Origin of the sequence: Methylobacterium sp. 17Sr1-1, assembly GCF_003173775.1 — a bacterium.
GTDB lineage: Bacteria > Pseudomonadota > Alphaproteobacteria > Rhizobiales > Beijerinckiaceae > Methylobacterium.
Genome location: NZ_CP029552.1, coordinates 1,329,238 through 1,386,643, shown reverse-complemented (window position 1 = coordinate 1,386,643; position 57,406 = coordinate 1,329,238). Strand labels below are relative to the sequence as shown.

47 protein-coding genes and 1 tRNA gene (2 of these 48 running past the window's edge) are annotated in these 57,406 nt (G+C 71.7%); 18 read left to right on the top strand and 30 right to left on the bottom strand.

Going from position 1 to position 57,406, the window contains the following annotated elements; all coding sequences use genetic code 11:
• From DK412_RS06245 to DK412_RS06235, 3 genes are all read right to left on the bottom strand, one after another.
• Window positions 1-7,329, bottom strand: the 5' portion of a protein-coding gene (locus tag DK412_RS06245) for an ExeM/NucH family extracellular endonuclease (protein ID WP_348629372.1). The gene continues 150 nt to the left of window position 1, outside the view; the window shows 7,329 of its 7,479 coding nt (coding positions 1-7,329); the start codon lies at window positions 7,327-7,329; the stop codon falls past the left edge of the window.
• A 417-nt stretch (window positions 7,330-7,746) separates the two neighbouring features.
• Window positions 7,747-8,775: a TRAP transporter substrate-binding protein gene (locus DK412_RS06240; protein WP_109971246.1), complete on the bottom strand. Its 1,029-nt coding sequence runs from the start codon at window positions 8,773-8,775 to the stop codon at window positions 7,747-7,749.
• 76 nt (window positions 8,776-8,851) lie between these two features.
• Complete coding sequence (locus tag DK412_RS06235; protein WP_109971245.1) at window positions 8,852-9,724, bottom strand: MaoC family dehydratase N-terminal domain-containing protein; 873 nt, start codon at window positions 9,722-9,724, stop codon at window positions 8,852-8,854.
• 148 nt (window positions 9,725-9,872) lie between these two features.
• Between DK412_RS06235 and DK412_RS06230 the strand changes: the two genes are divergently transcribed.
• Entirely contained in the window at window positions 9,873-11,903 is a 2,031-nt protein-coding gene (locus DK412_RS06230; protein WP_109971244.1) for an elongation factor G, read from the top strand.
• 118 nt (window positions 11,904-12,021) lie between these two features.
• On the opposite strand, the gene DK412_RS06225 is transcribed toward DK412_RS06230, so the two are convergent.
• From DK412_RS06225 to DK412_RS06215, 3 genes are all read right to left on the bottom strand, one after another.
• Entirely contained in the window at window positions 12,022-13,035 is a 1,014-nt protein-coding gene (locus tag DK412_RS06225; RefSeq protein WP_109971243.1) for a cation diffusion facilitator family transporter, read from the bottom strand.
• 152 nt (window positions 13,036-13,187) lie between these two features.
• Window positions 13,188-13,952 carry an alpha/beta hydrolase fold domain-containing protein gene (locus tag DK412_RS06220; RefSeq protein WP_245447449.1) on the bottom strand — a complete coding sequence of 255 codons (765 nt, stop codon included), beginning with the start codon at window positions 13,950-13,952 and terminating at the stop codon, window positions 13,188-13,190.
• A 119-nt stretch (window positions 13,953-14,071) separates the two neighbouring features.
• On the bottom strand, window positions 14,072-15,421 hold the full coding sequence (locus DK412_RS06215) for a dicarboxylate/amino acid:cation symporter (RefSeq protein WP_109971242.1): 1,350 nt from the start codon (window positions 15,419-15,421) through the stop codon (window positions 14,072-14,074).
• Window positions 15,422-15,779: 358 nt separating this feature from the next.
• On the opposite strand from DK412_RS06215, the gene DK412_RS06210 reads away from it, so the two are divergent.
• Window positions 15,780-17,681, top strand: a complete 1,902-nt coding sequence (locus DK412_RS06210) for an ATP-binding protein (protein ID WP_109971241.1) — start codon at window positions 15,780-15,782, stop codon at window positions 17,679-17,681.
• Window positions 17,678-19,018, top strand: a complete 1,341-nt coding sequence (locus DK412_RS06205) for a sigma-54 dependent transcriptional regulator (protein ID WP_109971240.1) — start codon at window positions 17,678-17,680, stop codon at window positions 19,016-19,018. Before DK412_RS06210 ends, DK412_RS06205 begins: the two co-directional genes overlap by 4 nt.
• Before the next feature lie 4 nt (window positions 19,019-19,022).
• Here DK412_RS06205 and DK412_RS06200 read toward each other — a convergent pair whose 3' ends face one another.
• From DK412_RS06200 to DK412_RS06165, 8 genes are all read right to left on the bottom strand, one after another.
• Entirely contained in the window at window positions 19,023-20,021 is a 999-nt protein-coding gene (locus tag DK412_RS06200; protein ID WP_109971239.1) for a PHB depolymerase family esterase, read from the bottom strand.
• A 208-nt stretch (window positions 20,022-20,229) separates the two neighbouring features.
• On the bottom strand, window positions 20,230-21,141 hold the full coding sequence (locus DK412_RS06195) for a porin (RefSeq protein WP_109971238.1): 912 nt from the start codon (window positions 21,139-21,141) through the stop codon (window positions 20,230-20,232).
• 227 nt (window positions 21,142-21,368) lie between these two features.
• Window positions 21,369-22,694: a folylpolyglutamate synthase/dihydrofolate synthase family protein gene (locus DK412_RS06190; RefSeq protein WP_109971237.1), complete on the bottom strand. Its 1,326-nt coding sequence runs from the start codon at window positions 22,692-22,694 to the stop codon at window positions 21,369-21,371.
• A 192-nt stretch (window positions 22,695-22,886) separates the two neighbouring features.
• Entirely contained in the window at window positions 22,887-23,834 is a 948-nt protein-coding gene (gene accD, locus DK412_RS06185) for an acetyl-CoA carboxylase, carboxyltransferase subunit beta (RefSeq protein ID WP_109971236.1), read from the bottom strand.
• Between the two features lie 150 nt (window positions 23,835-23,984).
• Complete coding sequence (gene trpA, locus DK412_RS06180) at window positions 23,985-24,815, bottom strand: tryptophan synthase subunit alpha (protein ID WP_109971235.1); 831 nt, start codon at window positions 24,813-24,815, stop codon at window positions 23,985-23,987.
• 104 nt (window positions 24,816-24,919) lie between these two features.
• Window positions 24,920-25,855, bottom strand: a complete 936-nt coding sequence (locus DK412_RS06175; protein WP_109971234.1) for an ATP-binding cassette domain-containing protein — start codon at window positions 25,853-25,855, stop codon at window positions 24,920-24,922.
• A 138-nt stretch (window positions 25,856-25,993) separates the two neighbouring features.
• Window positions 25,994-26,311, bottom strand: a complete 318-nt coding sequence (locus DK412_RS06170) for a hypothetical protein (RefSeq protein WP_109971233.1) — start codon at window positions 26,309-26,311, stop codon at window positions 25,994-25,996.
• A 150-nt stretch (window positions 26,312-26,461) separates the two neighbouring features.
• Window positions 26,462-28,951: a GumC family protein gene (locus tag DK412_RS06165; RefSeq protein WP_109975092.1), complete on the bottom strand. Its 2,490-nt coding sequence runs from the start codon at window positions 28,949-28,951 to the stop codon at window positions 26,462-26,464.
• 361 nt (window positions 28,952-29,312) lie between these two features.
• Between DK412_RS06165 and DK412_RS06160 the strand changes: the two genes are divergently transcribed.
• From DK412_RS06160 to DK412_RS06150, 3 genes are all read left to right on the top strand, one after another.
• Window positions 29,313-29,885: a polysaccharide biosynthesis/export family protein gene (locus DK412_RS06160; RefSeq protein ID WP_109971232.1), complete on the top strand. Its 573-nt coding sequence runs from the start codon at window positions 29,313-29,315 to the stop codon at window positions 29,883-29,885.
• A gap of 220 nt (window positions 29,886-30,105) precedes the next feature.
• A complete protein-coding gene (locus DK412_RS06155; RefSeq protein WP_245447712.1) occupies window positions 30,106-31,272 on the top strand; it encodes a glycosyltransferase family 4 protein in 1,167 nt (388 codons plus the stop codon).
• Window positions 31,273-31,446: 174 nt separating this feature from the next.
• A complete protein-coding gene (locus DK412_RS06150; protein ID WP_109971230.1) occupies window positions 31,447-32,982 on the top strand; it encodes an undecaprenyl-phosphate glucose phosphotransferase in 1,536 nt (511 codons plus the stop codon).
• A gap of 99 nt (window positions 32,983-33,081) precedes the next feature.
• Here the strand turns inward: DK412_RS06150 and DK412_RS30560 are convergent, their stop codons facing one another.
• The 3 genes from DK412_RS30560 to DK412_RS06140 form a co-directional block, all read right to left on the bottom strand.
• On the bottom strand, window positions 33,082-33,255 hold the full coding sequence (locus tag DK412_RS30560; RefSeq protein ID WP_204165508.1) for a hypothetical protein: 174 nt from the start codon (window positions 33,253-33,255) through the stop codon (window positions 33,082-33,084).
• Between the two features lie 302 nt (window positions 33,256-33,557).
• Window positions 33,558-35,390 (bottom strand): hypothetical protein, encoded by a 1,833-nt coding sequence (locus tag DK412_RS06145; RefSeq protein ID WP_109971229.1) that lies wholly within the window; start codon window positions 35,388-35,390, stop codon window positions 33,558-33,560.
• A 31-nt stretch (window positions 35,391-35,421) separates the two neighbouring features.
• Window positions 35,422-35,748, bottom strand: coding sequence for an iron-sulfur cluster assembly accessory protein (locus DK412_RS06140; protein ID WP_093566294.1), 327 nt, complete (start codon window positions 35,746-35,748; stop codon window positions 35,422-35,424).
• Window positions 35,749-35,905: 157 nt separating this feature from the next.
• Here DK412_RS06140 and DK412_RS06135 point away from each other — a divergent pair, with 157 nt between their 5' ends.
• Complete coding sequence (locus DK412_RS06135; RefSeq protein WP_109971228.1) at window positions 35,906-37,162, top strand: deoxyguanosinetriphosphate triphosphohydrolase; 1,257 nt, start codon at window positions 35,906-35,908, stop codon at window positions 37,160-37,162.
• Window positions 37,163-37,281: 119 nt separating this feature from the next.
• Here the strand turns inward: DK412_RS06135 and DK412_RS06130 are convergent, their stop codons facing one another.
• Together DK412_RS06130 and DK412_RS06125 are read right to left on the bottom strand one after the other, a co-directional pair.
• Entirely contained in the window at window positions 37,282-37,704 is a 423-nt protein-coding gene (locus tag DK412_RS06130) for a GNAT family acetyltransferase (protein WP_109975091.1), read from the bottom strand.
• Window positions 37,705-37,774: 70 nt separating this feature from the next.
• Window positions 37,775-37,864 (bottom strand) — tRNA-Ser (locus tag DK412_RS06125).
• A gap of 297 nt (window positions 37,865-38,161) precedes the next feature.
• On the opposite strand from DK412_RS06125, the gene DK412_RS06120 reads away from it, so the two are divergent.
• Entirely contained in the window at window positions 38,162-38,563 is a 402-nt protein-coding gene (locus DK412_RS06120; RefSeq protein ID WP_245447448.1) for a response regulator, read from the top strand.
• Here the strand turns inward: DK412_RS06120 and DK412_RS06115 are convergent.
• The 5 genes from DK412_RS06115 to DK412_RS06095 form a co-directional block, all read right to left on the bottom strand.
• Window positions 38,541-38,762: a hypothetical protein gene (locus DK412_RS06115; protein ID WP_204165507.1), complete on the bottom strand. Its 222-nt coding sequence runs from the start codon at window positions 38,760-38,762 to the stop codon at window positions 38,541-38,543. The genes DK412_RS06120 and DK412_RS06115 overlap by 23 nt on opposite strands.
• Window positions 38,763-38,935: 173 nt before the next feature.
• A complete protein-coding gene (locus DK412_RS06110; protein ID WP_109975089.1) occupies window positions 38,936-39,142 on the bottom strand; it encodes a hypothetical protein in 207 nt (68 codons plus the stop codon).
• Window positions 39,143-39,239: 97 nt separating this feature from the next.
• Window positions 39,240-40,256 carry an ABC transporter substrate-binding protein gene (locus DK412_RS06105; RefSeq protein ID WP_109971227.1) on the bottom strand — a complete coding sequence of 339 codons (1,017 nt, stop codon included), beginning with the start codon at window positions 40,254-40,256 and terminating at the stop codon, window positions 39,240-39,242.
• 190 nt (window positions 40,257-40,446) lie between these two features.
• A complete protein-coding gene (locus DK412_RS06100) occupies window positions 40,447-41,334 on the bottom strand; it encodes an ABC transporter permease (RefSeq protein ID WP_109971226.1) in 888 nt (295 codons plus the stop codon).
• A gap of 26 nt (window positions 41,335-41,360) precedes the next feature.
• Entirely contained in the window at window positions 41,361-42,131 is a 771-nt protein-coding gene (locus DK412_RS06095; RefSeq protein ID WP_109971225.1) for an ABC transporter ATP-binding protein, read from the bottom strand.
• 138 nt (window positions 42,132-42,269) lie between these two features.
• Here DK412_RS06095 and DK412_RS06090 point away from each other — a divergent pair, with 138 nt between their 5' ends.
• The 5 genes from DK412_RS06090 to DK412_RS30555 all read left to right on the top strand — a co-directional run bounded on the left by DK412_RS06090 (window position 42,270) and on the right by DK412_RS30555 (window position 46,086).
• Complete coding sequence (locus tag DK412_RS06090) at window positions 42,270-42,947, top strand: response regulator transcription factor (RefSeq protein WP_109971224.1); 678 nt, start codon at window positions 42,270-42,272, stop codon at window positions 42,945-42,947.
• Window positions 42,948-42,970: 23 nt separating this feature from the next.
• A complete protein-coding gene (locus DK412_RS06085) occupies window positions 42,971-44,356 on the top strand; it encodes a sensor histidine kinase (RefSeq protein ID WP_109975088.1) in 1,386 nt (461 codons plus the stop codon).
• Window positions 44,353-45,597, top strand: a complete 1,245-nt coding sequence (locus tag DK412_RS06080) for an ABC transporter substrate-binding protein (RefSeq protein WP_245447447.1) — start codon at window positions 44,353-44,355, stop codon at window positions 45,595-45,597. Before DK412_RS06085 ends, DK412_RS06080 begins: the two co-directional genes overlap by 4 nt.
• 58 nt (window positions 45,598-45,655) lie before the next feature.
• Window positions 45,656-45,838: a hypothetical protein gene (locus DK412_RS06075; RefSeq protein WP_162596128.1), complete on the top strand. Its 183-nt coding sequence runs from the start codon at window positions 45,656-45,658 to the stop codon at window positions 45,836-45,838.
• 92 nt (window positions 45,839-45,930) lie between these two features.
• On the top strand, window positions 45,931-46,086 hold the full coding sequence (locus DK412_RS30555; protein ID WP_204165506.1) for a hypothetical protein: 156 nt from the start codon (window positions 45,931-45,933) through the stop codon (window positions 46,084-46,086).
• Window positions 46,087-46,248: 162 nt separating this feature from the next.
• Here the strand turns inward: DK412_RS30555 and DK412_RS06070 are convergent, their stop codons facing one another.
• The 4 genes from DK412_RS06070 to purM all read right to left on the bottom strand — a co-directional run bounded on the left by DK412_RS06070 (window position 46,249) and on the right by purM (window position 49,034).
• On the bottom strand, window positions 46,249-46,605 hold the full coding sequence (locus DK412_RS06070; RefSeq protein WP_162596127.1) for a VanZ family protein: 357 nt from the start codon (window positions 46,603-46,605) through the stop codon (window positions 46,249-46,251).
• A 100-nt stretch (window positions 46,606-46,705) separates the two neighbouring features.
• A complete protein-coding gene (locus tag DK412_RS06065) occupies window positions 46,706-46,969 on the bottom strand; it encodes a hypothetical protein (protein WP_109971221.1) in 264 nt (87 codons plus the stop codon).
• Between the two features lie 332 nt (window positions 46,970-47,301).
• Window positions 47,302-47,961, bottom strand: a complete 660-nt coding sequence (gene purN / locus DK412_RS06060; protein ID WP_109971220.1) for a phosphoribosylglycinamide formyltransferase — start codon at window positions 47,959-47,961, stop codon at window positions 47,302-47,304.
• Window positions 47,958-49,034, bottom strand: coding sequence for a phosphoribosylformylglycinamidine cyclo-ligase (gene purM, locus DK412_RS06055; RefSeq protein ID WP_109971219.1), 1,077 nt, complete (start codon window positions 49,032-49,034; stop codon window positions 47,958-47,960). The genes purN and purM overlap by 4 nt, the downstream gene beginning before the upstream one ends.
• A gap of 95 nt (window positions 49,035-49,129) precedes the next feature.
• On the opposite strand from purM, the gene DK412_RS06050 reads away from it, so the two are divergent.
• The 5 genes from DK412_RS06050 (at window position 49,130) to ppx (ending at window position 55,755) form a co-directional block, all read left to right on the top strand.
• A complete protein-coding gene (locus tag DK412_RS06050; RefSeq protein ID WP_245447446.1) occupies window positions 49,130-49,693 on the top strand; it encodes a CDP-alcohol phosphatidyltransferase family protein in 564 nt (187 codons plus the stop codon).
• 106 nt (window positions 49,694-49,799) lie between these two features.
• A complete protein-coding gene (locus DK412_RS06045; RefSeq protein WP_109975086.1) occupies window positions 49,800-50,933 on the top strand; it encodes an AI-2E family transporter in 1,134 nt (377 codons plus the stop codon).
• A 23-nt stretch (window positions 50,934-50,956) separates the two neighbouring features.
• Window positions 50,957-51,679, top strand: a complete 723-nt coding sequence (locus tag DK412_RS06040) for a hypothetical protein (RefSeq protein ID WP_109971217.1) — start codon at window positions 50,957-50,959, stop codon at window positions 51,677-51,679.
• 263 nt (window positions 51,680-51,942) lie between these two features.
• Window positions 51,943-54,153 carry an RNA degradosome polyphosphate kinase gene (locus tag DK412_RS06035; protein WP_245447711.1) on the top strand — a complete coding sequence of 737 codons (2,211 nt, stop codon included), beginning with the start codon at window positions 51,943-51,945 and terminating at the stop codon, window positions 54,151-54,153.
• A gap of 66 nt (window positions 54,154-54,219) precedes the next feature.
• On the top strand, window positions 54,220-55,755 hold the full coding sequence (gene ppx, locus DK412_RS06030) for an exopolyphosphatase (RefSeq protein WP_109971216.1): 1,536 nt from the start codon (window positions 54,220-54,222) through the stop codon (window positions 55,753-55,755).
• Between the two features lie 86 nt (window positions 55,756-55,841).
• On the opposite strand, the gene ubiB is transcribed toward ppx, so the two are convergent.
• Together ubiB and ubiE are read right to left on the bottom strand one after the other, a co-directional pair.
• Complete coding sequence (gene ubiB, locus DK412_RS06025; protein WP_109971215.1) at window positions 55,842-57,392, bottom strand: 2-polyprenylphenol 6-hydroxylase; 1,551 nt, start codon at window positions 57,390-57,392, stop codon at window positions 55,842-55,844.
• A gap of 10 nt (window positions 57,393-57,402) precedes the next feature.
• Window positions 57,403-57,406 carry the 3' portion of a bifunctional demethylmenaquinone methyltransferase/2-methoxy-6-polyprenyl-1,4-benzoquinol methylase UbiE gene (gene ubiE / locus DK412_RS06020; protein WP_109971214.1) on the bottom strand. Its footprint extends 755 nt past the window's final position, so only the last 4 of its 759 coding nucleotides appear in the window; its start codon lies beyond the right edge, outside the window — the gene reads right to left on this strand; it ends in the stop codon at window positions 57,403-57,405.

Here is a 57,406-nt window from a genome sequence, read left to right as displayed (position 1 = left end):
CGACGGGTCCCGGCCCTCCTTCCAGCCGTACTGGTCGTAATGCATCAGCGGGTCGATCCCCGCCGCCTTCACGTCGCCGTAGGCATCGAGGTAGCCCTTGGTGTCGAACACCGCGTTCGGGTTGCGCCCCTCCTTCCAGCCATAGGTCTGGTAGTGCTGGTAGGCGTACGCGAAGGAGTCGCCGCCCGCCGCGATCGCCGCGCGGGCGACGTCGGCGTTCGAGAGCAGGTAGTACTCGGCGTCGAAGCCCGGATGCACCGCGAGATCCGCGGTCTTGCCGATGGCGGCGGAGATCTGCCGGCCCTCGCCCTGGCCGTATTCGAGATAGTGCTTGAGCGGGTCGAGGCCGGCGGCCTTCACGTCCGGGTTGCGGGCGAGATATTGTTCGTTGTCGAAGGCGGCGGAGGGATCGCGGCCCTCCTTCCAGCCGGCCTGATCGTACTGGTCGAGCGGGTTCTGGCCCGACGCACGCACGGCCGGGTTGGCGGCGAGGTAGCCGGTGGTGGAGAACAGCGCGTTCGGGTCGCGGCCCTCGCGCCAGCCGTAAGTGGCGTAATGGGTGTCGGCGTCCTGGCCGGCCTGGAGCACGTCCTTGTAGTTCGCCAGATAGAACAGGTCGTCGACGAGCGGGGCGCCGTCGCCGGTCACCACCGTCGCGTCGGTGAACTGGTAGCGCTCGAAGCCGGTGACCCGGTCCTGGCCCTCCGGCCCGACGATCAGCGTATAGGCGCCGTCGCGGGTGACGGTGGTGTCGGCGAGACGCGAATTGAACACCAGCGTGTCGGTGCCGGTCGAGCCGGTGGGGCTGCGGCCGCCGAGCAGGATGTCGTTGCCGGGCGAGTTGGTGATCGTGTCGTCGCCGGCGCCGCCGGTGATGATGTCGTCGAAGGCCGTGCCGGTCAGCGTGTCGTTGCCGCTCGTGCCGTTGCGCACGACCCCGCGGGCCAGCACCGTGTCGCTGCGGGCGGCGAGGTTCTGGATCCGGGTGTCGCCGGCGGGCGTGGTGTCGGCGGTGCCGTAGGGCGTGGTGGCGTAGAAGGCCCGCAGGTACTCGGCCATCGCGTCCTGCTCGGTGCCCTGCGCGGCGAAGGTCGCGGAGTTCGGCAGCGAGGCGCCGGGCGTGGCGGAGGCCAGCGCCACCTTGTTCTCGCCGTAGGCCGGGAACGGGTAGTTGTCGCCCCCTAGACCCGGCGCGGTCGAGGTGCCGGTCGCCAGGAAGTCGAGGGTGACGGTGCGGATGCTGCGGTTCGGGTCGCCGACGAGCTGGCCGTTCTGGACCAGGGTGTCGGTGATCCGGCCGTTCTCGTCGACGATCGCCGCGTTGAGGACGCGCTGGCCCTCGCGGGTCACGTTGCCGTTGGCGTCGAGGGTCTGGGCGGTCTTCGTGGCGTCGAAGGAGAAGCTCAAGCCCCCGATCTGCGGGAACTGGCCCGGGGTCGCGCCGGCGGCGGTCGCCGAGACGGCGTGCTCCAGGAGCCGCTTCATCTCCAGCGCCGAGACGGTGGTGACGGCGAGCGCGTTGTTGAAGCGCAGCGAGTTGGTGACGTCGAGCTGCGAGATGTCGCCCGACTGCTTGCCCGCGGAGACGTTGGCGGCAGGCGGCAATTCGGCGGTGCCGCCGCCCGCCGTCGAGAACGAGCCGATCGAGTCGCGGAGGCCGCCACCGTTCTTGATCGAGACCGCGACCGTCGGGTCGTACTGCTTGGCGTACCAGAGGTTGGCGTCGGCGGAGAGGTCGCCGAGGTTGGTCTCCTCGGTGCGGACCTCGCCGCGGCGCCCCTCCAGGTAGACGCTGGTGCGGCCGAGGATGTTGCCGTCCTGCTGGCGGATGATGTCGGCGACGCCGGCGGTCTCCTGGATGCCGTCGTTGTTGACGTCGAGGCCCTCGATCATTTCCTTGACCAGGTAGCCCTTGGTGCCGGGCGCGAAGGCCGCCTGGGTCGAGCCCCAGAGCTGCGCCACCGAGGCATCGTCGACCGCGACCGCGCCGGAGTTCTGCGGCGTGATCGAGTCGCGGATGACGTTGCCCTGGTCGTCGAAGGTGACGGTCAGGCGGCCGACATAGGAATACTCGGAGGCCGTGTTGACCAGGGCCAGGGTCTGGCCCGTGGCGTTGGTGAAGAATTGCGGGTAGGCGCCGCCCGCGGTGTCGCCCGGCAGCAGCCGGTCGTTCGAGTCGGACAGGAGGGTGTGCGAGCCGCCGCCGATCAGCACGTCGACGTTGCGCAGGAGCGGCGCGAGCGCCTGCTCGTTCGAGAGCTGCTGCAGGTGGGTGCCGACGATGACCTTGTTGAGGCCGGGATTGGCCGCGAGCACCCGGTCGACCTCGGCGTTGATCTGCTGGGCGAGCAGCGCGATCTCGTCGCGGCCGGTGAAGCCGTCGAGCGTCACGTTGCCGAGCGTGGTCAGCAGCGGCTCGAGCTGGGTCGTGGCGCCGATGAAGGCGATCTTCTCGCCGTTCTCGGTGATGATCGTCGACTTGGCGATCTTGTCGGCGCCGGTGCCGGTCTGGGTCGAGGTCGGGCCGGTCTGGGCGAAGGTCGCGGCGTCGCCGTCGGCGTGCACCAGCCCGGACAGGGCCGATTCCCGCGAGAAGTTCAGGTTGGTCGAGAGGTAGGGGAACTGCGCGCCCACCCAGGTGTCGTCGGAAGCACCCGGCGCCGAGCCGAGATTGGCGCCGATGATGTTGGCGACCTCGGTCGGCCCGGAATCGAACTCGTGGTTGCCGAACACCGCGGCCTGGACGCCGATGATGTTCTGGATCGTGATGTCGGCCCGGCCCGGCGAGGCGGTCAAGCGGCTGTAGGCGCCCGTGCCCGACAGCCCGTAATACTGGTTGTAGATGCCGTTATAGGTCGCGTTCAGCTGCGGGTCGGCGCCGGCGATGAAGAACGGGCTCGGGATCCAGCCGTCGCCGGTCGAGAGGGTGATCGAGTTCGGGGTCGCGTCCTCGAGCTTGTCGACGATCGCCGCGAAGTTCGGCGCCCGCTGGGTCGCCAGGAGGCCGGCCTCCCAGTCGGAGGCGTGCAGGATCTGAAGCGTGTAGGTCATCGGGGCAGCCTGCTGGGTGGTGAAGTCGAGCTGGTCCTGCGCGAGGCCCGCGAAGGCGTTGCCGGCCGTGTCGGTGATCGCGCCCTTCGGCACGACGACGTCGTAGGCCTTGCCAGCCTGGAGATCGGCGGTCGGGTTGATCGTCACGATGTCACCCGAGACGACGACCTGGGTGGCATCGGCAACCGCGATGGTGCGGGTGTCGCCCGCCCCGTCGGTGAGGGTGATGGACCCGCTGCCGGCCTTCACCGCCTCGCTGAAGCGCAAGGTGATGTTGGCGCCGGTCGCCACGCCGGTGGCGTTGTCGCCGGGCGTGGCGGAGACGAGCGTCGGGGCGGTCTGGTCGAGCTTGAGTCCGACGAGGATCGGGTCGTGGTCGGATTCGCGCGCCGCGACTTGGCCGTCGAAGTACGAGGCCGGCCGGCCGAAATCGAGGTTGTAGTCGATCGCGTCCGCCTCGTCGGCGTTGACGTGCCACTCGGTCACGCCGGTGACCTGCCCGTTCAGGCTGGTGTTGGAGAAGGCGTGGTCGAGGGCGCCGTAGGCCCCGTCGAAGACGTAGGAATACGGGTTGGCGAGGCGGTCCTCGGCGAGGTTGGTGAAGCCCCCTTCCTTGATCGTGTCGAGGGCGTCCTCCTTGAGGTAGGCGTTGAAGTCGCCGAGCAGGATCACGTCGGAATCCGCCGTGCCGGTCGGCTTCGTCGCCACCCACTCGGCGAGCGCCTTGGCGGCGAGCTCGCGCTGCTGCTGCCAGGCGCCCTGGCCGTCGCCCTGGTCGGCGTCGGCCCCGGTGCCGTTGCCGCTCTTCGACTTCAGGTGGTTGATGACCGCCGTGAAGTCCTCGCCGGTCGCATTCTCCCGGAACGTCACCGCCAGGGAGGCGCGGCTGGTGTTCACCCCGTTGAAGACGTGGCCGATCGTGCTCTGCTGCAGCAGCGCGGGATCGAAGCGCGCGACGTCGGCGTCGTCGAGCGTCTCGATCGTGGTGTTGAGCGCGACGCTGACTTTGCTCGGCTTGTAGATGAAGCCGACCGCGATGGCGTCGCCGCCGAGGAACTGGCCGTTGTCGAGCTGGCTGCCCGGGTTGACATAGGCGTAGGTGCCGGCCCCGGCTCGGGCGTTGAGCTGGCCGACGAGGTATTCCAGCGCGTTGCCCGGGTTGCCGGGCTGGAACTGGTTCTCGAGTTCGGTGAGGCCGAGCACGTCGGCACCGGTGCCGATCAGCGTCGTGACGAGCTTCTCGGTCTGGCGCGCCAGCTCCTCGCCGGTATTGGCGCCCCGCGGCGCCTGGCCGATCGCGGTCTGCGCGCTCGACGAGGCGTTGAGGGTGGTGAAGTAGTTGAGGACGTTGAGGCTGCCGACCTTGAGCGTGCCCCCGACCGCGTCCGGCGTCGCGGGCCGCGGATTGGCCTTGGTGAAGGTGTTCGAACCGTCCTCGATCGACCGTACCCGGAAGGCGTTGGTCGGGCCGTAGCCGAGGGTGCCGGTCAGCCCGGTCACGGTGTCGCCCATCCGCGGCGCGGTGGCGGTGGAGTAGGCCGGACCGAAGCCGTCGAGGGTCTCGATCGGCAGGTTCTGGGTGTTCAGCCCGTCGTCGTAGGTGATCGAGCGGGCGGCGGTCTGGGCGAGGGTGGCGGCGTAGCCTTGCGAATTCGGCTCGAACGCGTTGGTGAAGGTCTCGGGCCGCCCGCCCGCCGCGAGGCGGATCTCGTTGAAGCGGTCGAGGTTGAACTGCTCGGAGATCGTCAGGGTCTGGGGGAAGCGGACCAGCATCCCCTCGTAGCGCTCGAGATCGGGTTGCGCGGTGGTGCCGGTGCCGACCGTGCCCGCCGCCGGCAGGGTCACGTCGATACCTTGCGCCTTGACCTCGGCCGCCGAGAGCGCGCCGGCCTGCACGACCTGGATGCCGGAGGCGGCGTTGACCGTGAGCTGCGTCTCGCCGTTGAACTCGGTGACCGTGCCGGTGACCCGGACCCGGTCGCCCTCGGCGACGTCGACGAGGCGGTTGCCGGTGCCCTCGTAGACGAACAGGCCCTCCGAGGTCAGCGGGTTCGCATCCTGATCGGCCTTCTCCTCCTGGAGATAGAAGCCGCCGATGCTGCGCTTGGCGTCCGCGTCGCCATTCTGGAAGTCGCCGACGACGATCGCCTCGACCGTGACGGTCCGGCCGACGAGGGGGCTCGCGCCGCCGGTGCCCTGCACTGCCGAGATCAGGGTGACGTCGTCGTTGACGATGGTGCCCGTGGCGGTGGCGTTGCTGCCGCTCACCGCGGCGGTGATGCCAGCCTGGTTCGAGGTTGCGCTGCGCAGGGCCAGCGAGAAGGTCTCGTTCGGCTCCGGCGTCGCGTCGCCCTGGACCGTGACGCTGACCACCGCCGACGAGGCGCCCGCCGGGATCGTGCCGGCGATCGTCAGGGGCAGGGCGGGGCTGCCGGCGAAGTCGGCGGCGTTCGCCGGGCTCGCGCCGGTCCCAGTGAGCTCGGCGGTGAAGGTCGCCGCGCCGAGCGTGCCGTTCGTGCGCTGCACCGTGAAGCTGAGGGTCGTGGTGCCGCTGTCGCCCTCAGCCCGGCGCACGCTGAGCGAGTCGGCCGCGAAGGAGACCTCCTGCGTGGTGCCCTGGGCCAGGGCGGCGTAGAGCGTCGCGCCGCCATTCGCCACTTCGTTCGCCGAGACCACCAGGTTGGTGCCGGTCGGGTTGCGGTCGGCGGGGATGAAGGTCAGCACCTCCGGGCCCAGATCCGCGGCCGAGCCGGCGAGCGGCGGCACGTAGGAGACGTAACTGGCATTCGCCGGATCGGTCACGTCGTAGACCAGGATGCCGCTCTGGCGCTCCAGGCCGACGAAGGCGTAGGTGCGGCCGTTGACCGTGCCGACCGTGATGCCCTCGGGCTCCGGCCCCTTGTTGTCGGAGCGGTCGTCGGGCGTGTTGGCGACGGTCTGGTCGTTGTTGAAGCGCTCGGGCGCGATCTGGGCGAAGATCTTCTCGAATTCGCCGCCGGTCTCGCGCACCTTGGTCAGCGTGCCGTCGGCGTTCTGGCGGAAGATCGAGATGCCGCGGCCGCCGAGCGTGGAGAGCCGGTCGATCACCCCGTCGCCGTCGGTGTCGCCGGTGCGCAGCAGCACGTTGAGCCGGGCATAGGCCGCGTTGGACTTCAGCGCCTGCAACGCGGGAGTGAGCCGGCTGTTCGGCACCGCGCTCAGACGGGCGACGTCGCCGGCGTCGTCGGCGCCGCCGATGACCCGCTGGTCGCCCTCGTTCGCCGTGACGAAATAGGTCGTCCCACCCGTCGTGAACGACGCGATGCTGTCGGGCTGGAGCAGGCCGTCGATCGGGGTACCGGCCGGCGTCGTGGCGATCCGGATCGAGGCGGTGCCGTTCGGGGCGTCGCGGTCGGAGGCGTCGAACTCGTTGCCGGGCAGCGAGTGGTCGACCGCGCCGAGGGGCTGGATCGCGATCGGCGCCGTGCCGGGATTGGTCAGGTCGATCACCGCGACGCCGTTCACCTCCTGCAGGGTGACGTAGGCGAAGCGGTTGTCGGGCGAGATCGCGATGTATTCGGGCTCGATGTCGGCCGCGGCCGTGTTGCCGGGCGTGATCGCGAGGCCGCGGGCGCGCAACGTCGCCTCGCTGCCGTTCAGGCCCTCGAATCCGACGGTGGTGAGAACCGAGGCGCCTGCCGCCCCGCCCGAGACGTCGATGATCGAGACGCCGCCGACCGGGTTGCTGGCGGCGCTCGCCTGCTCGCCCTCGTTGGCGACGAGGAGGCGGGTGCCGTCGCGATTGAACACCAGCTGGTCCGGCCCGACCCCGACGGTGAGCGAGCGCAGCAGCGTGCCGTCGGCGTTGAACAGGGCGACACGGCCCGCCGCGTCCCCGGTCGCGTTGGCGTAGGCCACCGCCACGAGGCCGTTGAAGACCGCGACCGAGTTCACCGCGCCGTATTGCTCGAGACCCGACAACAGGATCTCGCCGGACTTGCGCAAGCTGCCGGCGGCGTCGAGCGCGACGATCTCGATCCGGTTCTCGTTGGTGTTCTGGACGTAGAGCCGGCTCGTCGAGGAATCGTAGGCCACGACCTCGGCGTTCGGCGCCACTTGCGTCGCCGCATCGTTGGTGGTCGCGTAGGCGCCGAGCCGCACGAGCTGGAGCGCGTTGGTGGCGGTCGGCGCGGTCGTGGCGGTCGCGCCCGACAGGCCCTGGAGCGAGGGCGCGGCGTCGAAGATCGCGGTGCCGTTGATCCGGTTGGCGATATCGCCGGCGGCAAGCGTCGTGGCCATGGGGTCCAGTGTCTCCGGGCGCGCGGGAACGGGGCGGCGCGAGGGCGAGCGCCACCGTTCAGCGCGAAGCTGTTAGGGCTTGAAGAGTTGGAGAAGCGCGCAGCGGCCCAGGGCTCGCCCGCGATCGTTCGACGTGTCGGAGCGAGTCGGGCGGGTCTGCCTTGTTACAGCATGTTTCGGACTGTGTTCGCTCTGTATGGGCGTTCTGCGACAGTCCTGTGAAGGTTGCCGAGGGCATCGGCAGTCCTGCTTCCAAGACCGTGGCGGCCGGGAGCCTTTAGATCGTTGCCCGGCAAAGTATCGTCCCGGGTCCGGTCCTTCCCGGCGTCGTCGCCACGAGAAAAACCCCGCCGTCGATGCCTCGACGGCGGGGCGCGATCGTCGGATACGTCGGTCGGGGGAGGTCGGGATTGCCGCCTACTGCGTCCCGCCCTTCGCCTCCTTCTGGAACTCCTCGATCACGTCCTTGCCGACGCGCTTGGCCATGTCGGCGGTGACCGGTTCGAGCGCCGCCTTCCAGGCCGCCTTCTCGTCGGCGTTGAGCGTGATGAAGGTGGTCTTGCCGGACTTCTTCATCTCCTCCAGCGCGTCGGCATTGTCCTTGTCGGCGACCTCGTTGGCGTAGGCCGTGGCTTCCTTCATCGCCTTGTCGAGCTCGGTGCGGATGTCCGCCGGCAGGCCGTCCCAGAACTTCTTGTTGGTGATGACCGCGTAGCCGATATAGCCGTGGTCGGACAGGGTGATGAACTTCTGCACCTCGTGGTGCTTCTGGGTGAACATGTTCGAGGGCGTGTTCTCCGAGCCGTCGACCACGCCGGTCTGCATGCCCTGGTAGACCTCCGAGAAGGCCATCACCTGCGGGATCGCGCCGAGCGCGCGGAACTGCGCCTCCAGCACCTTCGAGGACTGGATCCGCATCTTCAGGCCGCGGAAGTCCGCCGGCATCTTCAGCGGCTTGTTGGCGCTCATCACCTTGAAGCCGTTGTCCCAGTAGGCGAGCCCGGTGATGCCCTTCGACTGGAGCTTGTCGAACAGCCGCTTGCCGAGCGCCCCGTCGGTGACCCGGCGCAGGGCCGCCTTGTCGGGCAGGATATAGGGCAGGTCGAAGACCTCGAACTCCTTGGCGCCGAGCGGCCCGAACTTCGCCAGCGACGGCGCCAGCATCTGCACCGCGCCGAGCTGCAGCGCCTCGACCTCTTCCTTGTCCTTGAACAGCTGCGAGTTCGGGTAGACCTCCACCTTCACCTTGCCGTTGGTGTACTTTTCCGCCAGCTCCTTGAACCGGTCGGCGCCGCGGCCCTTCGGCGTGTCGGGCGCGACGACGTGGCTGAACTTGATCACGATCGGCGCCTGGGCGAGGGCGGCGCCCGACAGGAGGAGCAGGGCGGCGCCGGCCGCGAGGGCGCGACGGGTGAGTCCCTGAGCGGGGCGGGACGGAGTCGGCATGGCGTTTCCTCGTTGTCGTTGTTTGTTCGGCGGTGAACGTGACAGTTCGATCCCGGCCCCGCAATGCGCCGATCGCCTAACCTGCCTCCGCCTCCAAGACGGCCTCAGCCTCCAAGACGGCCTCCGCCTCCATGTGGACCGCCCCGCCGACCGCCGTCCAGCCGCGGAACTCATCGCCCTCCGGCCGGCCCGCCACCGCGAAGCGGGATCCCGCGATCATTGGCGCGACGCCGCGGTAGCGGAAGCGCGCCGGCACCCGGCCGAGGCGGCTGGCGGCGAGGTTGAGGAGCAGGCTCGCCTGCATCGGCCCGTGCACGACGAGGCCGGCATAGCCCTCGACCTGCGTGGCATAGGGGTGGTCGTAGTGGAAGCGGTGGCCGTTGAAGGTCATCGCCGAGTACCGGAACAGCAGCACGGAATCGGCCTCGACCGACCACGCCGCCTCGTCCTCGGCGGGCACGGGTTTCGGCGCCGGTGCGGCGTCGCCCGGCCGGCTGGCCTCGCGGTAGACGATGTCCTGCCGGTCGCGGATCGCCGGGCCCCGCTCGGTCAGGTATTCGTGCCGCACGGTGACGAAGCAGAGCGTGCCGGTGCGACCGCGCTTCACCGCCACGTCCGACACGGTCTCGCGCCGCACCACCCGGTCGCCGATGCGCAAGGGCGCCAGCGTCTCGACCTCGCCGCCGGCCCACATCCGCCGCGGCAGCGGCACCGGGGGCAGGAACCCGCCCTTCGCCGCGTGGCCGTCCGGCCCGAGCGCGTCGGCCGCCGGCGTCTCGGGGGCGAGGCACCAGTGCAGGGCCAGCGGCGCCTCGCCCTCCGCCACCGGGGCGAGGTGAGGGCCGAGCGTCGCCCGGTACTCGGCGACGAGGCGCGGCGTCACGAAGTCCTCGACCTCCCGGGTGCGGCCGATCCAGCCGCGCAGGTGGTCGACGTCGATCTCGGGCATCGGGCGCTTCCCGTTGGTTGCCTCGCCTCCGCGGCGGGTTTCATGCTGTCTATATCGGCCCGTCTTCGCGCCTGCACACCTGCCGCCTGGACCCCGCCTCGTCCCGGTGCTTAACTCCCTGTCAATAAAGACAGGGTGGAGACGTCACGTGGCTGCGCAGCACAGGTGCATCGCGATCGTCGGTCCGTTCCAGAGCGGCAAGACCGCCCTGCTCGAGGCCATCCTCCATCGCACCGGCGCGATCGACCGGCCCGGGCGCGCCGGCTCCCGGATCGGCGACACCTCGCCCGAGGCGCGGAGCCACGGCATGAGCGTGGAGCCGGCCTTCGCCACGACGCGCTTCCTCGGCGAGGCGTTCACCTTCGTCGATTGTCCCGGCTCGATCGAGTTCGCGCACGACCTGCGGGCGGTGCTGCCTCCTTGCGACGCCGCGATCGTGGTCTGCGAGGCCGACGAGCGCAAGCTGCCGGCGCTGGAGCTGACCCTGCGCGAGCTCGAGGCCGCCGGCATCCCGCGCCTCCTCTTCATCAACAAGGCCGAGACCGCGCCGGGCTCCCTGCGCGACGCGCTCGCGCTGCTGCAACCCGCCTCGCGGGTGCCGCTGCTGATGCGCCAGATCCCCCTGATCGAGGGCGAGGCGGCGGTCGGCTTCATCGATCTCGCTCTGGAGCGCGCCTTCATCTGGCGCGAGCAGGCGCAAAGCGAGGTGGTGGCCCTGCCCGACGGCGAGCTGCCGCGGGAGAAGGCCGAGCGCTACACGATGCTGGAGCGCCTCGCCGACCACGACGACGCCCTGATGGAGGACCTGATCGCGGAGGTCGAGCCGCAGGCCGACCGGGTCTTTGCCGACCTTGCCCGCGAGCTGCGCGAGGGCCGGGCGGTGTCGGTGCTGTTCGGTTCGGCCGAGCACGGCCACGGCGTCACCCGCCTGCTGAAGGCGCTCCGGCACGAGGCGCCGGGCCTGCCCGAGACCCGCGTGCGCCTCGGGATCGACGGGGAGGGGGCGCCGCTCGTCCAGGTGATGAAGACGCTCCATACCGGCTTCGGCGGCAAGCTCTCGGTCGGCCGCGTGCTGCGGGCGGCGATCCGCGAGGGCGAGGCGGTGACGGGCTCGGGCGGCGGCTCCGCCCGGGTGGCGGGGCTGAGCCAGCTCGCGGGCGCCGCCGGCCACCGGGTGCCGGAAGCTCACGAGGGTGAGGTCGTGGGCCTCGCCAAGCTCGATCCGGTCTCCACCGCCGAGACCTTGGCGACCGGCTCCGAGGTGCCCGGGGCCTTGGTGAGCCTGCCGGCGCCCGAGCCGGTCCACGCCGTGGCCCTGCGGGTGCGCGACCGCAAGGACGACGTGCGCCTCTCGGCGGCGCTGACGAAGCTCGCCGACGAGGATCCGGCGCTGATCGTCGAGCACCGGGCCGAGCTCGGCGACCTGCGCCTGTCCGGCCAGGGCGAGATGCACCTGCGGGTCGCGGTGGAGCGGCTGGCCTCGCGCTTCGGCATCGGGGTCGAGACCGAGCGGGCCCGGATCGCCTATCGCGAGACGGTCCGCGGCCCGGCCGAGGCGCGGGCGCGGCACAAGAAGCAGACCGGCGGCCACGGCCAGTTCGCCGACGTGGCTTTGGCGGTGCGGCCGCTGCCGCGGGGCGAGGGGTTCTCGTTCGAGGACGAGGTGGTGGGCGGCGCGGTGCCGCGCCAGTACATCGCCTCCGTCGAGGCCGGCGCCCGGGCCTTCACCGCCAGGGGACCGCTCGGCTTCCCCGTCGTCGACATCGCGGTGACGCTCAAGGACGGGGCGGCGCACGCCGTCGATTCCTCGGACGCCGCCTTCCAGGCCGCGACGCGGCTGGCGCTCGAGGACGCGCTCGCCAAGGCCGGCCCGGTGCTGCTGGAGCCGATCCTCGCGGTGTCGATGGCGGTGCCGAGCGGCGCCACCGCGAAGGCGACCGGCCTCGTCACCGCCCGCCGCGGCCAGATCCTGGGCTTCGACGCGCGGCCCGGCTGGTCCGGCTGGGACGTGGTCGAGGCCTTGATCCCGGAATCCGAGATGACCGACCTCATCGTCGAGCTGCGCTCGGCCACCGCCGGCGTCGGCACCTTCACCACCCGCTTCGACCACCGGGCGGAGCTGACGGGGCGTGCGGCGGAGGCGGTGCTGGCGCGCCAGCCGGTGCGCAAGGCGGGGTGAAAAAACCATCGCCGATGCTCGGCGCGAGAATGGAATGACGCGGGATCCCCTCTCCCGTGTGGGAGAGGGGAATCGCGCTCCTCTGGTTCAGGTCGCGAAAAACGAATCGTATTCGTTTTCAGACCACGTGGTCCGGCGCCAGCGCACAGGCCGGTCCCCCCGCCAGCTCGACCTGCAGCGTCACGTGGGCGATGCCGAAGCGGCTCTTCAGGACCGCAGCGCAGTCGTGCAGGAAGGCGTTGCCGGGATGGCCCTCGGGCATCACCAGATGGGCGGTGAGCGCGGTCTCGGTGGTGCTCATCGGCCAGACGTGGAGGTCGTGGACCTCCGCGACGCCCGGCCGCTCGGCGAGGCAGCGGCGCACCGCCGCCGGGTCGATGCCGGGCGGCACGGCGTTCAGCGACAGCACGACGCTGTCGCGCAGGAGCCCCCAGGTGCCGGCGACGATCACCGCCACGATGACGAGGCTGGTCAGAGGGTCGATCCAGGTCCAGCCGGTTCCCATGATGACGAGGCCCGCCACCACGACACCGGCCGAGACCGCGGCGTCGGCCAGCATGTGCAGGTAGGCGCCGCGCACGTTGAGGTCGCCCTTGGCTCCCGAGGCGAACAGCCAGGCGGTGACGCCGTTCACCGCGATGCCGATCAGCGCCACGATCGTCACGGTGAGGCCCGGGACGGGGGCGGGTTCGTGGAAGCGTTGCACCGCCTCCCACGCGATGGCCCCGACCGCGACCAGCAGGAAGACCGCGTTGAACAGGGCGGCCAGGATCGAGGACGAGCGCAGGCCGTAGGTGAACCGCGCCGTCGGCTGGCGCTGCCCGAGCGTCGCCGCCGCCCAGGCGACGACGAGGCCGAGCACGTCCGAGAGGTTGTGGCCGGCATCGGCCAGCAGCGCCACCGAATCGGTCAGGAATCCGTAGGCGCCCTCGATCAGCACGAAGCCGGTGTTGAGCGCGATCCCGATCGCGAAGGCGCGGCCGAAATTCGCCGGGGCGTGGACGTGGCCCGGGCCATGGCTATGGCCCGCGCCATGATGGTGACCCGCGCCGTGGTGATGACCGTGCCCGTGGTCGTGGCCGTGATGGTCGTGATCGCCATGCTCGTGCGCGTGATCGTGCTGCTGGCCCATGCCCGCTCTCTGTCGCTCGCACGGGCCCATGTCCGAGCCCGCGCCGTCACCCTGGCGCGGTAGCTTTAGGGCGGGACCGGTGCCAGGGCGAGCCCCGCGTCACACGGCGGCGAGCCGCAACGCCGCCTCGGTCAGCGCCCCGTCCGGCCGGATCATCTGGTCGAGCACGGTGAAGTGGTCGTCGCCGGGGAGCGGCAGCAGGTCGCCGGGGAGCCCGGTCCCGGCCCAGGCAGCGTGGTAGACCTGCGACTGCCGGCACAGCTCCGGCAGCTCCTCCGCCCGTAGGCCACGGTGAGGGGGCCGGCTTTCACCGGCAGATGCCGGATCGGCGAGAGGCCTGCGACCTCGTCCTCGCTGAGGCGGAGCGCGTCGTCGAGGGCCGTGCGCCGGATCGGCGCGAGGTCGAAGACCCCGCTCAGCGCCAGGCCGGCATCGACCTCCGGGCAGGCCATGGCGAGCGCCGCGAGGTGGCCGCCGGCCGACCAGCCCGAGACGACGAGGCGCGGCGGGTTCGCATGGGCCCGCAAGGCGGCCAGCGCCGCCGGGATCTCGGCGCACAGCACGGTCATCGTCGCCTCGGGGCAGAGGGTGTAGCCGATCATCGCGACATCGAGGCCGCGGGCGAGCGGGCCTTCGGCCAGCGCGGAAAAACCCTGCTTGTCGTTGCGCTGCCAGTAGCCGCCATGGATGAAGGCGAGCAGCGGCGCCTGCGGCCGGCCGCAGCGGAAGAGGTCGAAACGCTGCCGCGCGCCGCCGCCGTACGGGATGTCGAGTTCGCCGGACCGCGTCTCGCGGAACGCCGCGCTGCGCTCGCGCAAGGACGCCATGAAGGCGCTGCTGCCGGGAACCGCACCGGAATTGTCGTAGGCCCTGCTCAGGGTCGCGCGGTCCATCCCGCGCCAGTCGCCGTCCGTCATCGTGGATCCTCCCGGAAACGAGGCCGGAGGATAGCTCGGAAAACGAGAAGGGCGGCCCCGCGCCGCGCGCAGGGCCGCCCCTCATCCCGAATTCCGGGGCCGAAACCCCGGAGCGTCACTTACTCGGCGGCCTGGAGAACCGGGACCGGGGCGCCCTCGTCGAGCGGCAGCGGGTTGCCGTCGAGGGCGGCCTTCAGGCGGTCCATGTCGACCTCACCCTCCCAGCGGGCGACCACGATGCAGGCGACCGCGTTGCCGATGAAGTTGGTGAGCGCCCGGCACTCCGACATGAAGCGGTCGATGCCGAGGATCAGCGCCATGCCGACGACCGGCACGGAGGGGACCACCGCGAGGGTCGCCGCCAGGGTGATGAAGCCCGAGCCGGTGACGCCCGCCGCGCCCTTCGAGGACAGCATCGCGACGAGGAGGAGCAGGGCCTGCTCGCCGAGGGAGAGGGGCGTGTCCGTCGCCTGGGCGATGAACAGGGCCGCCATGGTCATGTAGATGTTGGTGCCGTCGAGGTTGAACGAGTAGCCGGTCGGGACCACGAGGCCGACGACGGGCTTCGAGCAGCCGGCGCGCTCCATCTTCTCGAGCAGCGAGGGCAGGGCCGACTCGGAGGACGAGGTACCGAGGACGAGCAGCAGCTCCTCCTTGATGTAGCGGACCAGCTTGACGATCGAGAAGCCGTTGTAGCGGGCGACGGCGCCGAGGACGACGAAGATGAAGATCGCCGAGGTCAGGTAGAACGCGCCGACGAGGTAGGCGAGGTTGGCGAGCGAGGAGATGCCGTACTTGCCGATGGTGAAGGCCATCGCGCCGAAGGCGCCGATGGGGGCGACCTTCATGATGATGTTGACGACGCCGAAGACCGCCTCGGACAGGATCTTGATGAAGTCGAGCACCGGCTTGCCGCGCTCGCCCAGGAAGGCGAGGCCGAAGCCGAACAGGATCGAGAAGAACAGGACCTGCAGGATCTCGCCGCTGGTGAACGCACCGACCGCCGTCGTCGGGATGATGTTCATCAGGAAGTCGGTGATCGACTGCGTCTTCGCCTTCTCGGCGTACATCGCGATCTGCTTGGGATCGAGCGACTTCGGGTCAATATGCATGCCAGCGCCCGGCTGGACGAGGTTCGCGATGATCAGCCCGACGATGAGCGCCAGCGTCGAGAAGGTGAGGAAGTAGATCAGCGCCTTGCCGCCGACCCGGCCGACCTTCTCGAGGTTGGTCATGCCGGCGATGCCGGAGACCACGGTGAGGAAGATCACCGGGGCGATGATCATCTTGACGAGCTTGATGAAGGCGTCGCCGAGCGGCTTCATGTCGGCGCCGAGCTGCGGGTAGAAATGCCCGAGCGTGATGCCGATCGCGACGGCGACGAGGACCTGGAAATAGAGGGTCTTGTAGATCGGCTTCGGGGCCGGCGGCGCATGGGGCGCGGTCAGCGGGGACGGGATCGTAGCCATCGGACGTTCTCCCTATATGGCTCGTTGCGGGTCGGCGTTTCGCGGTGGATCGCGGGGATGCTCTTGGTCTTGGCCTTTGGGCGTCTTGGCCTATGGGCGTCTTGGCCTTTCGGCGATTGTCGACCTTTTCGCAGGCCTGCCGCGCACCGGCAGGCCGCGGACGGACACACAATGGCAACCGGCGTGCCAGCCGGCAAAAATTCGAAATTTTTTGTTAAGTACAGACGAATAAAAGGTTTTTTTGAATGATGGAGGAGACGGCCCGGTGGAGCCTTCCGGCGCGCCGCAACGCGGGCCCGGATCCGGTGCGGAAATCCGCAACCGACCGGCGCCAGGTCCGCCGTCCCGCGGGGCGGCCGTGACCGGCTGGCGCGCGCTGCCGCGCTCCCCGGCGCTGCCGTGGCTCCTCGGCCTCGCGGCGGTGCTGGCCGCCTCGCTCTTCGCCGGCCGCTATGCCGAGCGGGCGGCGCTGACCGACCTGCGCCGCTCGGCCAACGCGACGCTGGCGCTCCACGTCGCCGCCTTCCGCACCGAGATGCAGAAGCAGGGATCGCTGCCGCTGGCGCTCGCCAGCGACCCCGAGATCGCGGCGGCGGTCGGGCCGGCGCCGGATCCGGCGCTGCTCGCCCGGGTGAACGACCGGCTGGCCGAGATCGCCCGTGCCTCGGGGGCGGCGGTGATCTACGTCATCCGCCAGGACGGATACGCGGTGGCGGCGAGCAATGCCGGCGAGCCGGGCAGCTTCGTCGGGGCGTCCTACGCCTTCCGCCCCTATTTCCAGCAGGCGCAGAGCGAGGGGGTGGGCCGGCAATTCGCGCTCGGCACCGTCAGCGGCCGGCCCGGCCTCTATCTCAGCCGCCGGGTCGCCGGCCCGGGCGGGCGGACCGGGGTGGTGGTGGTCAAGGTCGAGTTCGACGGCATCGAGGCCGCCTGGCGCGCGGTCAGCGAGCGGGGTGGGGAATCCGTGATGATCACCGATCCCCGCGGCATCGTGCTCGTCGCGAGCGAGCCGGCCTGGCGCTTCGGCGCCCTGCGGCCGGTGCCCGACGAGGAGCGCCGGCTGATCCGCGAGCGGCTCGAATTCGGCGACGCGCCCCTCGATCCCCTGCCGCTTCATCCGGCGGCGGGCGGGACCCTGGTTCGGGTCGGGAACGGGGCGGAGCCGGCGCGCCTGGCGCTTCCGCTCGATGCCCCGATCCCCGGCACGACCTGGCGGCTCCACACCCTGACCCGGATCGGCGTCGCGGTCGGGCGCGAGCGGGTCCAGGCCCAGGTCATCGCCGGCCTCGCGGTCGGCCTCGCGGCCCTGGGCCTCGCCGAGATCGCCGGCCGGCGCCGGCGCGTGCGGGCGAGCCTCGCCGAGGCGGCGGCGCGGCGCACCGAGCTGGAGGAGCGGGTTCGGGCGCGGACGCAGGCCCTCACCGAGGCCAACCGCCAGCTGAAGGCCGAGATCGCCGAGCGGCGGCTGGCGGAGGCCGAGCGCCAGCGCCTCGGGCGCGAGCTCGCCCATGCAGGGCGCCTCGCCGCGCTCGGCCAGTTCGCCGCCAGCATGGCGCACGAGATCAACCAGCCGCTCGCGGCGATCCGCTCCTACGCCGACAATGCCGGCATCCTGATCCAGCGCGGACGGTACCCCGAGGCGACCGAGAACCTGTCCGCGGTCGGCCGCCTGACCGAGCGCATCGCCGGCCTGACCCGCCAGCTCAAGGGCTTCGCCCGCAAGGCCTCGGGCCGGCGCGATCCGGTGGCCCTGGCGGACGTCGTGCGGGCGAGCCTGGAGGTGGTGGAGGGGCGGCTTTCGGGTATCGACCTCGCCCTCGCTCTGCCGGAGCCGTCGCCTTATGTCCTGGGGGAGGGGCCGCGGCTGGAGCAGGTCGTGGTCAACCTGGTGCAGAACGCCCTCGACGCGGTCGCGGGCGTCGACGAGCCACGCATCGCCGTGACGGTGCGGGTCTTGGGGGGAAGCGCCGTCTCGGAGGGAAGCGCCGTCTTGGGGGGAAGCGCAATGAGGGGAAGCGCGGTGCTGGAGGTGAGCGACAACGGCAGCGGCCTGCCGGACGGGGGCGCGCAGGTCTTCGACGCGTTCTTCACCACCAAGGCCAGCGGCCTCGGCCTCGGCCTCGCGATCTCGCGCGGAATCGTCGAGGAGTGCGGCGGCACCCTCTCGGCCGGGGCGTCGCCCGAGGGCGGCGCACTGTTCCGGGTCGAGCTGCCGCTGGCGCCCGGCGCGGCCGGCGCAGCCTCCGGAGCCGCCGCATGAGCGCGCCGTCGCAACGCGTGGTCTTCGTCGACGACGAGGAGGAGGTGCGCCGGGCCAACGGCCAGAGCCTCGACCTCGCGGGCTTCTCCGTCGAGACCCATGCCGACGCCGAATCGGCGCTCAAGGCGGTCCTGGCAGACCCGCCGGGCGTCGTCGTCACCGACGTGCGCCTGCCGGGGCTCGACGGGCTCGGCCTGTTCGCCGCCCTCCAGGAGGCCGACCCCGAATTGCCGGTGATCCTGATCACCGGCCACGGCGACATCACCATGGCGGTGCGGGCGATGCGCGCCGGCGCCTACGACTTCCTCGCCAAGCCCTATCCGGCCGAGACCCTGGTCGCCTCGGTGCGCCGGGCGCTGGAGCGCCGCGCCCTGGTGCAGGAGAACCGGACCTTGCGCGCCCGCCTCGACGCCGCGGTGGCGGAGGACCCGGCCTTCCTCGGCGTGTCGCCGGGCATCACCCGCCTGCGCCAGTTCGTGCGCGAGGTGGCGGAGGCCGACGTCGACGTGCTGGTGCTCGGCGAGACGGGATCCGGCAAGGAGGTGGTGGCGAGCGCGCTCCACCGCTGGAGCCGGCGGGCCAAGGGCCATTTCGTCGCGATGAATTGCGGTGCGCTCCCCGACACGGTGGTGGAGAGCGAGCTGTTCGGCCACGAGGCCGGCGCCTTCACCGGCGCGCTCAAGAAGCGGGTCGGGCGCATCGCGCACGCCGATGGCGGCACGCTGTTCCTCGACGAGATCGAGAGCATGGCGCTCAATATCCAGGTCAAGCTCCTGCGCGTGCTGCAGGAGCGGGTGGTCGAGCCGCTCGGCACCAACGCGATCCAGCCCGTCGACATGCGGGTCGTCGCCGCCACCAAGATCGACCTCGGCCAGGCCGCCGCGCAGGGCACCTTTCGCGACGACCTCTACTACCGCCTGAACGTCGTCTCGGTGGCGATCCCGCCCTTGCGCGAGCGGCGCGAGGACGTGGCGCTCCTGTTCGAGCACTTCCTGCGCAAGGCCGCCGCCCGCTTCAACCGCGAGGCCCCCCCAGTGACGCCCTCGATCCGCGACCACCTGAGCCGGCACGACTGGCCCGGCAACGTGCGCGAGCTCGGCCACTTCGCCGAGCGCTGCGCCCTGGGCCTGAGCCCCACCGGCCCGGCCCAGGCCGAGCCCGCGAGGCCGGCGACCCTGGCCGAGCAGATGGATCGGCACGAGCGCGGCCTGATCCGCGACGAACTGATCATGGCCGGCGGCGACGTGCGGGTGGCGGCGGAGGCGCTGGGCACCCCGCGAAAGACCCTCTACGACAAGATCGCCCGCCACGGGCTCGATCCGAACGACTACCGGTGAGGGATCAGCCCTTCCGGGGATGCTCCCGGAAGAACCGCCACATCTCCCGGGCCGCGTCGGGCCCCTGCGGATCGGTGTGGCTGCCGGCCGGGTTGCCGCCGGACCAGGCGTGGCCGGAGCCGTGGATCACCCAGTGCTCGTGGGCCGGGTGGCCGGTCTCGTCGGCGTAGAGGCTCCTCTCGAAGGCGCGGCCGTTGGGCGAGCGTCCGTCCTCGCGCCGGATCAGGCGGCCGCCGGTGGCGGCGATCAGCGCTGCGCCGTTCTTCGGGTTGACGGTGGCGTCCCGGTCGCCGTGGAACACGATGGTGGGGATCGGAGGCGCCTGCCCGGCGGCGCCGTCGCGCATCGCCGCGAGCGCGCCCGGCAGGTCGCGGGCGGCGAGCGCGCACAGGCCCGAATGCACCCCGAGCGCGGCAAAGAGGTCCGGATAGGCCGCGGCGACGTTGGCTGCCGCCGCGCCCCCGGCCGAGAGCCCGGCGATCGCGACCCGCCGCGGATCGACCGCGTAGGCCGCCATCACCGCGCGCGTGATGCCGGCGATCACCCCGGTCTCGCCGTGGTCGCGGGGCTGGTCGGCGGGGCTGAACCAGTTCCAGCACCGGGCCTGGTTGGCGCGACGCGTCTGCTCCGGATAGGCGACCAGGAAGGTCTCGGCCTCGGCGAGCGCATCCATGCCGGTGCCGGCGGCGAAATCCTCGGGCGACTGGGTGCAGCCGTGCAGCATCACCACCAGCGGCACCGGCCGACCGCGATAGCCGCCCGGCACGTAGAGGCGGTAGGCGCGCTGCCCCGGCGGGCCCGCATAGGTCTCGGACAGGACGCGCCCGGGAGACGGTGCGGCGCCGCCTGGGCGCGTGCCGCCGCGAAGGCGCGCCAGACCGTCCCCGGCCCGGCGCGCGAGGTCCCGTACACCCTCCGGCAGGGCCGCCCAGGCGCCGGCGGCATCGCCCGCCCGCAGGCGACGGACGGCGTCCGCGAGGGTTTTCGGCCGCGTGTCGCGCATAACGCTCAAGGTCTCCGGCGGGCGCTCCGGCTCGGACCGGGCGGGGCGCTGCGATTCGGCAGCGTGCCGCAGCGGCAATCAAGCTTCAACGGCGATGGATCCGCCTCCAACGAGAGAGGCGTCGTCCCGTCGTCGGGTGCTGCCACAAACGCGAAGAGCCCGGCCTTTCGGCCGGGCTCCGCTCCGTCGGAGTGACGGAGTGCGATGCTTAGAAGGCGTTGAACTTGTAGTTCAGGCCGGCGCGGACGACCGCGAACTCGGTCTCGCGACGGTACAGGTTGGCCGGGCCGACCGACACCACGCCCGGCGAGAACACCGAGTACTGCGTGCCGTTGGCGGTCTGAGCGAACACGCCGTTGTTGCGGTTGCCCTGATCCAGCTTCACGTACAGGCCTTCGACCTTCAGGGTCACGGCCGACGAACGGAAGAAGTTGAAGAACGAGTCGGTGGGCAGAGCGTACTCGACGCCGCCGCCGACGGTCCAGCCGGTCTGGAAGTCGTCACGCGAGGAGTTGGTCAGGCCGAAGTCGCGACCGCCGCCCGAGCCGTAGGCGAAACCGCCGGTGGCGTACACGAGGGTGCGATCCCAGGCGTAGCCGAGACGGCCGCGCACGGTGCCGAAGAAGTCCAGGCCCGAGATGCCGTTCGGGTTGAACACCAGGGTGCCCGGGGCGACGCCGCCGCCGGCGACGGTGGCGAAGGCGTAGCGGTTGCGGTCACGGCCGAAGTCGACGTACTGGGCGTCGGCCTCGATGCCGACGACCACGCCCGAGCCCGGGGTGAACTGGTAGTTGTAGCCGATCTGGCCGCCGCCGACGAAGCCGTCGTTGCTGTTGCGGTTGCCGAAGGCGAGCACGCCGGTGGTCGGGGCGCCGGCGCCGGTGACGAACACGCTGCTGGCGGCGGTGGCGCCGGCCGGCACGCCGACGACGGTCGGGGCGCGGGTGTCAGCGGTGTTGAAGCCGTAGCCGGCGTTGAAACCGGCGTAGAAGCCCGTCCAGGTGAAGACCGGCACCGGCGTGAAGACCGGCGGCGGAGCAACGCGACGCGGCAGGTCCGCGGCCGAAGCGGCGGCGGTCAGCGCGGTGAAGGCAGCGAAAGCACTCAGGAGTTTCTTCATGATGGTCCCCAGCAGGTTCCCCGATCGAGGCCAAGCTAGACCATTTCCCTCCCACACGATGTAGCAGTTCAGCCACATCGGTGCGGCAACGACACGGGAGGGGGCGGGAGGCCGGGTAATGTCAAGCCTGCCGGCAAATCATCCCGGGTTTCCCCGCTCATATAACCGTTGTCCCGTTCCCCCCGATTCACCGTTTTGCAACGGGTCGTTGCAGGGCGGCCGTCGCCTCAGGTCGGCGGGGTGCCGTTGGCGGAGAGCGCGGCGCCCGCGAGGTAGAGCGAGCCGCAGATCAGCACCCGCGGCGGGCGCTCCCAGGCCCGGTCGCCCAGGGAGACCAGGGCCGCCTCGAGGCTCGGCGCCGTCACGGCGGAGAGCCCCACCCGCCCGGCGATCTCCGCCACCTCCTCGGCCGGACGCGCCGCCATCTGGCCCGGCAGCGGCACCGCCACCAGGAAGCGGGCGAGGCCGGCGAAGTTGGCCAGGAACCCTTCCGCGTCCTTGGTGCCGAGGAGGGCGGAGACGAGGACGAGCGGCGCGTCGCCGCGCTCCTGCAGGTCCGCCATCGCGGCCGCCAGGATGCGCCCGCCGTCGATGTTGTGGCCGCCGTCGAGCCAGAGCTCGGCGCCCGCCGGGACGAGGCCGGCGAGGCGGCCGCGGCGCAGGCGCTGCAGGCGGCCCGGCCACTCGATGGCGGACAACCCCGCCTCGAAGGCCTCGGTGCCGATGTCGCCGAAGCCCGCGGCGCGGAGCGCCGCGATCGCCGTGCCGGCATTGACGATCTGGTGGCGCCCGGCGAGCTTCGGCCGGGCCAAGTCGAGGAGCCCGTCCTCGTCCTGGTAGACCATCCGGCCGCGCTCCTCGTGGGCGGAGAAATCCTGGTTGCCGACGAGGATCGGCCCGGCGCCGACCGCCTCGGCCCGGGCGCACAAGACCGCATCGGCCTGGGCGTAGTCCTGGGGGGCGATCACCGCCGGGCAGCCGCGCTTGAAGATGCCGGCCTTCTCGCCGGCCACCGCCTCGACGGTGTCGCCGAGATACTCGGCGTGGTCGCGGCCGATCGGCGTCACCACGGCGCAGGCCGGCCGGTCGATGACGTTGGTGGCGTCGACCCGGCCGCCCAAGCCCACCTCCAGCAGCAGCACGTCGGCGGGCGCCTCGGAGAACAGCAGCAGGGCCGCCGCGGTGGTGATCTCGAACACCGTGATCGGCGCGCCCGCATTCACCGCCTCGCAGCGGGCGAAGGCCTCCGCCAGCCGGTCCTCCGGCACGAAGCGGCCGCCGCCGACCGCGCCGAGGCGGATGCGCTCGTGGAAGCGCACGAGGTGGGGCGAGGTGTAGACGTGGGCCGAGAGGCCGCCGGCCTCCAGGATCGCCCGCATGGTGGCGATGGTCGAGCCCTTGCCGTTGGTGCCGGCGACGTGGATCACCGGCGGCAGGCGCCGCTCCGGGTGGCCCAAAGCCGCGAGCAGGCGTTCGATCCGGCCGAGCGACAGGTCGATGGTGCGCGGGTGCAGCGCGAGGAAGCGCGCCATCAGGGCGTCGGAGGATTCCATCGTCGGTCTCGCGGGGGACTGGACGGACCTAAGCATCATTCCGCCGGCCGCAAGACGGCCGGTGCCGAGGTGGTCACCGGTTCGGCGCCGCAAATGATGCGAAACCAGAAAGCGAAGCAGAGTTGCCCTGTGCCGCTCTGCTTCGCCCGCGGCCGGACCGGCCGCGGGACGCGAGAGGATCAGGGCGCCGCCTCACGCCGGGACGGGCTTGGCATCCTGCCTGGCCTCTTGCCGGGCCTCCGGCTTCGTCTCGGCCTCCGCGGTCCCCGCCGGGGCCTCGGCCGGCACCTGCATCAGCAGCCCGCACAGGCCTGCGATCGCGCCCTTCAGGTCGCGCCGGTGCACGACCTGGTCGACCATGCCGTGCTCCTTCAGGTACTCGGCGCGCTGGAAGCCGTCGGGCAGCTTCTCGCGGATGGTCTGCTCGATCACCCGCGGGCCGGCGAATCCGATCAGCGCCCCGGGCTCGGCGAAGTGCACGTCGCCGAGCATCGCGTAGGAGGCGGTGACGCCGCCGGTGGTCGGGTTCGTCAGCACCACGATGTAGGGCAGGCGGGCGTTGTTGAGCCGGCGCACCGCCACGGTGGTGCGGGGCATCTGCATCAGCGACAGGATGCCCTCCTGCATCCGTGCGCCGCCGGAGGCCGCGAACAGCACGTAGGGCGTGCGCTTCTCCAGAGCCGTCTCGGCGCCGCGCACGAAGGCCTCGCCGGCCGCCATGCCGAGCGAGCCGCCCATGAAACCGAAATCCTGCACCGCCAGCGTCATCGGCAGGCCGGCAACGCGCCCGAACCCGACCTTGAACGCGTCGGTCATGCCCGTCTTGGCGCGAGCGTCCTTGAGACGGTCGGCATAGCGCTTCTCGTCGCGGAACTTCAGCGGGTCGGGCGCCACCTCGGGCAGCGGCACGTCGAGCCAGGTGCCCTGGTCGAACATCAGCTTCAGGCGCTGCTGCGCGGTGATGCGCAGGTGGTGCTCCGAGCCCGGGATCACCCAGCCATTGGCCTCCACCTCCTTGTGGAAGACCATCTGGCCGGTCTCCGGGCACTTCACCCAGAGGTTCTCCGGCGTCTCGCGCTTGAACAGCGTCTTGATCTTCGGGCGCACGACCTCGGAGATCCAGTTCATCGCCTCGACCATGATCGCTCCTCGGTCGTCGATTCGTGTCGGTGATATGGGGATCGCGGCTCTGGAGCACCGCCGATCGCGTTGCGATCAGGCGGCGATCCAAGTCTTTGATTTTGCCGCATTTTCTGAGGCGAACCGGTATCCGCTTCGTCGGAAGATGCTCTAGTCCGCGCGGCCGGCGCGCACGCCGTCGGCGAGCTCGCGCACGAGAGTCGTCACCGCCTCGACCGAGCCGGGTCCTCCCCGGCCCTCGGCGTCGAGCGTGCCGGCGAGCGCGGCGACGATCGACGAGCCCACCACCACCCCGTCGGCGGCGCGGGCGAGCGCCGCGGCGTGTTCGCCGGTCTTGACGCCGAAGCCGACCACCACCGGCAGGTCGGTGTGGCGGCGGATCCGCTCGACCGCGGCGCCGACGACGCCGAAATCCGGGGTCGCCGTGCCGGTGATGCCGGTGATCGACACGTAGTAGACGAAGCCCGCGGTGTTCGCGAGCACCGCCGGCAGCCGCGCCTCGTCGGTGGTCGGCGTGGCGAGCCGGACGAAGGCCAGGCCGGCTTCGATCGTCGGCAGGCAGAGCTCGTCGTCCTCCTCCGGCGGCAGGTCGACCACGATCAGCCCGTCGATGCCGGCGGCCTTGGCGTCGTCGAGGAAGCGGGCGACGCCGTAGGTGTAGATCGGGTTGTAGTAGCCCATCAGGATCACCGGCGTGCCGGTATTCTCGGCGCGGAACCGGCGCACCAGCTCCAGGGTGCCGGCGAGGGTCTGCCCGCCTTTCAGCGCCCGCAGGCCCGCCGCCTGGATCGCCGGCCCGTCCGCCATCGGGTCGGTGAAGGGCAGGCCGAACTCGACGATGTCGGCGCCTGCCTCCGGCAGGGCGCGCAGGATCCGGAGCGAGGTCTCGGCATCGGGGTCGCCCGCCATCACGTAGGTGACGAGGGCGGCGCGCTCTTCCGCGCGGCAGCGGGCGAAGGTGTCGGCGAGGCGGGTGGACATCGGGGGCGACCTCGGGGGCGGCGGCGCACCCGCGGGGGAACGCGCGCCGCGAACGGGCGGAACGGATCGCCGCGCCTACACTATCGGGGGCCGCAGATAAAGTTTCACGCCGGCGGCGCGGCCTCCGCCGCGGCGCGCAGGCGCGACAGGCTCACCGATCCCTCCTCCAGCCCGACCCGATCGCGCCCGCTCGCCAGCATCAAGGCCAGGGCGTCCTTCAGCGAGGCGTCGGCGGCGGACAGGCGCGGCGCGTCGCCGGCGGGGCCCGGCTCGGCGTGGTCGCGGGCGGGCAGCAGGGAGAGCCGGCGCAGCAGCCGGTCGCCGCCGACGAACTCCGCCGCGAAGGCGTCGGCGGGGGCGGCGAGCAGGGCGGCGGGCGGCGCGGCCTGGACGAGGCGCCCGTCGCGCATCAGCGCGACCGTGTCGCCCATCCGCACCGCCTCGTCGATGTCGTGGGTGACCATCAGGACGGTCTTGTCGAGCTTCCCCAGGATCCCCCGGACCTCGTCCTGCAGGCGGGCGCGGGCGACCGGATCGACGGCGCCGAACGGCTCGTCCATCAGCAGCACCGGCGGGTCGGCGGCGAGCGCCCGGGCGACGCCGACGCGCTGGCGCTGGCCGCCTGAGAGCGCGTCCGGCCGCCTTTCGCGAAACTCCGTCGGATCGAGGCCGACGAGGTCGAGCATCGCGTCGACCCGCTCCGCGATCCGCGCTCGCGCCCAGCCGAGGAGGCCCGGCACCGTCGCGACGTTCTGCGCCACCGTGCGGTGCGGAAACAGCCCGACGCCTTGCAGCACGTAGCCGATGCGGCGGCGCAAGGCGATCGGGTCGAGCCCGGCGACGTCCCGGCCCTCGACCAGGACCCGGCCCGTGCTCGGCACCACCAGGCGGTTGACCATCTGCAGGGCGGTTGACTTGCCGCAGCCCGACGGGCCGATCAGCACGCAGGTCGTGCCGGCCTCGACCGTGAGGTCGAGGGCGTCGAGCGCCGGCCGGGCCTGACCGGGATAAGTTTTTCCCGCCCCCTCGAAGCGGATCATCGGCGGCGCCTCCGGTCGGGATTCGCGGTCGGGCTCTGGAGCACCGTTCGATCCCGCTGCAATCGAACGATGCTCCAGATCACTGATTTTGCGGCATGTTCTGCGACGAACCGGGGACCCGCTCCGTCGGGCAATGCTCTAGCAGCCGTGGCAGATCGACCCGAGGGTGCGCTTCATCCGGGCGTCCCAGGCCTTGTCGCGGGCCGCGGTGGCGGCCTGGGCCTTGCGGAGGGAATCCGCCGAGTCGGCCTTCGCGGCGGCCGGCTTGGCTGAACGCGCGGAAGCCGCCTCTTCGACCCGGCGGGGCTGGCGCCGGCCGGTGGCGGGGGGCGCCGGCGCCGCATCGGGAGCGGTGATGCCGGTGGGGGTGGATCCGAGCGGGGCGGGCGTCTCCGTCTGCGCCGCGGCGGTGCCGGCGGCGAGGGCGAGGAGGGCGGTGGCGAGGAGGAGGCGCATGGCGGGGTCTCGGGGCCGCCCGCTCGGGGTGCGGGCGGCCGGAAAGGGGCGGTCTCTCACCTTATGCATGTTTTCCGCCCGGAGGGACACCGGCGCCGATCGGCGCATCCCCGAGCGGGCGCCCCGAGCGAGTCGCGCGGGGACGCCCGCTCAGGCCGTCCGGCGCAGGCTCTGGGACGGTACCGGCATCTCGGCCGGCGCCCGGTCCTGGGCCACGATCACCTCAGGCACGCCGGCGGCCTCGGCGGTGTCGTACAGGCCGACGAGGCGCGGATCGTCGGCCTCGGCGTTCGAGGCGATCACCACCGCGTCCATCCAGGCCGAGACTGCGCTCACCAGCGGCCAGGTCTCGGCGGCGAAGCCGTCGTCCATGCAGGCGATCACCCAGTCGTAGGCCTCCCCGAGGGCGTCGAAGGTGAGGCCGAGGGCGTCGCGCCCCGAGACCAGGGTCTCGGCGTCGCCGTGGCCGCGGCCGATCAGGTTGAGACGCGGGCCGGCATCGGGCCGGATTACGGTGCTGAAGTCGGCCCGCCCGGCGACGAGGTCGATGAGGCCCGGACGGTCCTCCTGCGCCTCGTCGAGGCGCACCAGGAGGGCGCGGCCGTGCAGGGAGGCGACGCGGCCGAGGCTGCGGGCGAGGCCGTCGTGATCGGTCTCGCCGCCCGTGCCGACGAGGAGCACCCGCCGGCCGCCGCCCGCGGTCTCGATCGCGTCGAGGCGCGCCACCAGCACGTCGAGGTCGTAGCGGGCCTCGAAGGGCAGCCGGGCCGGGGCGGGGGAAAGGGGGGCGTCCGCGACGGGCGGGATCGTCGCGGCGGGCGCCACCGGCTCGACCGGCGGCACCGGATCGGCAGGGGCGTGCGCGGCCGCGAGGGGCGCCGGCGCGACGGCCGGCATCGCCGGGGGCGACGCTGTCCGGGATGGCACCGCCTCGGACGGCGACGGCTCTGCGGACGGCACCGGTTTCGCCGTCGGGACCGGCTCCGCGGCCAGGACCGGCGCGGCGGCCAGGACCGGCGCGGCGGCCAGGACTGGCGCCGCGGCAACGAGCGGCTCGGCGGCCACCTCCGGCTCGGCCGGACGGGTGGCGGAGGCCGCCGCCGGCATCGCCGGGGCGAAGGCGGGCGCCGTGGCGACGGTGGCGTCCGGCACCGGCTCGCTCTCCGGCCGCCGCAGGGGCGGGCGGCCGCGGCCGCGGCCCGGGGGATCGCCGGCGAGCAGCGCCTTGGCGACGACGCTGCCGATCGCGAACAGCAGGGCGATCACCGTGGAGAAGAGGATGATCGGCAGCTTCTTGGGGAAGGAGGGCAGGTCGGGCACCACCGCGCGGGAGACCACGCGGGCATCGGCCGGGGCGGCGCTCGCCGCGTCGCGGGCGGCGGCCTCGCGGAAGCGGCCGAGATAGGATTCGAGTTGCTCGCGCTGGGCCTTCGCCTCGCGCTCGAGGGCGCGCAGCTCGACCTCGTCGCCGTTCGCCTTGGCGACGATGGTGCGCTGCGCGTCCACCGCCGCCTGCAGGCTCTCGACCCGGCTGCCGGCGATGCGGGCATCGTTCTCGAGCGTGCGCACGGCGCGGTCGGCGGCGGCGCGGATCTGCGCCTCCAGGCCTTCGAGCTGGGCCCGCAGCTCCTTCATCCGCGGATGCTGCGGCAGCAGGGTTCGGGCCTCGAGCGCGAGCTGCGCCTTGAGACCGATGCGCTGCTCGACGAGGCGGCGGATCAGCTCGTTGTTGGCGACGTCCGGGATCTCGAAGCCGCGGCCGTCCCGCATCATCTCGCGGATCAGCTTGGCCTTGGCGCCGGCATCGGCCTGGGCGGCGCGGGCCTGGGTCAGCTGGGTCGAGATCTCCGCGAGCTGCTGGGCCGCCAGCGGCTGGTTGGCGGTGCCGCCGCTGCCGATCAGCCCGTTGCGGGCCCGGAACGCCTCGACCTTCGCCTCGGCCTCCGCGACGCGGCTGCGCAGGGTCTCGATGTTGGTGCCGAGCCAGGTCGAGGCGTAGCGGGCGGTGTCGACCTTGGCGGCGGCGAGGGAGGAGAGGTAGAGGTCCGAGATCGTGTTGGCCGCCCTGGCGGCGAGCTCGGGATCCTTCGACCGGAACTCGATCGTCAGGATGCGCGACTTGCCGGCCGGATAGACCAGCAGCCGGTCGAAGTACTTCTCCAGCACCCGGTCGACCGGTTCGCGGTCGAGGGGGTTCTGGGCGAGGCCCAGCATCACCAGCACCTGCTGCAGGCCGCCGACGCCGTTGACCATCGGGTCGAATTCGGGATTGCCGACGAGGCCGAGGCTCCTGATCGCCTCGCGGGCGATGTCGCGCGACATCACCACCTGGACCTGGCTCGCCACGGCCTGCTCGTCGATCGGCTGGGGCAGTTCCCCCCGGTCCTGCTGCAGCCGGGTGAGGGCGCTGTCGCGGCTCTCGAGCAGGAGCTTCGCTTCCGCCGTGTAGCGCGGCGGCACGACCTGCACGAAGGTGACGGCGAGCCCGAAGGCCGCGACGGTCGGCAGGAGGATGACGAGCCAGCGCCGGCCCAGCAGTCGGCCGACATCGCCGAGGGTCAGGCCGTCCTCGCTGCGGCGCTCCCGGATCGTCGCGTCGGGGATGTCGGTCCCGACGACCGTCGCCTGCTTCCGTCCCATCCTGGTCCTTGCCGCGGTCTCGGTGCCGGGATCCTGCGAATCCGCGCTCTTGGAATCCTGGGCCTTCGACGCCTTGCTCTTGGGCTCTTGGCGCCCCCGGCCGGCCAGGCGGTCGGGCAGGCGGGCATGCGACCGCTCGGCGAAGGGAAAGACGCGGGGCATTGCGGACCGTCGATGAGGAGGCGGGGCTGGCCCGGACCGGGCCTTGCCGCCAGCACACTCGATTAAGGTTGCCGTGCAGTTAAGACCCGAATCCTCTGTGCCGGTCCGCCGATCGGCGCCGGCAGGTCAGAGTTCATTAACCACGACACTCTAGGCCTGGGGACAAGACCACCGACACGACTTGAACTGGCCGGAAGCGATGAACCGACGCGCCCTTCTCACAGGTCTGGCGACCACGCTCGCGCTCGGCGGCTGCCTGCGTCCCGAGTACCGCACGGCGCTCCTCGACGAGACCGGCACCGGCTCGATCGGCGCCGCCTACTCGCTCGCCGCCGGCGACCGCCTGCGGGTGATCGTGTTCGGGCAGGACAATCTCTCGAACATCTACGCGGTGGACGGGGCCGGGCGCATCGCCATGCCGCTGATCGGCCCGATCAAGGTCGCGGCAGGCAGCACCGCCCAGGCCGCCCGCGCCATCGAGGCGCGCCTGCGCCAGGGCTTCGTGCGCGAGCCGCACGTCACCGTCGAGGTCGAGGTCTACCGGCCGTTCTTCATCCTGGGCGAGGTCACCACCTCGGGCCAGTACCCCTATGTCAGCGGCATGACGGTCGAGACCGCGGTGGCGATCGCCGCGGGCTTCGGTCCCCGCGCCGCCCGCGACTACGCCGTGCTCACCCGCGAGGGGCCGACCGGCCTCGTCTCGGGCATCGTGCCGATGACCTACCCGGTCCGTCCCGGCGACACGATCGTCGTCAAGGAGCGGTGGTTCTGATACCTGACGGATCGCGCGAAGCCTTGGACTTGCGCTGACCGGCGGTTAACCACGCCCTCATCCATCGCGGTCCGGGCTGGTCTTCCCTCCGTCCGCTTAACTTCATGCCCACGGACCTGGGGCGAGATATCGGCAGCCGCGCGCCGCGGCGCCGCCATCCGTCTCCGAGGACATGCCCGTGGCCGCCTCCCAACTCCGCCTCGACGCCGATCCCGCGCCCATGGCGGTCGCGCCGCCGGTGCCGCCGCCGGCGGCCGCCGCGCGCGAGCGGATCCTGCACGTCTTCCGGGCCCCGGTCGGCGGCCTCTTCCGCCACGTCCTCGACGTCGCGCGGCTGCAGGCGGAGGCCGGCCACGCCGTCGGCCTGTTCTGCGACGCCAGCACCGGGGGCGCCAGGGCCGAGGCGGTGCTCGCCGAGCTGGCGCCGCATCTCTCCCTCGGCATCACCCGGCTGCCGATGCGCCGCAACCCGCACCCGGCCGACCTCGCGGCGCTGGCGGCGCTCTCCGGCCTCGTGCGCCGCCTGACGCCCACCGTGCTGCACGGGCACGGCTCCAAGGGCGGTCTGTTCGCCCGCCTGGTGCCCGCCCTCGGCGAGGCGGAGCCGGTGCGCGCCTACACGCCCCATGGCGGCAGCTTCAACTACCGCCCGGGCACGCCGCTCCACCGTCTCTACATGGCGGCGGAGGGCGTGCTGACCCGCCGCACCGACGTCTTCCTGTTCGAGAGCGACTACATCGCCGGGCGCTACCGGGCCTATGTCGGCCCGACCGAGCGGCTGGTGCGGGTGGTGCACAACGGCATCTCGGCCGCCGAGTTCGCCCCGATCACCCCGGCCCCGGATCCGTTCGACCTCGTCTATATCGGCGAATTGCGCGAGGCGAAGGGCGTGCCGGTGCTGTTCGAGGCGCTGGCGCGCCTGCGCCGGGAGCACGGGCGGCGCCTGACCCTGCTGGTGGTCGGCTCCGGTCCGGACGAGGTCGCCTTGCGCGAGCGCGTGGCCGCCCTCGGCCTTACCCAGGACGTGCAGTTCGAGCCGCCCCAGCCGATCCGCGCCGCGTTGAGCCGCGCCACCGTGATGGTCGTGCCCTCGCTCGCCGAGTCGTTGCCCTACGTGATCCTCGAGGCGGCCGCCGCCGCCCAGCCTCTGGTCTCGACCGATGTCGGCGGCATCCCGGAGATCTTCGGCCCCGCCGCGCCGTCCCTGGTGCCGCCGCGCGACGTCGCCGCCCTCGGCGGGGCGATCCTGCGCAAGATCGACCAGGATCCGGAAGAGCGCGCCGGCGAGGCGGCGGCGCTCAGCGCCTTCGTCCGCTGCCGCTTCTCGATGGACCGGATGGCCCAGGACGGGCTCGCCGGCTACGCCGCCGCCCGGGCCCGGCGCTAGACGCCGCCGCGCCGGTTGCCGCCGATTTTCGACAAACCCGACGCGGTCGCCTTAAGCCTTCCCTCAGGGCTTGCCGGCAGGATCGCAATCCTAACCCCCGGACGATGCGGGAGTTTCCCCGTCACGGCCGAGACCGGAACCGTGCCATGAGAGCCGTGCCATGAGAACCGTGCCATGAGTGCGTTCGACGTCCGCGACATCCTCAAGACGGTGGCGGCCGACCCGGCCGGGCCGCTCGGTCGCTCGGGCCCGGAGCGCGAGGCCGTGCCGCCGGCCGAGACGGTGGCGCCGGTCCGGCCGGACCCGGTCGTGTCGCCGGTGGTGTTCACCGGCTGCGTCCGGGCCGTCGAGTTCGTTCTCGTGGCGCTCGCCGGCCTGTGCGCCCAGCGCTGGCTGCTCGCCGGCGCCGTGCCGCTCCATCTCGGCTACGTCGCGGCGATCCTCGGGCTCGCCGGCCTCAACGTGCTGGTGCTGCAGGCACTCGGCGCCTACGGCATCCGCGCGTTCCGGGCCTTCTTCAGCGTCGGCGCCCGGGTCGTGCTCGGCTGGTCGCTGGTGATGCTGCTCGCCGCCACCGTGCTGTTCTTCGCCAAGCTCGGCGACAACTACTCGCGGCTGTGGCTCGGCACCGTCTATGGCGGCGGGCTGGCGCTGCTCGTGGCCGATCGGCTGATCCTGTCGCTGGTGGTGAGCGCGCAGATGCGCCGCGGCCGCTTCGACCGGCGCGTCGCCATCGTCGGCGGCGGCGAGCCGGCCGAGGCGCTGATCCGGGCCATCGAGGCGCAGGGCGATTCCGGCCTCAAGGTCGTCGGCCTCTTCGACGACCGCAACGACGGCCGCTCCTCCGACGTGGTCGCCGGCTACCCGAAGCTCGGCACGGTCAGCGACCTCGTCACCTTCGCCCGGCGCACCAAGGTGGACCTGATCGTCTTCACGCTGCCGATCTCGGCCGAGGCGCGCATCCTTCAGATGCTGGCCAAGCTCTGGGTCCTGCCGGTCGACATCCGCCTCTCGGCCCACGCCTCGAAGCTCCGGCTTCGCCCGCGCAGCTACTCCTATCTCGGCTCGGTGCCGGTGCTCGACGTGTTCGACCGCCCGATCGCCGACTGGGACGTCGTGGTGAAGGGCGTGTTCGACCGCACGGTCGGCGCCGTGCTGCTGCTGCTGCTCTCGCCGGTGATGCTGGCGGTGGCGCTCGCCGTGAAGCTCACCTCGCCGGGCCCGGTCTTCTTCCGGCAGAAGCGCCACGGCTTCAACAACGAGGTGATCGAGATCTACAAGTTCCGGTCGATGTATATCGACCAGTGCGACTACGCCGCGAACAAGATCGTTACCAAGGGCGATCCGCGGGTGACCCGGGTCGGCCGTTTCATCCGCAAGAGCTCGCTCGACGAGCTGCCGCAGCTGATCAACGTGGTGCGGGGCGAGCTGTCCCTGGTCGGGCCGCGCCCGCACGCCCTCCAGGCCAAGGCGGCCAACACCCTCTACGACCAGATCGTCGACGGCTACTTCGCCCGCCACAAGGTGAAGCCCGGGATGACCGGCTGGGCCCAGATCAACGGCTGGCGCGGCGAGACCGACACCAACGAGAAGATTCAGCGCCGCGTCGAGCACGACCTGTACTACATCGAGAACTGGTCGGTGTTCTTCGACCTGCAGATCCTGGCGATGACCCCGCTGGCGCTGTTCAAGACCGAGAACGCCTATTGAGCGGGGAGGGAACCCCGCGTCCTCGTTTCCCATCGGCGCTGCCGGGCCTGCCCGGCGGCACGCAAGGCCGGTCCCCGCCCGGGGCCGGCCTCTTTTCCGTCAGCCGATATACGGCCACGCCCGCAGCGGGCAGGTGCTCTCCGGAGCCGGCGCCTTGGCCGCGGTGCCGCCCGCCAAATCGATCGGGACGATATGGGCCGCTTCGGCGGGGGTCAGGCCGGCCGGGCCGATCAGGATGGCGGTGACGGCCAGGATCCTCACAATGGTCTGCATCGCTCTTCCTTCATCCGGCCGCGTCGGACCGTCGATGGAGGGACCTGTGCGACATCGCCGTTGCAGGGTGATTGCGTGCCGTGTTTCACCGAACCGAAGCGAGCCCTCCGGGTCATCCCGGGGCCGCGCAGCGGAACCCGGGATCCATGACCGCCGACGGTGTAGAACCAGACGGTACGCGATCCGCCTCGTCCTGCCTCGTCAGCGGTTATGGATCCCGGGGTTCTCGACTTCGTCGAGTTCCGGGGCGATGTAGAGAGATGTCGGCCCGTGTGCGGGACCGGGCTCCTCGATCCCCGCCGCTACTCCGCCGTGGCGTCGACCGTCAGGCGGTCGAAGATCTTGCCGGGGCTCGGAGCGGTGCTGAAATCCATCAGCCCGAGGCCGGCCGGATCCTTGGCGGCGGCGCTGACCGAGAGGCGGCCGGGCTTGACCACGAACCGCGACACCGCCTGGCCCAGCGCCTTGGCGGAGGGCGAGCCGCCGAGGACCGCCGGGATCCCCAGCATCGCGGCGGTGCCGTATTCGCGCTGCAGCTCCTCGGGCTTGAGGCTCTGCGCCTTGGCCTGCTGATCGACGAAGCGCTGGAACAGGCCGCCATTCTCGAGGGTGAGGCCCAGGGACTTGGCGCTGGCGCCGAGCAGCGCCAGGGAGGAGACCATCGGCTCGGGGTCGAACACCTCCTTGCCGATCCCGCCGATCGTGCCGGTGATCCGGGCGGTGCCCATGTCCTTGCCGGTGAGCGTCACGTCCTTGACGATGACCTCGCGGGCGGCCTCGTCCCAGCGGGTCTCGGCGGTGCCGGAGAGGTCGAGGCTGGTGTAGCCGAGGCCGGCGAGGTCGGCGAGGACCGGCGCCGTGGTGCCGGGCGGGACCGCGCAGGTGAAGCCGTCGAAGGCGAGGCGCGAGGCGGTCGGCACGCCGTCGCGCAGGTCGCTCATGGCGAGGTCGGCGTTGCGCACCGCGAAGCGCAGGGGGCCCGACGCCTTCAGCGGATCCTCGGCCGTGGGCTGGGCCGGCAGGTCGACGTCGAGCGTCTCCAGGGCGATGCGGCCGATCCCCGGGGCGTAGCGGCGCAGCTCGGCCTGGTCGAGCGGGCCGGCGGCGGCGCGGCGCAGGCCCTCCAGCACCGGCTTGAGCGACAGGCCGGAGAGCGTCAGGCCCTTGAGGGCGACGCGGCCGGCCGGGGCATCGACGGACAGGCCTTCGGCCCTCATCCGGCCGGCCCCGTCCTCGAGGCCGTAGGTCACGCGGGCGAGGCTCGCCCGGACCGGGTTCGGCCGAGGCCCGACACCCGGCGCCGCGAAGGTGACGCCGCTGATCTCCAGCCCGCCGACGCCGATCCCGTCGATGAGGTCGGCGGCGAGGCCCGACAGGCGGGAGCGGTCCGGCCCCGCCGGTTTCCCGGCGCCCTCCGCGAGCGCCCGCGCCGACTCCGCCCACGGGATCGTGGTCGGCCGGCCGGTGAGGTCGCGGGCATCGATACGGGCGATGCGCAGGGCCGCCCCGTCGGGGTTGGTGAGCGCGATGTCCTCGGCGGTGACGCCGCCATAGATCCGGACCGGGGCTGCGTCGGGCCCGCCGGGCTCGGTGAACAGGCGCGCGAGGCCCGGCAGGTCGACCTCGCGGGCGCTCAACCGGCCGTAGGCGCCGGCGGCGTCGGGGCCCGGCCCCTCGACCGTCAGGGTGGCGCCACCGGCCTCCAGCGTGCCGATCCGGCCCGCCGCGACGTCCCGGGCGACGACGTCGTGGTAGACCGCGACCTGCACGCGCCCGCCGGTCGGCTGCTCCACCCGCAGCACCGGGATCACGATCTCGCGGGCGGAGAGTTTGTCCAGGCGGGTCCGCCACGGCGCGGGGCCGGCCGGATCGAGGATCGCCCGCGCCTCGTCCCGCGACAGGGCGGTGCCGCGCAGCTCGATCTTCGGCGCCTTCAGGGTGACGGGCCCGAGCGGCAGCACGACCTCGTCGAGGGCGACCACGGCCCCCTGGGCCGCGGCATCCTGGGTCGGTGTCGTCTGGGCCAGCGCCGGGCCGGCGAAGGGCGGCAGCACCGGCAGGGCGGCCGTCAGCGTCGCGCAGGCGAGAGCGCCGAGCGCAGCCCGGGCCACGCCCGTTGTGGAGGAGCGGGTCATGGCGGAGCGTCCCGGAAACGTGGAGGCGGAATTACAGGGAGAACGAGGTGCCGCAGCCGCAGGAGGCGGTGGCCTGAGGGTTCTCGATCTTGAACGACTGGCCGATCAGGTCGTTGACGAAGTCGATCGTCGCGCCCTCCATGTACGGGAGCGAGGTCGGGTCGACCAGCACCGTGGCGCCGTCGACCTCCACCGCGAGGTCGTCCGCGGCGCGGTCCTTCGCGATGTCGAAGGCGTACTGGAACCCGGAGCAGCCGCCGCCATTCACGCTGATGCGCAGCATCGAGCCGGGGGGCTCGGCGCCCATGATCTCGTTGATGCGGCGGGCGGCGCGGGACGTCAGGGTGATCGGGGTCATCGACGGCTTCTCGGGTGGGGGTCCGGCGTGCGAAGGCAACATAAGAATGCCGGCCGTGAGCCGCAACTGCGGCGCACGGCTGAGAATGGACGACGTGCGCCGCACCAGCGGCGCATGAGACGCAAGAGTGCCGTGCGCCCGCAACAGCGGCGCACGGATGGCAAACGGGAGCTGCGACGTGAGACGGACAGGCGAGCGCTGGCGGGCCCCCTACGGCAGCGATCCGTTCGCGTCGCGCGGGCGGCTGATCCCCGAAAGCCCGTCGCCGACCCGGACCGACTTCCAGCGCGACCGTGACCGGATCGTGCATTCGGCCGCCTTCCGGCGCCTCAAGCACAAGACGCAGGTCTTCGTCCACCACGAGGGCGACCATTACCGCACCCGCCTGACCCACACCCTGGAGGTGAGCCAGATCGCCCGGGCCTTGGCCCGCGCGCTCGGCCTCGACGAGGATCTGGCCGAGGCCCTGGCGCTGGCGCACGACCTCGGCCACACCTGCTTCGGCCATACCGGCGAGGATGCGCTGCATGCCTGCATGCGCGATCACGGCGGCTTCGACCACAATGCCCAGGCCCTGCGTCTGGTGACCCGGCTGGAGCGCCGCTACGCCACCTTCGACGGGCTCAACCTGACCTGGGAGACGCTGGAGGGCCTCGTCAAGCACAACGGCCCGCTCCTGACCCGGGACGGCCGGCCGACGCCGCACTACGCGACGAGCGGCATCCCGGTGGCGATCACCGAGTACAACGCCCAGCACGACCTGGAACTCGCGACCTTCGCCGGCCCCGAGGCGCAAGTCGCGGCGCTCGCCGACGACATCGCCTACGACGCCCACGACCTCGACGACGGGTTGCGGGCCGACCTCTTCACCCTCGACGACCTCAAGGAGGTGCCGTTCCTCGGCGGTCTCCTCGACGAGATCCGCGGCACCTATCCGGGCCTCGAACGCTCGCGGGTGGTGCACGAGCTCGCCCGTCGGGTCATCACCCGCTTCGTCGAGGACGTGATCGCCGAGGCCGAGCGGCGCCTCTCCGCATTGCAGCCCGCCGACGCCGCCGCGATCCGCCACGCCGCGGCGCCGGTGGCCGCCTTCTCCGAGGCGATGGCGGCGGCCGACCGGGACATCAAGACGTTCCTGTTCGCCCGGATGTACCGGCATCCCGGCGTGATGGCGGTGCGCCGGCGCGCCGCCTCGATCGTCGAGGACCTGTTCTCCACCTTCCGGCGCGACCCGACCCGGATGCCGGAGGAGTGGAGCGCCGGTCTCTCCGGTTCCGATGATCCCCGCACCCCGCGCCGCGTCGCCGACTTCATCGCCGGCATGACCGACAATTACGCCGTGAGCCAGCACCGCCGGCTGTTTGCCGAGACGCCGGACCTGCACTGGGTGGTCTGGCCGGGGCTGGAGGGGTGAGGGGTCGTCCCGTCCTTCCCAGCCGTCTTCGATTCCTCCGATCCACGGCCTCGTCCTGAGGTGCCGTGGATGGGACAAAGCAAACTTGTGTGTTCGTCCGACGTCGGTTCGGCCGCCGATCACCCCTTCGCAATCACCTTCTGCAGGCAGACCGCGTTGGTGTCGCGATAGCCCAGGTGGTCGTAGAAGCCGAGGACGCCGTCATTCTCCCGGCGCACCAGCAGCTGCACCTTCCAGACCCCGCGCGCCGCGAGCCAGGCCTCCGCCGCCTCGACCATCCGCCGCCCGAGCCCGCTGCCCTGCTGTCCGGGCGCCACCGCGACGTAGTAGAGCCAGCCGCGATGTCCGTCCTCGCCGGCCATGGCGCTGGCGAGGATGCGCCCGTCGGCCTCCGCCACCAGGACGGTGCCGTGCGGGCCGCGGCGGGCGAAGGCGATGTCGGTGGCCGGGTCGTTCCAGGGCCGCGCCACGCCGGCTTCGTGCCACAGGGCGATCACCGCCGGCACGTCGGCATCCTCGATCTCGCGAATCGTCGGGGTCATGTCGCGCACCCGCCCCCGGTATCCCGCACGCTCGGGCGGATCGTCAGGGTCGATGTCGGGGAAGAAATCCTGGCGGAGAGAGAGGGATTCGAACCCTCGATACGGTTGCCCGTATACACGCGTTCCAGGCGTGCGCCTTCAACCACTCGGCCACCTCTCCGGGCCAGATCGGCGGGGCGGCGGAGCGCCCGTGCCGGTCAGGTGCCGTCCTCTAGCGGGGCGCGGGCCGCGACGCAAGCGCGAGATGGGCGGGAGGTTGCGGAAGCCCGACAATTCCTCGTCGGACGGACACGGCGCCGCTGCAACCGGCGCAGGGTATCGGCCGTTTCGATCATCGGCCGGCGTGTGGGCGCCGGTCGGCCGGGATCGGCCGCCCGAACAACAGGAGACCGCCCGTCCCATCGTGCCGCCTCCCGGCGGGTGTTGTGGACAGGTGCGACCGGCGAGGACAGGCGACGTGGAAAACGACACCGTGAAGGCCAAGGACGGTACCCAGCACGAGCGGCCCGTGATCCTGGTGGTGGAGGACGAGGCGCTGACGATCATGGATCTCAGCGACGTGCTGGACGCGGCCGGCTACGAGGCGCTGCAATCGGCCTCCGCCGAGCGCGCCCTCGGCCTGCTGACCGGCAGGTCGGACATCGTCGCGCTGATCACGGATGTCGAGCTCTCCGGCAAGACGGACGGCTTCGACCTCGCCCGCAGCGCGGCGCAGATGCGGCCGGACCTGCCGATCGTCGTCGTGTCCGGGCGCAGCAAGCCCGATCCCGACCGGATGCCCGCCCATGCCCGCTTCGTCGCCCGGCCCTGCCGCGGCGACGACATCCTGGAGGTGCTCAAAACCTTGATGAAGAGTTAGGGGTGGGATGGGGCGTGGGGAGCTGGGGGCCTTGCGGCTCCGGCTCGGCCAGCCACACCTCGACCGGGGCGCAGGCCTGGCCGAAATCGAGGATCAGGTTGCGCAGCCGGCGCGCCGGGCTTCCGGGCGCGCCGGGCATCTCGACGAACTCGCCCACGGCCCGCAGGACACCCTCGATCCGGTGTCGACCCAGGGTCAAGCTGACGGGCGTCCCGCTGCAGGTGTCCACGCTGGATACTCCTCTCACTGTCCACCGGATAACGCGGTGCGGCGAGGGGTGGTCCATCGGTGAGTCGATCAAGGTTACGGTCTGGTCACCTACGTGCACGACCCGAGCGCCTGCATCCCGGGGTTGCGCCGTCCCCGCCGGCCTCAGAAGCCCTCCGCCTTGAGGGCGCGCAGGCGCCGGGCGCCCGTCTCGGCCGGGCTGCGGGCCGGGGAGAGGCGGCGCTCGATCGCCTCGAACTGGCGGCCCTGCGCTGCCAGGAGGAGACGCAGGGCCGCGATGCTGGCGTGCAGGTCCCGGGCGTCGCTGAGCGGATCCGGGGAAAGCTGGGCTGTCAGAGGCTGAGTCGGCATGGCCGGCATCAGGAGCGGCCAGGGTTAACCGGAGGTAAAAAACCTCGCCGCGCAGGCGGCGCGGCGAGGTCGTCGGCTCAAGGCGATCTCGGGCGGTTCAGCTGCCGGCGCGCTCGCGCAGGGCCGGGATGAACAGGTCCTGCCAGGTCGCCGGCTTGGTCTTCATGATGCCGGCCCGGTGCATGAAGGTGACGAACTCCATGATGCCGTGCGGCGTCGCCGAGAACTTGCTGTCCGGATCCTCCAGGATCTGGGCGACGTCGGCCGGGCTCACCTTCACCTTCGAGGAGCGGGCGAAGATCTCGGCGGTCTCGGCCTTGTTGGTGACGATGAAGTCGCAGGCCTGGTCGAGGGCGGCCAGGAAGGCCAGGGTCGTCTTCGGGTTCGCCTCGGTGAAGCGCTTGAGGGCGAACACCACGTCGAGGGTGATGTTGCCGAAGATCTGTGAGGCCTTGAGGATCGTGCGCACCTTCGGGTCGGCGCGCTCGACGCCGGTGAAGGGCGGCGAGGCGAAGTGGGCGACGATCTCGGTCTTGCCCGACAGGAGGGCGGCGACCGCCTCGGGGTGGGGCAGGCCGACGGTGCTGGAATCGAGCTTGGTGTAGTTCTCGGGCCCGAACTGCTTGGCCACCGCCATCTGCAGCACCACCGCGGCGAGCGAGGTCTTGATGCCGGGGATCGCGATCTTGTCCTTCGGGGTGAAGTCCGCGAGCGACTTGATCTCGGGCTTGTTGACGTTGAGGTCGAGGGCGGTGGCCGAGAGCCCCGAGACGCCGATCACCTCGGTCTTCGGGCTGCCGCGGCCCTTCGACCACAGGGCGAGGAAGCCGGGCGCCCCGGTGCCGGCGATGTCGAGGGAGCCGGCGATCATCGCGTCGTTGATGACGTTGCCCCCGTCGAGCGTCAGCCACGTCACCTTGACGTCGCCGAGGCCCGCCTTGGCGGCCTGGGCCTCCAGGAACTTCTTCTCCTGCATCACGAAGAGCGGCAGGTAGAGGACGCCGTAGCCCTTCGAGATGCGGACCTCGGACACCTCGGCCCGGGCCGGGATCAGGCTCATGGAGAACGCCAGTGCGGCGCCGGCAGCGAGGCCGAGAAGCTTGCGTGCGAACATGTGGTTTCCTCCCGAACGGCGTTCTTCGCGGGTCGTCCTTGCCCCCCGGACCATCCCAGGTCCAGGGGGCGGGGTGCAGATCCGCGTTTTAGAGCATTTTCCGACGAAGCGGATACCGGTTCGTCGAAGAAAATACGGCAAAATCAAAGACCTGGAGAACTTCGCGATTGCAGCGCGATCGTGAAGTGCTCTAGTGCTGCATGCCCCAGCGGCGGATCGTCTTCTTCTCGATGTTGGCGAAGATCACGTTCTCGACGAAGAGGCCGATCATGATGACGGTGAACAGGCCGGCGAAGACGTTGGTGGTCTCGAGCGCGTTGCGGTTCTCGAAGATGTACCAGCCGAGGCCGCCCGAGCCCGAGGAGACGCCGAAGACGAGTTCCGCGGCGATGAGCGTGCGCCAGGCGAAGGCCCAGCCGACCTTGAGGCCGGTGAGGATCGAGGGGAACGCCGCCGGGATCAGGATCGCCCGCACCAGGCTCAGGTTGCGCAGACCGTAATTGAGGCCGACCATCCGGAGCGTGTTCGAGACCGAGCGGAAGCCCGCATGGGTGTTGAGCGCGATCGCCCACAGCACCGAGTGGACGAGGACGAACACCACGCTGCCCTGGCCGAGGCCGAACCAGATCAGCGCCAGCGGCAGGAGCGCGATGGCCGGCAGCGGGTTGAACATCGCCGTCAGCGTCTCGAGCAGGTCGGTGCCGATCCGCGAGCCGATGGCCAGCGTGGTGAGCAGCGCGGCGAGCACGATGCCGATGCCGTAGCCGATGGCCAGCGTCTGGAGCGAGACCAGCGCCTTGGTGGGAATCTCGCCGCTCAGGATCGCGCCGGCGAAGGCCTCGACCGTGGCGGAGAAGGTCGGGAACAGCAGCGGGTTGTCGAGCCAGCGGCCGTAGGCCTCCCAGACCACCGCCAGCACGGCGAGAACCAGGGCCTTGCGCAGCCAGCTCTGGCGATAGGCGAGCTCGGCGAAGGACAGGCGCTGCTCGACGCTGATCGCACCGGCGGCGGAGGTCTCGCGGACGATCTCGGGCCTCTGGGCCAGAGGCGTGGTGAGGGGGGCGAGGGTGGCGGTCACGGCGTGTCTCCCGGGTTCTTGATCGTTCAGGCGAACAGCATGTCGTTGATGCGTGTCTCGAGGGCGCCTTGCGCGGCGGTGCCGAGTTCCGAGGCCGGCAGGCTGTTGAGCTCCGCCTTGACCTGGCCCGGATGGGGCGAGAGCAGCAGGATGCGGGTGCCGACCTTGATCGCCTCCTCGATCGAGTGGGTGACGAACAGGACGGTGAACCGGGTGTCCTCCCACAGGCGCAGCAGCTCGTCCTGCATCTTGCGGCGGGTCAGCGCGTCGAGGGCGGCGAAGGGCTCGTCCATCAGGAGGATGTCGGGCTCCATCGCCATGCCGCGGGCGATCGCCACGCGCTGCTTCATGCCGCCCGACAGCATGTGCGGGAAGGAGTCGGCGAACTTCGCCAGGCCGACCTTCTCGATATAGGCCATCGCCCGGTCCTCGGCCTCCGCGCCGGCGGCACGACCCGAGGCGGTGAGCGCGAAGGCGACGTTCTGCTTGACCGTCTTCCAGGGCAGGAGCTGGTCGAACTCCTGAAACACCATCATCCGGTCGGGGCCGGGCTCGGTGACCTTGCCACCCTTGAGCTTGATCTCCCCCTCGACCGGACTCATGTAGCCGCCGATCGCCTTGAGGAGGGTGGACTTGCCGCAGCCCGACGGCCCGAGCAGGATGTAGCGGTCGCCCGGCATCACCTCGAAATCGACCCGGTAGGTCGCGGTGACCAGGTGATCGGTGGTCTTGTACTGGAGCGTGACGCCCTCGACCTGGAGCAGCGGCTCGGGGATGATGGTTGGGCGTGCGTTCATGGTGGGCCTCCCCTTGCGTCCGTCGTCGTGCCGTTGGGCCGTGCGTTCGATCTGGCCGGGCGTTGGACCGTGGGATAGGCTTCGAACCTGTTGCCAATCTGACAGATAGTTCCGGTCGGGCTCGGGAGAGGAAATTTCGTGCGCATCCTGCTCGTCGAGGACACGCGGGACGTCGGCGAGGCCATCGCGGTCCGCCTGCGCGGGCTCGGCCACGCGGTCGACTGGGAGACCGACGGGGCGGCGGCGGACGCGGTGCTGGAGGTGCAGGCCTACGACCTCGTGATCCTCGACGTGAACCTGCCGGGCCTCGACGGATTCGCGATCCTCAAGCGCCTCAGGGCGCGCCGCGGCCCGGTGCCGGTCCTGGTGCTCACCGCCCGCTCGGAGGTCGACGACCGGGTCGGCGCGCTCGATCTCGGCGCCGACGACTACCTGGTGAAGCCGTTCGACTTCCGCGAGCTGGAGGCGCGGGTGCGGGCGCTGCTCCGCCGCAACAGCGGGCACGCCGACAACGCGCTCTCCCTCGGCAACCTGCGTCTCGACCGGGAGGCGCGCAGCGCCAGCGTGGCGGGTGAGCCGCTCGAACTGACGCGGCGGGAATGGACCCTGATCGAGATCCTGGCGGCGCGGCCGGGCCGCATCTTCGCCAAGGGCGAGCTGCTGGAGCGGGTCTTCGCCTTCGAGGAGGAATCGAGCGAGAACGCCGTCGAGCAGATCGTGGCGCGCCTGCGCCGCAAGCTCACCGCCGCCGGCGCCCGGGCCGAGATCCGCACCCTGCGGGGCCTGGGCTACCAGGTGGTGTGCGCGGATCCGTGATTTTCCTCGATGATGCCGCCTCGATGATCTCCCGCACCTCCTCGCTGTTCTCGCGCCTCGTCGCGGTGCTGGCCCTGGTGCTCGCCGTCGGCGCGGCCCTGCTGCTCGTGGCCGCCTGGGCCTCGGCGCGGCTCGCGGCGGACGAGGCCTATGACCGGCTCCTCGTCGGCGCGGCGCTCCAGATCGCCGAGACCATCGCCAGCGACGGGCGCGCGATCTCGGTCGATCCGCCCTTCTCGGCCTTCGAGACGCTGGCGCTCAGCCCCCGGGACCGGATCTACTACAAGGTCGTCGATCCGTCCGACCATCTGCTCACCGGCGACGCCGACCTCAGGATCCCGGTCGACCGCGCCCGCCTCGCCGCCGGCCCGCTCCTCCTCGACGGGGAGCATCGCGGCCTCGCGGTACGGGCGGTGGTGACGGGCCGCTACGTGCCGGACGCGACGCAGGCCGGGTTCGCCGCCGTGGTGGTGGCCCAGACCCGCGAGGCGCGGAGCAGCCTCACCCGGGCGCTCACGATCAAGGCGAGCCTGATGGTGCTGGCGATGAGTGCGCTGGCGCTCGGTGCCGTCGCGGTGGCGGTGCGGGGCGCCCTGCGTCCGCTGACCGCCATCGAGGGCGTGCTGGCGGCGCGCGGGCCCAACGATCTCCAGCCCCTCGGCCTCGCCGCCCCGCAGGAGATCCACCTGCTCGTCGCCTCGATCGACCACTTCATGGGGCGGCTCTCGGGCCACGTCGCGGTGATGAAGCGCTTCATCGCCGATGCCGCGCACCAGATCCGCACGCCGCTGACCGCGCTCACCGCCCAGCTCGACCTCCTGTCGGACGAGACCGACGAGGGCCGCCGGCGCGACCAGCTCGCCCGCATCCGCGCGCGGATGGCCGAGCTCGGGCACCTGACGAACCAGCTCCTCAACCACGCCATGGTGATCCACCGCGCCCGGACGGCGGCCTTCGATCCGGTCGACGTGGCGGGGCTCGCCCGCCGCACCCTGATCGACGCCGTGCAGACGGCGGGCGACCGAGCGGTCGATATCGGCTACGAGGGGCCGGACGAGGCCGTGACCATCCCGGGCGACGCCATCGCGCTGCGCGAGGCGCTGGCGAACCTGATCCACAACGCCCTCAAGCACGGCGCGCCCGGCCGGCTCACCGTCCGGGTCGGACGCGAGCGCGGCCGGGTGGTGCTGGCGGTGGAGGATGACGGCCCGGGCATCCCGGCGAGCGACTGGACGCGGGTGCGCGAGCCGTTCCAGGCCGCCACCGGCGGCACCGTCGGGTCCGGCCTCGGCCTGTCGATCGCCGCCGAGGTGGCGGCGGCCCATGGCGGCGAGATGCGCTTCGAGTCCCACTCGGAGAGGGGGTTCTGCGTGGTCCTGTCCCTGCCGGACGGGGAGGAGCGGCCGTGATCCGACGCCTCAGCGGATTTCGCAAAAGTGGCCGCCGGTCTTGCGACAAAAATCTGCGACACGACAAGAAGCTGAGCGGACGAAGCGTTGGCCTGCCGACGCAAGTCTGCTTAGCCCCGCTCGTCTCCCTCGTTCTCGGTTCCGGCTTCTCGGGCCCGGCCGCCGCCGAGGAGGCGACCCGCTTCCCCGCCAGCGAGCACGAGCGCACCACGCTCACGATCCGCTCCGCCGCCGACCTCGACGCGATGGCGCCGCTGATCCGCGACTACCAGCTGCTCTACCCGGACGTGACGGTGGTCTACCACGAGTACATCACCGCCGACCTGTTCGGCGAGATCGCGGCGTCCTGCGCCGCCGGCCGCGCCGACCGCGCCCGGGCGGCGGACGTGGTGATCTCCTCCTCGGTCGATCACCTGATCAAGCTGGCCAATGACGGCTGCGCCCGGGCCCACCGCTCGATCGAGACCGGCCGCCAGCCCGACTGGGCCGCCTGGCGCAACGAGGTGTTCGGCTTCACCACCGAGCCGGCGGTGATCGCCTACCGGCCCGACCTCGTGCCGCGCGAGGACCTGCCGCAGAGCCGGGTCGAGCTCGTCGACCTCCTGCGGCGCAAGCCCGAGGCCTATGCGGGGAAGATCGGCTCCTACGACATCACGCTGTCGGGCATCGGCTACCTGTTCGCCGCCTATGACGGCCGCGCCGCTGCCGCCACCTACGGGCGCCTCGTCGAGGCGTTCGGGCGGGCGAACCTCCAGGTCCGCTGCTGCACCGGCGACCTGATCGCCGATCTCGAGGCCGGGCGCATCGCCATCGGCTACAACCTGCTCGGCTCCTACGTCTACCGGGCGATGAGGCGCGGCGCCCGCCTCGGCCTGATCGTGCCGCGGGACTACACCCTGGTCCTCGCCCGCGCCGCCCTGGTGCCGGTCACCGCCCGGGCGGTCGGGGACGCCTTCGCCTTCGTCGATTACCTCCTGTCCGAGCGCGGCCAGCGGGTGTCGCGCGAGGAGGCGTTCTTCTTCGACCGCACCGGCCCGCTGCCGCCCGGGATCGACGGCCCGCCGAGCCTGTCGGCCGCCGGTGCGTTCCGGCCGATCACCGTCGGGCCGGTGCTGCTCGCGGTGCAGGACCGGGCCAGGCGCGCCCGCTTCCTCGCCGAGTGGCGGCAATCGATCGGCGCGGAGGCGCCGAAGGGCGAGGGGAGCGGCCAGACCGGGGGACGGCGGGCGGAGGAGCCGTGACGTCGGCCGCAACTCCCCGAGGCCTCCGGCCGTTGACCCCGCGGAGGTGCTGACCGCGATGAAGGGATCCCCGTACAGCCTGTGGCTCTCCGCCGCCAACCGGGCCGCCGGCTTCTGGATGGGCCACGCGGCGAACGCCGTGCGGCGCCAGCAGCGCGCGGCGCTGACCGAACTCGGCAAGGCCGCGACGCCGAAGCCCAAGACGAAGCGCCGCCGCCGCACCCGGCGCCGCGCCGCCTGAAGCGGGGCTCTTCGCGGCCGTTCCGAATCGGATTAATGTTCCCCCCTTGAGTCGGCCCGCACAAGAACGGGCCGGCCATGGAGGAGGCAGCCATGCAGGAGACGGTGCGCATCACGGTGCGGCCCGACGGCCGCTACACGCTCTATCGCGGCGAGACCCCGCTGATCTTCGGCCTGACCCGCGAGATGGCGTTCACCCTGGCCGAGAGCTGCGGCATCGTCATCGAGCGCGCCTACAGCATCAACTAGCGGGCTATACCAACGGTCGTTGGAAACGACCTTTGGTTCCGTTCCCGAGTTTTCGTCAAGCCGTTGGCTTGGGGTCGCAAATTCGAGATGGATCAACGGCCTCGTCGATCTCGGGCCTGCCCGGGATCGACGTTGATGCGTCAGCATCTCAGGCCGTTGGTATTACGCCTCGCCGCGGGTGCCGAGGCGGGGAAAGACCAGGCCGGCGGCGAGCGACGCCGCCGCGCCGACGCCGCAGCCGACCACCTTGACCATCAGGTCGGCGACGCGGCCGTGCCGGGTCGGCTCGAGCAGCTGGAATGCTTCGAGCGCGCCCGCCGCCGCCACCGTCAGCACCAGAACCTGCCAGCGGTGGCGCGGATAGCCCAGCGCCAGCAGGAAGGCGAGCACCGCGAAGGCGCCGAACCGCTCGATCGAGACCGGCATGGTGCTGACCGGCCGGTACCCGATCGGCGCGATGGTCGCCACCGTGATGGCGGCCAGGATCAACCAGCCGAGATAGCGCGACGCTCTGGTCATGAGGGGGTGATCCGTGCGGGCCTCGCGGCCCGTCTTTCGTCGAACGATACCGATGCCGGTGCCAGATCGCACCGCGCTCCGCAATCCTGATCCGGAAGGGTTAAGGTTCCGCCCGAGGGGAGTGCGGCACCGTGACATCCGCCCCCTCGGCGGCGGGCTTGGCCGGCGGCACCGGCGCGGCGGGCTCGCCACCGGGCTCCGGATCCTCGCGCCGCTCGATCGCCGCCAGGATCAGGGCGGCCTGCGCGCCGCACACCGTCGCCGTGAGGATCCCGAACACGATCGCCCAGCCGGTGCCGTATTGCAGCGTCCAGGCCAGGGCCGTCAGCCCGCCGCTGATCGTCGCCGAGACGATGAAGAACATCCGGCGCCTCCCGGTCCCGCTCCGCCGGCCGACTCTATCTCAAGTTGTATATTTGTGAAGGACAATCCGGATGCGACGGGTCGTCCGGTGTTCCCCTGCGGTTGACGTCGTGCCGCTGGAGGCTGCCGATCGCATCGGTTTCCCGCGGCGGCAGTCGATGTCAGGGAACGACCGGGCGAGGATCGCCCGAGGCCAGTACAGCCCGCCCGATCGTCGGCGCGTCGACCTGGCAGAACCGGGCGACCCGTTCGGCGATTCGCCGGGAGGGGGACGAGACGCTGGGATACCAGGCCGCCTGCTCTCTGCCGGGCTCGGCCCCCCCGGTCCCGCGATCAGCCCAGGGCCGGCGCCACCAGCGCACCCTCGGCGCCGCCGCTGCCCGGCGCGAACACCACCCGGCCCCCGTCGAGGCGGGCCCGCCCGCTCGCCACCAGGGCGAGGGCCGCCGGGTAGAGCCGGTGCTCCTGCACCAGCACCCGGGCGCTCAAGGAGTTTTCGTCGTCCTCCGGCAGCACCGGCACGGCGGCCTGGGCGACGATCGGGCCGGCATCGAGCTCGGGCACCACGAAATGCACCGTGCAGCCATGGACGCGCACCCCGGCGGCGAGCGCCTGGGCGTGGGTGTGGGTGCCGCGGAACAGCGGCAGCAGGGAGGGGTGGATGTTGAGCATCCGCCCGGCCCAGGCCTCGACGAACCACGGCGTCAGCACCCGCATGAAGCCGGCGAGCACCAGGAACTCGACGCCGTGACGGCGAAGCGCCTCGTCCAACGCCCGCTCGAAGGCGGCCCGGTCGGGATAGGCGCGGTGATCGACCGCCTCGGTGGCGATCCCGGCTTCCGCCGCCCGGGCGAGGCCGGGCGCGGTCGGCCGGTTCGAGGCGACGAGGACGATCTCGGCCGGGTAGTCCGGCCGCTGCGCGGCCTCGAGCAGCGTCGCCATGTTCGAGCCGCGGCCCGAGATCAGGACCGCGACCTTGGCGCGGGCGCTCATAGGCCGAGCCGGCCCGAATAGGTGACGGGCGCCTCGCCCCGCGCGGTGATCTGCCCGAGGCGGACCGGCGCCTCGCCGGCAGCCTGGAGCGCCCGGCTCACCGCCTCGGCCTGTGCGGGATCGACCACCACCACCATGCCGATGCCGCAATTGAAGGTGCGCAGCATCTCGGCCTCGGCGACGTTGCCCTGGCGGGCGAGCCAGCCGAAGACCGGCGGTACTTTGACGGCCGACAGGTCGAGCGCGATGCCGACGCCGTCGGGCAGCACGCGCGGCAGGTTGTCGGGAAAGCCGCCGCCGGTGATGTGGGCGAGCGCCTTGATGGCGCCGTGCCCGGTCTCCTTGAGCGCCGCCAGCAGCGGCTTGACGTAGATGCGGGTCGGCGTGAGCAGCGCCTCGCCGAGGCTGACGCCCTCCGCGAACGGCGCCGGCGCGTCGTAGCCGAGGCCGGAGGCCGCCACGATCCGGCGCACCAGCGAGAACCCGTTCGAGTGCACGCCCGAGGAGGGGAGGCCGAGCACCACGTCGCCGGGCGCGATGCCGGCGACCGGCAGGAGCGCGCCGCGCTCGGCCGCACCCACCGCGAAGCCCGCGAGGTCGTAGTCGGAGCCGTCGTAGAGGCCAGGCATCTCGGCGGTCTCGCCGCCGATGAGCGCGCAGCCGGCCTGGCGGCAGCCCTCGGCGATGCCCTTGACGATGTCGGCCCCGACCCCCGGCACCAGCTTGCCGGTGGCGTAGTAGTCGAGGAAGAACAGGGGCTCGGCGCCCTGCACGATGATGTCGTTGACGCACATCGCCACGAGGTCGATGCCGATCGTCGCGTGGCGCCCGGTCTCGATCGCGATCTTGACCTTGGTGCCGACGCCGTCGTTGGCCGCGACCAGGATCGCGTCCTTGAAGCCCGCCGCCTTCAGGTCGAACAGGCCGCCGAAGCCGCCGATCTCCGCATCGGCCCCCGGCCGGCGGGTCGCCCGCACCAGGGGCTTGATCGCCTCGACCATGGCGTTGCCGGCATCGATGTCGACGCCCGCCTCCGCGTAGGTCATCCCGTTCTGGCGCTCGCCCGTCGTCATCCCTCGACCCTTCGCCTCGATCCTGCACCTGTTGCGACCGCTCTTAGCCGCTCTTGTGCGGGATCGCGAGTCGGGGCAGCCCGGGAGCCATGACGTTGCCGAAGACCCTCCCGCCATCCGTGCCGAGATCCCTGCCGAACCTGATCACCGCGGCGCGCCTCGCGCTGGTGCCCGTCACCGTCTGGGCGATCGCCCGCGAGGCCTGGGGCGCCGCCTTCCTGGTCTTCGCGCTCGCCGGGCTCTCCGACGGGATCGACGGAGTCCTCGCCCGCCGCTACGCCCTGACCAGCCGGCTCGGTGCGGTCCTCGATCCGCTCGCCGACAAGGCCCTGATGCTCGCCGTGCTGGTGAGCCTGACCCTCGCCGGGCTCGTGCCGGCGTGGTTCCCGGCCGTGCTGATCGCCCGCGACGGCCTGATGGTGATGGGCGCCGGTCTCGCCCGGCTCGCCGGGCGGCCGCTGGAGACCCCGCCGCTCCTCGTCGGCAAGCTCAACACCGCCTGCCAGATCGCCTTCCTGGCCTGGCTCCTCGGGAGCCGGGCCCTCGGGATCGACGCCGCGGCGGCGGAGGCCTGGGCGATGCCGGCGCTGGCCGGCCTGTCGGTGGCCTCGGGCGTCGTCCAGGGCCTCGCCGGGTGGCGCGCCGGGACCGCCCGATGAGCCTCGACGGCGCCGCCCGGCTTGACCCTGCGGCGCCGTCCTTCCATCTCGGGCCGGCCGGGGCGCGACGGATTCGCGTGGGGGGACGAGGCCAGCGCGCATGCCGATCCAACGCCGGGCCGCCATCACCCTGGCCGTCCTCGCCCTCCTGGTCTTCCTGCTCTACCAGCTGCGCGACGTGCTGCTGCCCTTCGTGGCCGGCGCGGCTCTGGCCTACGCCCTCGATCCCGTCGCCGACCGGCTGGAGCGGCTCGGGGTCGGGCGGCTCGCCGCGACGCTGATCATCCTGGCGGTGTTCCTGCTCGGGCTGATCCTCGCCCTGATCGTCGTGGTGCCGCTCGCGGCGAACCAGGTCGCGGCGCTCGTCGCCTCGCTGCCGGCGATGATCGCCAAGCTCCAGGGGATCATCGCCGAGCGGGCGGGTCCGCTGATCGAGCGGGCCGGCGGCCACGGCGCGCTCCAGGAGCTGCAATCCTCGGTCGGCAACCTGATGGGCCAGGCGGTGGCCTGGATCCTCGGCTTCCTGCGCTCGCTGTGGTCGGGCAGCCAGGCGGTGGTCGGCATCGTCTCGCTGCTGGTGGTGACGCCGGTCGTCGCGTTCTACCTCCTGGTCGACTGGGACCGGATGATCGCGACGCTCGACCGCTGGGTGCCGCCGCGCCACCGCCCGACCGCCCGGATGCTCGCCGCCGAGATCGACGGGGCGATCACCGCCTTCATCCGCGGCCAGAGCCTGGTCTGCCTGATCCTCGGCACGTTCTACGCGCTCGGCCTGTGGGGGGTCGGGCTCAATTTCGGCGTGCTGATCGGCCTGATGGCCGGCTTCCTCACCTTCATCCCGTATGTCGGTTCGCTCACCGGCTTCCTGCTCTCCACCGGCGTCGCCCTGGTGCAGTTCTGGCCAGACTGGGTCTCGGTGCTGCTGACGGTCGGGGTGTTCCTGGTCGGGCAGTTCCTGGAGGGCAACGTGCTCCAGCCGAAGCTCGTCGGCGACGCGGTGCGGCTGCACCCGGTCTGGCTGATGTTCGCGCTGCTCGCCTTCGGCTCGCTGTTCGGCTTCCTCGGCCTGCTCCTGGCGGTGCCGGTGGCGGCGGCGCTCGGCGTCGTCGCCCGCTTCGGGGTCAAGCGCTACCTCGCGAGCCGCCTCTACCACGACGGCACGCCGATCCTCGCCTCCGACGCGGGGACCGCCGCGGTCACGGTGGCGAAACCCGCCCCGCCCGCCATATCGAAGCCCTGACCGCACGAGACCCGCGACCCCGCATGACCGACCACCCGCGCCAGCTCGCCCTCGACCTGCCCGTCGCTCCCCGCTTCGGCTCCGAGGACTTCCTGGTCAGCCCCTCGAACGAGGCGGCCTATGCCCGCATCGAGGCCTGGCCGGACTGGCCGGACCGCGTCCTCGTGCTCACCGGCCCGCCGGGCAGCGGCAAGAGCCATCTCGCGGCGATCTTCGCCGAGCGCGCCGGCGCGCTCACGGTGCCGGCCTCGGCCGTGACGGCGGAGGCGGTGCCGGATCTCAGCCGCGCCGACGCCCTGGTGATCGAGGATGCCGACCGCCCGGAGGGCCGCGACGAGGCCGCCCTGTTCCACCTCCTCAACCTCGCCCGCGAGCGGGGCCTGAGCGTGGTGGTGACCGGGTCGGGGCCGGTCGAGGCCTGGGGGATCGCCACCCCCGACCTGCGCTCGCGCCTGCGCCTCGCGCCCGGGATCGGCGTCGCGCCCCCGGACGAGGCCCTGCTCAAGGTCGTGCTGGTCAAGCTCTTCCTCGACCGCCAGCTCGTCGTCGATACCAGCGTGGTCGACGCGCTGGCGCTCCGCCTCGACCGGTCGCTGGCCCGGGCCCGCGACGTGGTGGCGGTCCTCGACCGGGAGGGGTTGAGCCGGCGCCGGCGCATCACCCGGCCGCTGGCGCTCGCCACCCTGGCGGCGCTGGAGGGTCAGGGGGACGGCGACGGGGCGTACGACGACGCCGAGGAGGAGTGAGCCCGGGGAACCATACGCGTGCGAACGGATAACTCCCGCACCGTTCATGCAAATGTCAAACTGACCTGTCACCGGGGAGGGCTGAGAGCCGCGCCCCGGCATCGATCCAAGGAGGAGCCATCGTGTCGGACACCGCTGCCGGAGCCAGTGCTATCCCGGTCCTCGACGAGACCGAGGCGACACCGGAGAAGGTGGAGGGCGCTCGGCGCGACGAGGCGGAGATCCTCGCCGAGGCCAAGATCGAGGCCAAGACCGAGACCAAGATCAACGACAAGGCCGATCCCGAGGCCGCGCAGGACGCCTCCCGGAAGGCCAAGGCCGAGGCCGTCGCGGCGGGCCGGGCGCTCCGCCACGAGCCGGGCCGCTACGTCAACCGCGAATTGTCCTGGCTGCAATTCAACCGCCGGGTGCTGGAAGAGGCCTCGAATGCCGGCCACCCGCTGCTGGAGCAGCTGCGCTTCCTGTCGATCTCGGCCAACAACCTCGACGAGTTCTTCATGGTGCGGGTCGCCGGCCTGCACGATCAGGTCCGCGCCGGGCTGACCGCGCCGTCGGCCGACGGCCTGTCGCCCTCCGAGCAGCTCGCCCGCATCGACGCCGAGGTCACCGGGCTCGCCCGCGACCAGCAGACCCGCTGGCGCGAGCTGCGCGAGGCGCTGCACCACGAGGGCATCGACCTCGTCGAGGCGATGGACCTGTCCGCAGAGGAAGCAGCCTGGCTCGAGGATTACTTCCTCCAGCACATCTTCCCCGTCCTGACGCCGCTCGCCATCGACCCGGCGCATCCGTTCCCGTTCATCCCGAATCTCGGCTCGACCATCGCCCTGACCCTGGTGCGTCCGCGCGACGCCAGGACCTTGCGGGCGCTGATCCGCCTGCCCTCGATCATCGACCGCTTCGTGCGCCTGCCCGATCCCGGCGGCACCGGCACCGCCCGCTTCATCGCCATCGAGCAGGTGATCGTCCTGTTCACCAGCCGCCTGTTCCCGGGCTACCTGGTCAAGGGCCAGGGCGGCTTCCGGGTGGTGCGCGATTCCGACCTCGAGATCGAGGAGGAGGCCGAGGACCTGGTGCGCCACTTCGAGACAGCGCTGAAGCAGCGCCGCCGCGGCGTGGTCATCCGCCTCGAAGTCGTCGCCACCATGCCGGAGGACCTGCGCACCTTCGTGGCCGACGAGCTGGAGATCTCGTCCGACGCGGTGTTCGTGGTCGAGGGGATGCTCGCCCTCAACGAACTCTCGCAGATCGTCGGGATCGACCGGCCGGACCTGAAGTTCAAGCCCTACAACCCGCGCTTCCCCGAGCGCATCCGCGAGAGCGGCGGCGACTGCTTCGCGGCGATCCGGCAGAAGGACTTCATCGTCCACCACCCCTACGAGTCGTTCGACTCGGTGGTGCAGTTCCTCTCGCAGGCCGCCCGCGACCCGAACGTGGTGGCGATCAAGCAGACGCTCTACCGCACCTCCTCGAACTCGCCCATCGTCGCGGCTTTGGCCGAGGCCGCGGAGGCCGGCAAGTCGGTGACGGCGCTGGTCGAACTGAAGGCGCGCTTCGACGAGGAAGCCAATATCCGCTGGGCCCGCAACCTCGAGAAGGCGGGCGCGCAAGTCGTGTTCGGCTTCATCGAGCTGAAGACCCACGCCAAGCTCTCGATGGTGGTCCGCCGCGAGGGCGACCGCCTGGTGAGCTACTGCCACGTCGGCACCGGCAACTATCACCCGATCACCGCCCGGATCTACACCGACCTGTCGTTCTTCACCGCCGACCCGGTGATCGGGCGCGACGTCTCGCGGATCTTCAACTTCATCACCGGCTACGCCGAGCCGGCGGAGCTGGAGCGGATGGCGGTCTCGCCGCTGACCCTGAAGGCGCGCCTGCTCGAACATATCGGCGAGGAGATCGCCCACGCGAAGGCCGGGCGGCCGGCGGCGATCTGGATCAAGTGCAACTCCCTCGTCGATACCCAGGTCATCGACGCGCTCTACGACGCCAGCGAGGCCGGCGTCGCGATCGACTGCGTGGTCCGCGGCATCTGCTGCCTCCGCCCCGGGGTGCCGGGCCTGTCGGAGAACATCCGGGTCAAGTCGATCGTCGGGCGCTTCCTGGAGCACGGCCGGGTCTACGCCTTCGGCAACGGCGTCGGGCTGCCCCACCCGAAGGCGCGGGTCTACATCGCGTCGGCGGACCTGATGAGCCGCAACCTCGACCGCAGGGTGGAGGCGATGCTGCCGATCCTCAACCCGACGGTGCACCAGCAGGTGCTCGACCAGATCATGATGGCGAATCTCCTCGACAACCAGCAGAGCTGGCGTGTACTGGCGTCGGGTGCGAGCGAGCGGATCGAGCCCGCCGAGGGCGAGGAACCCTTCAACGCGCACAAGTATTTCATGACCAACCCGAGCCTGTCGGGCCGCGGGAAGGCATCGAAGAAATCGAGTCCGCGCGCGCTCAGCCGGCGCGCCCAGCGCGCCTGACCTGAGGGGCCCGGGCGGGTTCCAGGGTCCTCCGGGTCGGGCGGCGCTTCCGTCATGAGGACCTGGATGGGCCTGGATCGTACCGCCCTCGATGAGGCCGCGCTCGCTCGGATCGAGCCCGGCGCCCCCGTCGCCATCATCGATATCGGCTCGAACTCCGTCCGGCTGGTCGCCTATTCGGGCATCAGCCGGGCGCCGACGCCGCTCTACAACGAGAAGGTCCTGTGCGGCCTCGGCCGCAACGTGCTGACCACCGGCCGCCTCAACGAGGAGGCGGTGCGCCGCGCCCTCCAGGCTCTGGCCCGGTTCCGGGTCCTGTGCGAGACCATGCATGTCGGCCAGGTCTTCGTGCTGGCCACCGCCGCCGCCCGCGACGCCGAGAACGGCCCGGCCTTCCTCGAAGCGGCCGAGGCCGCCTGCGGCCACCCGATCGAACTCCTGTCGGGCCGACGCGAGGCGGAACTCTCCGCTTACGGCATCATCTCGGGGTTCCACGCGCCGGACGGCGTGGTGGGCGATCTCGGCGGCGGCAGCCTCGAACTCGTCGACCTGCGCGGCTCGGCGGTCGGCAGCGGCGTGACCATGCCGCTCGGCGGCCTCGCCCTCCAGGACCTCAGCGGCGGCTCGCTCAAGAAGGCCCGCAAGATCGCCGCCGACGCGCTGAAGAAGGCGGGTCCGCAGCTCGACACCCTCAAGGGCCGCACCTTCTACGCCGTCGGCGGCACCTGGCGGGCGCTCGCCCGCCTGCACCAGGCGGCGCGGGACTACCGCCTGCACGTGATGCACGGCTACGCGATCGAGCCCAACGACGAATTGTCCTTCCTCCAGGTCGTCGAGCAGTCGGACGCCGCGACGCTCGCCGCGGTCGAGAGCGTGTCCGAGGCGCGCCGGCCGCTGCTGGCCTACGGCGCGGTGGTGCTGGAGGAGGTGATCCGCTCCGGGCGCCCGCGCGAGATCGCGATCTCGGCCACCGGGGTGCGCGAGGGCCTGCTCTACGAGAAGCTCGACGTCGCGACGCGGGCCCGCGACCCGCTGCTGATGGCGGCGGCCGAGCTCAACCGCCTGCGCTGCCGCAGCCCCGGCCACGGCCCCGAATTGCAGGCCTGGACCGACGCCTTCATGGCGAGCCTGTCGACGCCGGAGACCGCGGACGAGCGGCGCCTGCGCCACGCCGCCTGCCTGCTCGCCGATGTCGGCTGGCGCACCCATCCGGATTACCGCGGCGAGCAGAGCCTCAACGTCATCGCCCACGCCTCCTTCACCGGCATCGACCATCCGGGCCGGGCCTACCTGGCGGTCGCGGTGTTCTTCCGCCACGAGGGCGTCGCGCCCGACAAGGCGAGCCCGCTCCTGCGCCAGCTCGCCGGCCCGCGGCTGTTCGAGCAGGCCCGGCTCCTCGGCGCGGTCCTGCGCGTCGCCTTCCCGGTCTCGGTGGCGATGGAGGGCATCCTGCCGCGCACGCCGCTCGTGATGCGCGACGGCGCCGTCGTCCTGACCCTGCCGCACGCCTTGCGCGACCTCGCCAGCGACCGACTGTCGAACCGCCTGCGCGGGCTCGGGCGCCTGCTCGGGGTCGAGGCGCGGATCGAGATCGCGGATTGACTCCGCCGGCCGCCGGGATGGACCCGGCGGCGGTCGCGGAATGACGGCTGGGCGGGGATCGCGGGCCCTCCAGCGAAATTCTTGCTTCAGCGCAAGGCGATCGCCAGCAGCGACCCGGCGATCACCCAGAGCGCCAGGGTCGACCACACCATCCGCTTGGTCTCGGTCCGGATGCGGCGCTCCACGCGAGACACCTCGCGCAGGCCCTCCTCGTCGAGGCGCACCAGCACGCGCTTGGCGCGTTGCGCCAGGTCGGGCACGTCGGCGACCACGTCGGCGAGCGTCAGCACGGCGCGCCGGGCCTGGTCGGCCCGGCCGATCGGCCCGAGGTTGCGGGTGAGCCAGGCCCGCACCACCGGCTCGGCGGTGGTCCACATGTCGAGCCGCGGATCGAGCGAGCGTGCCACGCCCTCGACCACCACCATCGTCTTCTGGAGCATCACCAGCTCGGTGCGGGTGCTCATGTCGAACAGGGCGGTCACGTCGAAGAGCAGCGTCAGCACCTTCGCCATCGAGATCTCGTCGGCCCGGCGCTGGTGGATCGGCTCTCCGATCGCCCGGATCGCCTGCGCGAAATCGTCGACGGAGTGGTGCGAGGGCACGTAGCCGGCCTCGAAATGCACCTCCGCCACCCGGCGGTAGTCGCGCAGGATGAAGCCGAGGAGAATCTCCGCCAGGAAGCGGCGCTCCTTGATCCCGAGCCGGCCCATGATGCCGAAATCGACCGCGACGAGCCGCCCGGCCGGATCGACGAACAGGTTGCCCGGGTGCATGTCGGCGTGAAAGAAGCCGTCCCGGATCGCGTGGCGCAGGAAGGACTGGATCACGGTCCGGCCGAGGGCCGCCGCGTCGTGCCCGGCCGCCACGATTGCCGTGCGGTCGTTGAGGCGGATGCCGTCGATCCACTCGCTCGCCAGCACGTCGCGGCCGGTCAGCTCCCAGACCGGCTGCGGCACCCGGAATTCGGGATCGTCCTTGATGTTCTCGGCGAGCTCCGACAGGGCGGCGGCCTCGAGCCGCAGATCCATCTCCATCGCGACGGAGCGGGCGAGCGTCTCCACCACCTCGCGCGGGCGCAGGCGCTCGGCCTCGGGCCGCAGGGCCTCGACCACCCGGGCCATGAAGCGCATCGCCTGGATGTCGCGGGCGAAGCGCTCGCGCACCCCCGGCCGCATGATCTTGACCGCGACCACCCGCTCGGTCCCGTCGGGCTCACGCAGGTGCGCCTTGTGGACCTGCGCGATCGAGGCGGCGGCGATCGGCTCGCTGAACGAGGTGAACAGTTCACCGACCGGCTTGCCGAGGGTCGATTCGAGGATCCCGACCGCGACATCCTGCGGGAAGGGTGGCACCCGGTCCTGCAGCCGCTCCAGGTCGCGGGCCGCCGCCATGCCGACGATGTCGGGCCGCGTCGCCAGGAACTGGCCGAACTTGACGTAGGACGGCCCGAGCCGCGTCAGCGCGGCGGGCAGGCGGCCGGGGCCGAGGCCCGGGCGTTCGAGCTTGCGGCCGAGCCGCAGGACGAGGCGCAGGTGCGGCGGCAGTTCGGCGGCGTCGACGAAGGCGAGGGCGCCCTCGCGGGCCATAACCCAGCCGACATGGATGCCCCGCGCGAGGTGGGCGACGAGGCTCAGCACGGGTAAGGCCTCAC

Bases quoted from the DNA above. Each gene is read 5' to 3' on its own strand.
- DK412_RS06215 (WP_109971242.1), bottom strand. From the start codon at position 15,421: ATGGCTACGATCCCGTCCCCGCTGACCGCGCCCCATGCGCCGCCGGCC.
- DK412_RS06170 (WP_109971233.1), bottom strand. From the start codon at position 26,311: ATGCGCCTCCTCCTCGCCACCGCCCTCCTCGCCCTCGCCGCCGGCACC.
- DK412_RS06070 (WP_162596127.1), bottom strand. From the start codon at position 46,605: ATGACCAGAGCGTCGCGCTATCTCGGCTGGTTGATCCTGGCCGCCATC.
- DK412_RS06160 (WP_109971232.1), top strand. From the start codon at position 29,313: ATGAACCGACGCGCCCTTCTCACAGGTCTGGCGACCACGCTCGCGCTC.
- DK412_RS06175 (WP_109971234.1), bottom strand. From the start codon at position 25,855: ATGATCCGCTTCGAGGGGGCGGGAAAAACTTATCCCGGTCAGGCCCGG.
- DK412_RS06110 (WP_109975089.1), bottom strand. From the start codon at position 39,142: ATGCCGACTCAGCCTCTGACAGCCCAGCTTTCCCCGGATCCGCTCAGC.
- ppx (WP_109971216.1), top strand. From the start codon at position 54,220: ATGGGCCTGGATCGTACCGCCCTCGATGAGGCCGCGCTCGCTCGGATC.
- DK412_RS06040 (WP_109971217.1), top strand. From the start codon at position 50,957: ATGACCGACCACCCGCGCCAGCTCGCCCTCGACCTGCCCGTCGCTCCC.
- purM (WP_109971219.1), bottom strand. From the start codon at position 49,034: ATGACGACGGGCGAGCGCCAGAACGGGATGACCTACGCGGAGGCGGGC.
- purN (WP_109971220.1), bottom strand. From the start codon at position 47,961: ATGAGCGCCCGCGCCAAGGTCGCGGTCCTGATCTCGGGCCGCGGCTCG.
- trpA (WP_109971235.1), bottom strand. From the start codon at position 24,815: ATGTCCACCCGCCTCGCCGACACCTTCGCCCGCTGCCGCGCGGAAGAG.
- accD (WP_109971236.1), bottom strand. From the start codon at position 23,834: ATGGTCGAGGCGATGAACTGGATCTCCGAGGTCGTGCGCCCGAAGATC.
- DK412_RS06165 (WP_109975092.1), bottom strand. From the start codon at position 28,951: ATGGGACGGAAGCAGGCGACGGTCGTCGGGACCGACATCCCCGACGCG.
- DK412_RS06130 (WP_109975091.1), bottom strand. From the start codon at position 37,704: ATGACCCCGACGATTCGCGAGATCGAGGATGCCGACGTGCCGGCGGTG.
- DK412_RS06140 (WP_093566294.1), bottom strand. From the start codon at position 35,748: ATGACCCCGATCACCCTGACGTCCCGCGCCGCCCGCCGCATCAACGAG.
- DK412_RS06240 (WP_109971246.1), bottom strand. From the start codon at position 8,775: ATGCCGACTCCGTCCCGCCCCGCTCAGGGACTCACCCGTCGCGCCCTC.
- DK412_RS30555 (WP_204165506.1), top strand. From the start codon at position 45,931: ATGCAGGAGACGGTGCGCATCACGGTGCGGCCCGACGGCCGCTACACG.
- DK412_RS06145 (WP_109971229.1), bottom strand. From the start codon at position 35,390: ATGACCCGCTCCTCCACAACGGGCGTGGCCCGGGCTGCGCTCGGCGCT.
- DK412_RS06155 (WP_245447712.1), top strand. From the start codon at position 30,106: ATGGCGGTCGCGCCGCCGGTGCCGCCGCCGGCGGCCGCCGCGCGCGAG.
- DK412_RS06065 (WP_109971221.1), bottom strand. From the start codon at position 46,969: ATGTTCTTCATCGTCTCGGCGACGATCAGCGGCGGGCTGACGGCCCTG.
- DK412_RS06150 (WP_109971230.1), top strand. From the start codon at position 31,447: ATGAGTGCGTTCGACGTCCGCGACATCCTCAAGACGGTGGCGGCCGAC.
- DK412_RS06220 (WP_245447449.1), bottom strand. From the start codon at position 13,952: ATGACGGACGGCGACTGGCGCGGGATGGACCGCGCGACCCTGAGCAGG.
- DK412_RS06085 (WP_109975088.1), top strand. From the start codon at position 42,971: ATGATCTCCCGCACCTCCTCGCTGTTCTCGCGCCTCGTCGCGGTGCTG.
- DK412_RS06195 (WP_109971238.1), bottom strand. From the start codon at position 21,141: ATGAAGAAACTCCTGAGTGCTTTCGCTGCCTTCACCGCGCTGACCGCC.
- DK412_RS06235 (WP_109971245.1), bottom strand. From the start codon at position 9,724: ATGCCCGAGATCGACGTCGACCACCTGCGCGGCTGGATCGGCCGCACC.
- DK412_RS06225 (WP_109971243.1), bottom strand. From the start codon at position 13,035: ATGGGCCAGCAGCACGATCACGCGCACGAGCATGGCGATCACGACCAT.
- DK412_RS06190 (WP_109971237.1), bottom strand. From the start codon at position 22,694: ATGGAATCCTCCGACGCCCTGATGGCGCGCTTCCTCGCGCTGCACCCG.
- DK412_RS30560 (WP_204165508.1), bottom strand. From the start codon at position 33,255: ATGCAGACCATTGTGAGGATCCTGGCCGTCACCGCCATCCTGATCGGC.
- DK412_RS06105 (WP_109971227.1), bottom strand. From the start codon at position 40,256: ATGTTCGCACGCAAGCTTCTCGGCCTCGCTGCCGGCGCCGCACTGGCG.
- DK412_RS06205 (WP_109971240.1), top strand. From the start codon at position 17,678: ATGAGCGCGCCGTCGCAACGCGTGGTCTTCGTCGACGACGAGGAGGAG.
- DK412_RS06095 (WP_109971225.1), bottom strand. From the start codon at position 42,131: ATGAACGCACGCCCAACCATCATCCCCGAGCCGCTGCTCCAGGTCGAG.
- DK412_RS06200 (WP_109971239.1), bottom strand. From the start codon at position 20,021: ATGCGCGACACGCGGCCGAAAACCCTCGCGGACGCCGTCCGTCGCCTG.
- DK412_RS06135 (WP_109971228.1), top strand. From the start codon at position 35,906: ATGGCAAACGGGAGCTGCGACGTGAGACGGACAGGCGAGCGCTGGCGG.
- DK412_RS06075 (WP_162596128.1), top strand. From the start codon at position 45,656: ATGAAGGGATCCCCGTACAGCCTGTGGCTCTCCGCCGCCAACCGGGCC.